The following is a 56,911-nucleotide window of genomic DNA, read 5'->3' as shown; positions in this document are numbered from 1 at the left end:
ACTCCGGCGTCGAGGGCTCGCACCGCTTCCTCAAGCGCGTCTGGCGCCTGGCCCAGGCCCACGTCATCCAGGGCCTGCCGGGCAAACTGGACGTCGCCAGCCTGAACGATGACCAAAAAGCCGTCCGTCGTTCGATCCACCTGGCGATCAAGCAGGCCAGCCACGACGTCGGCCAGAACCACAAATTCAACACCGCCATCGCCCAGGTGATGACGCTGATGAACGTACTGGAAAAAGCCGCCCAAGGCACCGAGCAGGATCGCGCACTGATTCACGAAGGCCTGGAAGCAGTGACGCTGCTGCTGGCGCCGATCACCCCCCACATCAGCCACGAGTTGTGGAATCGCCTGGGTCACGCTGACCCGGTGATCGACGCCCGCTGGCCGATGGTGGACGAAAGTGCGCTGGTGCAGGACAGCCTGACCCTGGTCATCCAGGTCAACGGCAAGCTGCGGGGCCAGATCGAAATGCCGGCCGCCGCCACGCGCGAAGAAGTCGAAGCCGCCGCGCGGGCCAACGAAAACGTGCTGCGCTTCGTCGATGGCCTGACGATTCGCAAAGTGATCGTCGTGCCCGGCAAACTGGTCAACATCGTCGCAAGCTAATTGGATCGGGCGTCCGGGCCAAGGGCCCGGCGCCGAATTTGACCTGCGGGGCCGCACGCTCGGCCCATGGGTTTCAAGGGGAGCAACAAGATGATCAAACGTAATCTGCTGGTTATGGGCCTGGCGGTCCTGTTGAGCGCCTGCGGCTTCCAGCTGCGCGGCACCGGCACCACCGAACTGGCCATCACCGAACTGGACCTCAGCGCGCGCGACGCCTATGGCGATACCGTAAAAGCGTTGCGCGACACGCTGGAAGACAGCGGCGTGAAAGTCTACAGCGGTGCGCCGTACAAGCTGGTATTGACCCGCGAACAGCAAAGCCAGCGCAGCCTGAGCTATGCCGGCGCCGGTCGCTCGGCCGAATACGAGCTCAACAACGTGCTGAACTATGAAATCCGCGGGCAAAACAACCTGGTGCTGCTGGACGACAAGCTGCAAGTACAGAAGGTCTACCTGCATGACGGCAACAACATCACCGGCTCCGACCAGGAGTCCAGCGAAGTACGCGAAGAAATGCGTCGCGACCTGGTACAGCGGATGATGCTGCGCCTGCAACAACTGAGCCCGGCCCAGTTGGAGCAACTGCAACAGACCGCCGACGCCAAGGCCAAGGCCGAAGCCGAAGCGCTGGAAGCAGCACGCAAGGCGGAAGCGGAAACCCCGCAACAATCGCCTATGCAAATTCCTGCTCCATAAGCCTTGCGGGGCGTTTCGGCGCCCCGCTCGCTTTCTCTACTGAACAGCGTTTATGAAACTGGCCCCCGCCCAACTCGGCAAACACCTGCAAGGCGCCCTCGCCCAGGTCTACATCATCAGCGGCGATGACCCGCTGCTGTGCCAGGAAGCCGCCGACGCCATCCGCTCCGCCGCTCGCCAACAAGGCTTCGACGAACGCCAGGTGTTCGCGGCCGACGCCAGTTTCGACTGGGGCACGCTGCTGCTGGCAGGGGCGAGCATGTCGCTGTTTGCCGAAAAACGCCTGCTGGAACTGCGCTTGCCCTCGGGCAAACCCGGTGACAAAGGCGCCGCCGCGCTGATCGAATATTGCTCGCGACCGGCCGAAGACACGGTGCTGCTCATCAGCCTGCCGAAACTCGATGGCAGCGCGCAGAAAACCAAATGGGGCAAGGCGCTGGTCGAAGGTCCACAGACCCAGTTCGTGCAGATCTGGCCGGTGGATGCCAGCCAGCTGCCGAACTGGATCCGCCAACGCCTGTCCCAGGCCGGTCTATCGGCCAGCCAGGACGCGGTTGAACTGATTGCCGCCCGGGTCGAAGGCAACCTGTTGGCCGCCGCCCAGGAAGTCGAAAAGCTCAAGCTGATGGCCGAGGGCGGCCAGATCACCGTGGAAACGGTGCAGGCCGCCGTGGCTGACAGCGCCCGCTTCGATGTCTTCGGGCTGACCGACGCAATCCTCAACGGCGAAGCCGCTCATGCCTTGCGCATGCTCGAAGGCCTGCGAGGCGAAGGCGTCGAACCTCCGGTGATCCTCTGGGCCCTGGCCCGGGAGCTGCGGCTGCTGGCCAACCTGTCGCTGCAATACAGCCAGGGGGTGCCCCTGGACAAGGCCTTCAGTCAGGCTCGCCCGCCAGTGTGGGACAAGCGCAAACCGCTGATGAGCAAGGCGCTGCAACGCTATTCCGCGTCACGCTGGGCCCAATTGCTGCTCGAGGCCCAGCGCATCGACGCGCAGATCAAGGGCCAGGCCGCCGGCTCGCCGTGGATGAGCCTCAGTCGGTTGTCGTTGTTGATGGCCGGACAACGACTCCCTTTACCCGCGGAATAAACCTCTTTTCCAAGCAACAGACTTTTTGTGTCAAGCATGATTTTGTGGCGGGGGAGCCACAGCCCCCTCGCCATCTTGAAATTTCCTACGCGATGCAGGGACTGGACAAAACCCCAGTCCTGTCCCATGATTTCCCCCCGCAAAACCACCCCACGAGAGATCCAATCATGAGCAAAAAGCCATCCAGGCATGGCCCCAACAAAGCCAAGTCCATCGTCGCCCAACCCCTGTTCCGCAGCCGCCAGGAACGACCCGCCAAGGGCAAAGGCAGCTACCGCCGCGAAGCCTTCCAGTCTGACAACTGGGAGGCTTCTTGCTTTCTGGCGGCATGAAACACCTGGACAAGCCCTACAGCCCTTTCGCATGTTAAGGTCAGCACCTGATTTGATTTTCTGGACCCCTGAATGCCCTTCTGTCTTCCCCGTGGTTGGCCTTTGCGCCAATTGATTGCCGCCACAAGCGTTGTCCTGCTGGTGGCCTGTGCAGAGAAACCCACCGCCGCCGACGCCCAACCGCTCCAGACCGCTCCCGTCGTGACAGCGCCGGCTATCGTGCCGCCTGTCGTGCCTACCGGGGACGACCTGGCCATCGTGCCCACCCAGACCTTTGCCGAATGGCAAGCCGGGTTCCGCAAGCAGGCATTGGCCGCCGGGATTCGAGCCGACCTGTTCGACCGCGCCTTCATCGGCGTCAGTCCGGACATGAGCGTGATCAAGGCCGATCGCAGCCAACCTGAATTCACCCGGCCGGTGTGGGAATACCTCGACGGAGCGTTGTCGCCTCTGCGGGTACGCAAGGGCCAGGCGTTGGTCCAGCAGCACGCCGATATCCTGCAAAGCATCGAGCAACGCTATGGCGTCGATCGTGCGGCATTGGTGGCGGTGTGGGGCATGGAGAGCAATTTCGGCCAGTTCCAGGGCACCAAGTCGGTCATCAACTCCTTGGCGACCCTGGCCTATGAAGGACGACGCCCAGGTTTTGCCCACGCACAACTGATCGCCGCGCTGCAGATCCTGCAACAGGGCGATATCACGCCAGAAAAAATGCTCGGCTCCTGGGCCGGCGCCATGGGCCAGACCCAGTTCATTCCAACCACCTACAACACCCATGCGGTGGACTTCGACGGCGACGGCCGCCGGGACATCTGGGGCAGCTCTACCGACGCCCTGGCCTCGACCGCGCATTACTTGCAAAGCTCCGGATGGCAGCGCGGCCAGCCGTGGGGGTTCGAGGTGCGGCTGAAGGAAGGCTTCGACTATCCGCTGGCCGACGGCTTGATCCGCAAGCCCGTCGCCGAGTGGCTGCAACTGGGTGTAAGCCTGCCCAACGGCGCCCAGCCGCCGGCCGGCTCCGAACATTTGTCGGCAGCCCTGCTGTTGCCCGCGGGCTATCGCGGCCCGGCGTTCCTGGTGCTCGATAACTTCCGTGCAATTCTCAAATACAACAACTCGTCGTCCTATGCATTGGCGGTCAGCCTGCTGTCGGAGCGTTTCAGCGGCGCAGGGCTGATTGACGGCTCATGGCCAAAGGACGACTTGCCCCTGAGCCGCAGCGAACGCATCGAATTGCAGACCCTGCTGGGCAAACATAATTACGACGCTGGCAATCCCGACGGCATCATCGGCGCCAATACCCGCAAGGCGATCCGCAGCGCCCAGCAGTCGCTTGGCTGGCCGGCGGATGGGTATCCGACGCACAAATTGCTGGAGGCGTTGCGTAGCCGTTGAAGCCGCTTATGGCGCAGTATCGCCATCGCGAGCAGGCTCGCTCCCACAAGGTCCTTGGAAAGCCTGTGGGAGCGATCCTGCTCGCGATGACTGATTTGCAAACGCTGAATAACTAGCGACTGACCACCACATCCTGCCCCAACACCAGCCTCTTCTCCCCCGCATCCAGCGTCACCAACGCCCCCATGGGCAACGTCAGGTTCGGATCACAGTGCCCGCTGCGCCAACCCGACAACACCGGGATGCGCAACGGCGCGAAGGTCTGCTTGAACAAGCGATTCAACGCCTCGACGTCCACACCCGCCACGTCTCCCAACAGCACTCCTCGCAATTTGGCCAGGGTTCCCGCCAATCGCAGCTGGGTGAGCAGGCGATCGATGCGGTAAAGCGGCTCGTTGACGTCCTCCACCAGCAGGATCACCCCTTCTGCGTCGATTTCGTAGGGCGTGCCCATGGTCGCGGCAATCATCGACAGATTGCCCCCCAGCAAGCGGCCGTGGGCGATGCCCGGTTCGACTGTGGTCAACGGATACGCTGCCGGATGGCTCAACACGTCACCGGCCTTCAATTGCCCGCGTAGCAGGCTGAAGAATGAGGTAATGGTCGATGGCTCCTTGTCGCCCAGCAGGTCGGCATTGAGCAAGGGGCCGTGGAAGGTGACGAAGCCTGCGTAGCGGCTGATGGCCAGGTGCAGGGCTGTGATGTCGCTGTAGCCTACGAATGGCTTGGGGTTGCTTTTCAAGAGGTTGAAGTCGATGCGATCGAGTAGACGCGGGGTGCCGTAGCCGCCGCGCAGGCAGATGATGGCTTTGACTTCTGGATTGGCGAAGGCGGCGTGGAGGTCGTTGAGGCGTGTTTCGTCGCTGCCGGCGAGGTAGCCGTTCGTTTCGTAGACGCCTGGGAAGATGCGCAGTTCATGGCCCCTTGCGCGCATCCATTGGATTGCTTTCTCCGTATCCAGGGGGGCGGGGCCGGCGGGGGCGATCACGCCGATCAGGCCTTCGGGTGGGAGGGCTGGGACGGGGTGATGTGGGGTTAGGGTGTGGACCATGGGTTTTCCGATTTTTAGATCGTGTGAATATCCGTTTCTGCGGTAACGGCGGCTTATGGTTCCGCTCTTACAGCGGGTCACTTTTGGAAAGAGCGCCAAAAGTAACCAAAAACGCTCCGCCCCACCACTCGGCACCTCGCCTAGGCTCGGCGTACCCTCACTCCGGCATTGCTCCGTGGGCCCGCCGCGAAGGGCCATCCATGGCCCAGCGCGGCTATCCCGGCATCCATGCCGGGATACCCACTGCGCAATGCCTGCGTTCGGCCAGCGTGGTTTAACGGGGCGCCAAGATCAAGATCAAGATCAAGATCAAGATCAAGATCCAAAGCAAGAGCGACACAAAATTCATATGCGCCGCAAACTCCTGTGGGAGCGAGCTTGCTCGCGATGAGGCCGGCACATTCGGCATAACCGCAAACTGACACATCGCTATCGCAAGCAAGCCCCCCACAGAAGAAACGCGCTCACCAAAAAACAGGTCGGCCTAAAGGCCGCCTCGCTTTTGCTTTTGCTTTTGCTTTTGATCTGAAACGCCCCGTTAACCACGATGGCTGAACGAAGGTATTGCGCAGTGGGTAACCCGGCATGGATGCCGGGTTAGCCGCGCTGGGCCATGGATGGCCCTTCGCGGCGGCCCACGGAGCGATGCCTTCGTTCAGGCATGCCGAGCCTAGGCGAGGCACCGAGTGGTGGGGCAAAGCCTTTTTGGTTACTTTTTTGGCGTCTGAAAAAAGTAACCCGCCGTAAGGGCGGAACCATAAGCCGCCATCACACAATTACGGATCTACACACCACCCAAAGCTAAAAGATCAGGACCCCAGAAGCTCAGCCTTGACCAACTTGGCCTGCTCATCAGCATGATACGAAGAACGCACCAAAGGCCCCGAAGCCACATTCTTGAAGCCCATCTTGTACCCCTCCTCAGCAAACCAGGCAAAGGTATCCGGGTGCACAAAACGCTGCACCGGCAAGTGGCTGCGCGAAGGTTGCAGGTACTGCCCCAAGGTCAACATGTCGATGTCATGCTCACGCATGCGCTTCATGACTTCGATGACTTCCTCATCGGTCTCACCCAGGCCCAGCATCAAGCCGGACTTGGTCGGAATATGCGGCATCATTTGCTTGAAGCGTTGCAGCAGGGTCAACGACCACTGGTAATCCGAACCCGGACGCGCGGCCTTGTACAGGCGCGGCACGGTTTCCAGGTTGTGGTTGAACACATCCGGCGGCTCGGCGGCGGTGATTTCCAGGGCGATGTCCATGCGGCCGCGGTAGTCCGGCACCAGGGTTTCCAGTTGGACATTCGGCGACAGCTTGCGGATTTCGCGGATGCAGTCGGCAAAGTGCTGGGCACCGCCGTCACGCAGGTCGTCGCGGTCCACCGAGGTGATGACCACGTACTTGAGCTTCAGGTCAGCGATGGCGATGGCCAGGCTTTCCGGCTCGTTGGTGTCCAATGGCTTCGGACGGCCGTGGCCGACGTCACAGAACGGGCACCGACGGGTGCAGATGTCGCCCATGATCATGAACGTCGCGGTGCCGCCGGAGAAGCACTCGCCCAGGTTCGGGCAGGAGGCTTCTTCGCAGACGCTGTGCAGCTTGTGCTTGCGCAGCAGCGCCTTGATGCGGTCGACTTCCGGAGAGACCGGGATGCGCACGCGGATCCAGTCGGGCTTCTTCGGCAATTCGGTGGTCGGGATGATCTTGACCGGGATGCGTGCAACCTTCTCGGCGCCGCGCAGCTTGACGCCGGCCTCTACCTTGGCACGCGGGGCCGGACGCTCGGTGACGTCCAGCGTCGGGATCATGGTTTGCACTGCATCAGTAGTCATATCAGTCGATTCCGCCCGTGAGGGTCGTCTGCTCAGCATAGTCGAGGTGTTTGACGAGCTGCGCGCGCAGCCGGGCACTTACCTCGGCAAATTCAATCGATCCTGTGTGATCGCGCAGCTGGGTCATCGCCAGCCCTGCGTAGCCACAGGGATTAATCCGTCGAAACGGCTCAAGATTCATGTCCACGTTCAACGCCAGGCCGTGAAACGAACAGCCATGGCGGATCCGCAGCCCAAGGGAGGCGATCTTCGCCCCGTCGACGTACACGCCCGGCGCATCGGGCTTTGCCGCCGCGCTTACGCCGTAGCTGGCGAGCAAATCGATCAGGCACGTTTCCATGCGGGTGACCAGCTCGCGTACACCGAATCCCAGCTTGCGCACATCCAGCAACAGATAGGCGACCAGTTGGCCGGGCCCATGGTAAGTCACCTGCCCGCCCCGGTCGACCTTCACCACCGGGATGTCGCCGGGCAACAACAAGTGCTCGGCCTTGCCCGCCTGGCCCTGGGTGAACACCGGTGGGTGCTCGACCAGCCAGACTTCATCGTCGGCGGTGGTACCGCGTTCGTTCGTGAAGCGTTGCATGGCATGCCAGACCGGCTCGTAAGCCATCGTGCCCAGCTCGCGAAAGCCCAGCGTGCCCGGCATCACAACACCATGTGCACGAAACCGGTCGCTCGCAGCTCGCTGTTGATGTCGTAGAGCTGTTCCTGGCCGGTGGCAATGATATGCAGCTGGATGGTCGTGTACTTGCCGTTGGTACTCTGGCGCTCGGCCAGGGTCTTGAGGTCAACGGTGGCGTGCTTCTCAAGGATCGCGACGATCTTGTCCTTGAAGCCCACACCGGTGTCGCCGATTACTTTGATCGGGTAGTCCTCGCAAGGAAACTCGATCTTTGGCGCCTTTACTTCGGAGTCTGTCATGGCGTAACGGCCTCGCAAGCCGTGGTAACGAACATGGCCCCGTGCCGGAAAGGAACGGGGCCATGCAGGTCAACACTTGAAATCAGTTGAACAAGCCGTAGAAGAATAGACGGATGCTATCCCACATGCGGCGGAAAATACCACCTTCCTCGACCGCATCCAGCGCGATCAGGTCGGCGCTGTGCACCACTTTGTCGTCCAGTTTGACTTCGACCTTGCCGATGACGTCACCCTTGGCGATCGGCGCGGTCAGTTGCGGGTTCATGGTCATGCTGGCGGCGAGCTTCTTGAGCTGACCTTTAGGCAAGGTCATGGTCAGGTCCTGGGCCAGGCCGGCCTTGACCTGGTTGGTGGCGCCTTTCCAGACCTGGGCCTGGGCCAGTTCGGTGCCCTTCTGGTAGAAGGTCTGGGTTTCGAAGAAGCGGAAACCGTAGGTCAGCAGCTTCTGGGTCTCAGCGGCGCGGGCCACTTCGCTGTTGGTGCCGAACACCACGGCGATCAGGCGCATGCCGTCACGAACGGCCGACGACACCATGCAGTAACCCGCTTCCTCGGTGTGGCCGGTCTTCAGACCGTCGACAGTCTTGTCGCGCCACAGCAGCAGGTTGCGGTTGGGCTGCTTGATGCCATTCCAGAAGAACTCTTTCTGGGAATAGATGGCGTAGTGCGCCGGGTCTTCATGAATGATGGCCCGCGCCAGGATCGCCATGTCGTGAGCCGAGGAATAATGCTCCGGGTTCGGCAGACCGGTCGGGTTCATGAAGTGACTGTTGGTCATGCCCAGGTCGGCCACGGTCTTGTTCATCATGTCGGCGAATGCGTCTTCACTGCCGGCGATGTGCTCGGCCAGGGCGACGCTGGCGTCGTTGCCGGACTGGATGATGATCCCGTGCAGCAGGTCGCTGACGGTCACTTGCGAACCGACCTTGATGAACATCCGCGAACCGCCGGTGCGCCAGGCGTTCTCGCTGACGGTCACCGGATCGTTTTCACCGATCTGGCCACGACGGATTTCCAGCGTGGCGATGTAGGCCGTCATCAGCTTGGTCAGACTGGCCGGTGGCAGACGCTGGTCACCGTTGTTCTCCACCAGCACCTCGCCGCTGCTGGCATCCATGAGCACAAAGGATTTGGCGGCCAATTGAGGCGGCGCCGGCATCATCTCGACCGCGAACGCGGCCGGTGAGAGAAGCAGCGGGACTAGCAGGCAAAGGCGTTTGGCAAAGGTGGTGATGTTCATCCGTCTCTCGAAATCGCTAATGGAAACTGCCCGGAGGCAATACTAAACAGGCAGCTTTCTAACGGGCCGCCGCGCACTTAAGTTGCTCACTCACAACCCTTGCCGGGCTTTTGTTATTCATCGAGCCAACAACCTGACCCGCCCAAACCACAAGCGGGCCTCAATCAATTATTCAGCGGTGACCAGGCTCGGCGAACCGAGATTGGCCAGGCGCACGCTGTTCTGTACCTGCTGGACCTCACCCGGAGAACCGATCGGCCCCAGGCGCACCCGATGCAGTGTCTGCTGGTTGCGCACGATCGAGCTGATGAACACCGGCGCGCTGACCATCGAGCTCAGCTTCGATCTCAACAGCTCTGCAGCGTCCGGGTTGGCGAACGCGCCCACTTGAAGATACTGGCCAGACGCTGTTGCAGAAGCGTTTTTTTTTGCGTCGATCTGCACGGGCACCACGGCCGCCGCATGCTGCTGCGGCGGTGGGGTCCATTGCTCGACCGTGCCGGTGGAAGCCGTCACGGTTGGCGCGGCATTCTGCGCTACTTTTGGCTCGTTGAGCATCAAAGGCGCCGGACGGCCGCGCTGGGCCCACCATTCCTGCGGATCGATGCCCTCGACTTTTACCCGCGCGGTGCCAGTTTCAGCGTAACCGAGCTTTTTCGCCGCCGCATACGACAAGTCGATGATGCGATCGGAATAGAACGGCCCACGATCGTTGACACGCAGGATCACCGTCTTGTTGTTGTCCAGGTTGGTCACCCGCACATAACTGGGCAGTGGCAAGGTCTTGTGGGCCGCGCTCATGCCATAGAGGTCGTAGACCTCGCCATTGGCGGTGTTCTGGCCGTGGAACTTGGTGCCGTACCAGGACGCCGTGCCCGAGGCGACGTAGCGCTTGGATTCAGCCATCGGGAAATAGGTCTTGCCCAGCACCGTATACGGGTTGGCCTTGTAGGGGCCGGTGTGCAGGGTCGGCGTCGCGTCGGGAATGCGCGAGACATCCACGTCCCACCACGGCGCGCCGTCCTTGTGGGCCCGGTTGATGTCCAGGCCTGGGGTGGCGCGCACGACGTTGGGGCTTTTCTGGGTGGGTGCGCGGCTGGTCGAACAACTGACAACCAGTAACGACAGCGCCGCCAATGCCACCAGCTTGAGGGGCCTGGCTTTCAGGGGTTGATAGGTAGGCAATGCCTGCATTATTTGACGCCCCGTGCTTTGACCAGCTCTTCAGACAGTTGATATACAGCCATGGCGTACATCACGCTGCGGTTATAACGCGTAATCGCGTAGAAATTCTTCAGGCCCATCCAATATTCAGGGCCCTGCTCGCCTTCCAGGCGCATCGCGGTGACCGACATATCGTCACGCAGCGCATCATGACTCGACCAGCCCAGCGCTCGCAACTCCCCGACGGTTTTCGTCGGCTCGATCCCTTCGGTCAAGCCCTCGTCAACCTGCTCGCCGCGCACGTCGGCACGGCTGACCACCGGCTCGCCGGCTTCCCAGCCGTGGCGCTTGAAATAACTGGCAACGCTACCGATCGCATCGGTCGGGTTGGTCCAGATATTGATGTGGCCATCACCGTCGAAATCCACCGCGTAGGCGCGGAAACTGCTGGGCATGAATTGTGGCAGGCCCATGGCTCCGGCGTAGGAACCCTTGAGAGTCAGCGGATCGACCTGCTCTTCGCGGGCCAACAGCAGAAACTCGCGCAGCTCCTTGCGGAAGAACTCGGCGCGCGGCGGATAATCGAAGCCCAGGGTCGACAATGCGTCGATGACCCGGAAATTGCCGGTGTTGCGGCCAAAGAAAGTTTCAACGCCAATGATCGACACGATGACCTGGGCCGGCACGCCATATTCCTGCTCGGCGCGAGCCAGGGCCGCCTCGTGCTGACGCCAGAAGTCCACGCCCCGGGCAATACGCGCCTCGGTGATGAACATCGGCCGGTACTCGCTCCACTGCTTGACGCGCTCGGCGGGCCGGGAGATCGCATCGAGGATCGACTGCTTGCGCTCGGCCTCGCGGAACACCCCCATCAGCTGCTCGCCGGCAAACCCGTAGTCGCGGGTCATCTCACCGACGAATTCGGCCACTTGCGGCGAGCCTTCGTATTCGCCCGCCAAGGCATGCGGCGCACAGCCCAGTAAGCCGACCAGGCCGACCCACGGCGCATATCGCGTCGACCAGCCACGCATTGCTTGCATTGAACTCTTCACCTTATTCAAACCTGCGCGATCCATTTGCGATGCGTATGAATCGACATCAAAACCCCAAACGCTGACAGTAGCGTCACCAGCGAAGTTCCTCCGTAGCTAATGAATGGCAACGGCACCCCCACGACCGGCAACAGGCCACTGACCATACCGATGTTGACGAAAACATAAACAAAAAAAGTCATGGTCAGGCTGCCAGCAAGCAATTTGCCGAACAGGGTCTGGGCCTGGGCGGTGATCACCAGGCCTCGCCCGATCAGCAGCAGATAGATCAGCAGCAGCACGCAGATGCCTACCAGGCCGAACTCCTCGCCCATCACGGCAATGATGAAGTCGGTGTGGCTTTCCGGCAAAAAGTCCAGGTGCGACTGGGTGCCCATCAGCCAACCCTTGCCGAACACCCCACCGGAACCGATGGCGGCCTTGGACTGGATGATGTTCCAGCCGGTGCCCAGCGGATCGCTTTCCGGGTCGAGGAATGTCAGGACGCGTTGCTTCTGGTAGTCGTGCATCACGAAATACCACATGGCCACCGACACCGGCACGGCGGCGGCGATCACGCTGAGGATCCAGCGCCAGCGCAACCCGCCCATGAACAGCACGAACGCGCCGCCGGCCAGGATCAGCAGCGAAGTGCCCAGGTCCGGCTGGCGCACGATCAGGATGAACGGGATACCGATCAGCAACAGGCTGATGCACACGTGCTTGAGCTGCGGCGGCAACGAGCGCTTGGCCAGGTACCAGGCAATGGTCGCCGGCATGATGATCTTGAGAAATTCCGAGGGCTGGAAACGGATCACCCCGGGGATGTTGATCCAGCGGGTGGCGCCCATGGCGTTATGACCCATGATGTCCACCACCACCAGCAACCCCACGCCGACCACATAGGCCAGCGGCACCCAGCGCGCCATGAAGCGTGGTTCGAGTTGGGCGATGACGATCATCGACACCAGGCCGATGCCGAACGAGGTGGCCTGCTTGGCCAGCAGGTCCCAATTCTTGCCGCTGGCTGAATAAAGTACGAACAGGCTGCCGGCCGCCAGTGTCAGCAGCAGGATCAGCAGCGGACCGTCGATGTGCATGCGCTGCAGCAACGTGGCGCGACGGCGCATCACATCTTCGCTGGAGAGGATGCGGTCGAAATTATTCTTCACGGGCCGTAGCCTCCGCGCTGATCGGGCTTGCGAATTCGGGCTTGAGCTGGCCGTGCTCATCCAGCAGCCAGGCGTCCATGACCTGGCGCACCACCGGCGCGGCGACACCAGAACCGGACTCACCGTTCTCGACCATTACCGAGACGACGATCTTCGGGTTATCGGCCGGCGCGAAACCGACGAACAAGGCGTGGTCGCGGTGGCGCTCCTGGACCTTGGAGCGGTCGTACTTCTCACCCTGCTTGATGGCCACGACCTGGGCGGTCCCGCTCTTGCCGGCGATCCGGTATTGCGCACCGATGGAAGCCTTGCGCGCCGTGCCCCGGGCACCGTGCATTACCTGTTGCATGCCGATGTTGACCTTCTGCCAGTCCGATGGATTGCGCAGGATGATGTCCGGCACCGGGTCCGGATCCACGGGCTTCTGGCCCTCGATGGTCTTGGCCAGGTGCGGGCGATACCACTTGCCCTTGCTCGCCACCAGAGCCGTGGCCTGGGCCAGTTGCAACGGCGTGGCCTGCATGTAGCCCTGGCCGATCCCCAGGATCAAGGTTTCGCCCGGGAACCAGGCCTGTCGGCGGGTCGCGCGCTTCCACTCCCGAGACGGCATCAGGCCCGGCGATTCTTCGAACATGTCCAGGGAGACTTTCTGGCCGAGACCGAACTTGTTCATGTAGGACGACAACCGATCGATCCCCAGCTTGTGGGCCAGGTCATAGAAGTAGGTATCGTTGGAGCGCATGATCGCCGTTTCCAGGTCCACGTAGCCGTCACCGGTGCGGTTCCAGTTGCGGTACTTGTGGTCGTAGTTCGGCAGCTGGTAATAACCGGGGTCATAGACCCGGCTCGATGCAGTGACCACGCCGGCATCCAGCCCGGCGATCGCCACGGCCGGCTTGATGGTCGACCCCGGCGGATACAGGCCGCGCAGCACGCGGTTGAACAGCGGCCGGTCGATGGAATCGCGCAGCTCGGCGTAGGCCTTGAAGCTGATGCCGGTGACGAACAGGTTCGGGTCGAAGCTTGGCTGGCTGACCATCGCCAGGACTTCGCCGGTGCTGGGGTCCAACGCGACCACGGCGCCACGCCGTCCGCCCAGCGCCGCTTCGGCGGCTTCCTGCAACTTGATGTCCAGGCTCAGGACGATGTCCTTGCCAGGAATCGGGTCGGTGCGCTTGAGCACCCGCAACACCCGGCCTCGGGCGTTGGTCTCGACTTCCTCGTATCCCACCTGGCCGTGCAGCTCGGCCTCGTAGAAACGCTCGATACCGGTCTTGCCGATATGGTGGGTGCCGCTGTAGTTGACCGGATCGAGGGTCTTGAGCTCTTTCTCGTTGATCCGTCCCATGTAGCCGACCGAGTGGGCAAAGTGCGGCCCTTGCGGATAATGCCGCACCAACTGCGCCACCACCTCGACGCCGGGCAGGCGGAACTGGTTCACCGCGATCAGCGCGATCTGCTCTTCGGTCAGCTCGAACATGATCGGCACCGGCTCGAAGGGGCGCCGGCCCTGGCGCATGCGCTTCTCGAAAATCGCCCGGTCCTCAGGTGTCAACTGCAGTACCTCGACGATCACGTCGAGGACTTTTTGCCAGTCGCCAGAGCGCTCGCGGGTCATGCTCAGGCTGAAGCTGGGCCGGTTATCGGCCACCACCACGCCATTGCGGTCGAAAATCAGCCCTCGGGTCGGCGGAATCGGCTGTACGTGGACGCGGTTGCTCTCCGAGAGGGTCGAGTGATACTCGTACTGGATGACCTGGAGGAAATACAGCCGCGCGATCAGCACGCCGATCAGCGTGACCACGGCGATAGCCCCGAACACGACGCGGCCCCGCACCAGACGGGCGTCTTTTTCGTGGTCCTTGATGCGGATCGGCTGAGGCATGAGGGCAGGATTACTTGTGATAAGGGTGCCCGGACAAGACTGTCCAGGCACGGTACAACTGTTCACCGATCAGGATCCGCACCAGTGGGTGCGGCAACGTCAGGGGCGACAACGACCAGCGCTGATCGGCCCGTGCACAGACTTCAGGCGCCAGCCCTTCCGGGCCACCGACCATGAAATTGACCGTGCGCGAATCCAATCGCCAGCGATCGAGCTCCACCGCCAGTTGCTCGGTGCTCCAGGGCTTGCCGTGGACTTCGAGCGTGACGATCCGCTCGTTCGGCCCGACCTTGGCCAGCATGGCTTCGCCTTCCTGGCGGATGAAACGCGCCACGTCAGCGTTCTTGCCACGGGTATTGAGCGGAATTTCCACCAGTTCCAGGGCCAGCTCGGACGGAAGACGCTTGGCATATTCATGCCAGCCTTCTTCCACCCACTTGGGCATGCGAGAACCGACGGCGATCAGGCGCAGTCGCACAGCGATCCCTTATTGCTGGTCTTTGTTGAGCTTGGTGAAGTGCTCATGGGAGTTTTCCGGGCTGTGGTGCGCGGCACTGGCCGAACGGCTCTGCTCGGCGCCTGCCCACAGGCGTTCCAGGTCGTAGAACTGGCGCGCCGACGCGGTCATCATGTGAACGATGACATCGTCCATGTCCAGCAGCACCCAGTCGCTTTCGCCCTTGCCTTCTTCGCCCAACGGCTTGGCGCCTTGCTTTTTGACTTCTTCGCGAACTTTTTCCAGCATCGCATTGATCTGGCGATTGGAGGTACCGGTGGCGATGATCATGTAGTCGGTGATGCTCTGCTTCTCGCGAACGTCGATCACCTGGATGTCCTGGGCCTTGACGTCTTCCAGGGCCGCCACGGCCACCTTGACCAGCTCTTCGCCGGTCAGCGCCACGCCGGCGTGTGCTTCTACCGGCAGCGGGGCGCTCTTGAAGGTGCCCTTGCGCTTAACTTTGTTCAGGTCTTTGTCAGTCATAGAAAACTCGTTTTGCTCATGTGTTCGGGTGCTCGGTACACGTGGATTCGTGTCGGCGGAGCACGCCTTGTTCAGTTCGACGCACGGTACAGCCCGTGCGCATCGATGTAGGCCAGGACCGCGTCGGGCACCAGGAAACGTACCGACTTACCGCTGGCCAGCAGTTGACGGATCTGGGTGGCGGATACCGCGAGCGGCGTCTGCCAGACGAATGCAATCTGTCCGCTCGGCCCCTTGAGGGCCAGCGGGTCGCTCACCGAGCGCGCCGCCAGCAGGTTGCGCAAGGCATCCGGCGGCTCGCTGTCGGCATCCGGGCGTTGCAGCACCAGGATGTGGCAATGCTGGAGCAACTCTTCCCAGCGATGCCAAGTGGGCAGGCCGCAAAAAGCGTCCCAGCCCAGAAGCAGAAAAACCTGGGCATCGGCGGCCAGTTCGGCACGCATCAGCTCCAGGGTATCAATGGTGTAGGACGGTTTGTCCCGCTGCAATTCGCGGGCATCCACCACCAACGGCGCCACGCCGGCCACCGCGCACTCGACCATCGCCAGGCGATCCCGGGCCGACACCTGCGGCGTGTCCCGATGAGGCGGCCGGGCGCTGGGCGTCAGGCGCAACTCATCGAGGGCCAGCGCGTCGGCGACTTCCAGCGCACCGCGCAGATGGCCGATGTGCACCGGGTCGAATGTGCCACCCAGGATACCAATGCGCTTTGGCGCGATCGCCGTCACAACGGGCATCGTCATAGAGGCCAGTGGGTCGAGGTCGCCCAAGTCAGGCCGGCTCCTGTCCGCGCAACTGGCCGTCACCGACCACGATGTACTTCTCGCAGGTCAGGCCTTCGAGGCCCACCGGACCGCGGGCGTGCAGCTTATCAGTAGAAATGCCGATCTCGGCACCCAATCCGTATTCAAAGCCATCGGCGAAGCAGGTCGGGGTGTTGATCATCACCGAAGCTGAGTCCACTTGCGCCACGAAACTTCGGGTTTCGCCCTGGTGTTCGCTGACGATGGCGTCGGTGTGATGGGAGCCATGACGGTTGATATGCTCGATCGCCTGGTCGAGCCCATCGACCACGCGGATCGACAGGATCGGCGCCAGGTATTCGGTATCCCAGTCTTCTTCCGTGGCCGCAATGGCCTCGATGATTGCCCGCGTGCGCTCGCAACCACGCAGCTCGACGCCTTTTTCGCGGAACTGGGCAGCCATCGACGGCAGGAAATCCTTGGCTACGGCCTGGTCCACCAGCAGGGTTTCCATCGCACCGCAGATGCCATAACGATAAGTCTTGGCGTTGAAGGCAATGCGCTGGGCCTTCGGCAATTCGGCGTGGGCGCTGACGTAGACATGGCAGATACCGTCCAGGTGCTTGATCACCGGCACGCGGGCGTCGCGACTGACGCGCTCGATCAGGCCCTTGCCGCCGCGGGGCACGATGACGTCCACAAACTCGGGCATGGTGATCAGCGCCCCGACCGCGGCGCGATCGGTGGTTTCCACCACTTGCACGACGGCGGCCGGCAGGTTGGCTTCGGCCAGGCCACGCTGGATGCAGGCGGCAATGGCGCGGTTGGAATGGATCGCCTCGGAGCCGCCACGCAGGATGGTCGCGTTACCGGACTTCAGGCACAGGCTCGCGGCGTCGATGGTCACGTTCGGCCGCGACTCGTAGATGATCCCGACCACGCCCAGGGGCACGCGCATCTTGCCGACCTGGATACCCGATGGCCGATAGCTCATGTCGCGGATCGCCCCGACCGGGTCCGGCAATGCCGCGACCTGGCGCAGACCGACGATCATGCCGTCAATGCGCGCTGGTGTCAGCGCCAGGCGTTCGAGCATGGCCGGCTCCAGACCATTGGCCCGGCCAGCGGCCAGGTCCAGCTCATTGGCGGCGGACAACTCGGCGCGAGACGCGTCCAGCGCGTTGGCGGCGGCCTGCAAGGCGCGGTTTTTCTGCGCGGTGCTGGCACGGCCGATGACGCGCGACGCTTCGCGGGCGGCGCGACCCAGGCGGGTCATGTAGTCAAGAACGGACTCAGTCATGGTCTGTGTGGTCTTGGCAAAGAGGAAAGCGGCAGATTATAGCTGTCGTAACCCTCGACTAACAGCATGGACTCACAGCGGTGACCGGCGGAGGCGCAAAACAGCCATCGAACGTGAATGTTTCCGTGAATGTTCAGCGGTAATTAAGCTTTCCATTGTTATCATCGCGCTACTTTTGGCCTTACTTCGTCCATCGACATGACCGATTCGCCTTCCGTACCCATCGCTTTGCCACACGCTTTTTTTGATCGCGACGCCCAGGTGCTCGCCCGGGACCTGCTGGGCAAGGTCATTCGCCACAAGGTCGGCAGCCTGTGGCTCAGTGCGCGGATCATCGAGACCGAAGCCTATTACTTCGCCGAGAAAGGCAGCCACGCCTCCCTGGGCTATACGGAAAAGCGCAGGGCGTTGTTTCTCGATGGCGGCCACATCTATATGTATTACGCCCGGGGCGGCGATTCACTGAATTTCAGTGCGCAAGGCCCGGGTAATGCGGTGTTGATCAAGTCTGCGTATCCCTGGGTGGATGCCATCAGCGGCCCGGACAGCCTGGCGCGGATGCTCCTCAACAATCCCGACGCCCAAGGCCGACCACGCGCGCCACAAAAGCTGTGTGCCGGCCAGACCTTGCTGTGCAAGGCCCTGGGCCTGAAAGTGCCGGACTGGGACGCCAAACGCTTCGACCCTGAACGGCTGCTGGTGGAAGATGTGGGCGTGCCGACGGTGAATGTGATCCAGACCACTCGCCTGGGCATTCCACTGGGACGAGACGAACACCTGCCCTACCGCTTCGTCGATGCCGCCTACGCGCAATGGTGTACCCGCAACCCGCTGCGGCGCGGACAGGTCGAGGGCCGGGATTATGTTTTGCTGTCCTGAACACAACGCCGTGCATGCCCATCAATATTCAATGGAGTTGTCTTTATGGGCCAATGGCTCGATAGCATTACCGGCTGGCTGACCGTCAACCCACAATGGCTGGCGGTGGCGGTGTTTGTCGTCGCTTGCGTTGAATGCCTGGCCATTGCCGGGTTGATTGTGCCGGGCACGGTGTTGTTGTTCGCCATCGCGGTGCTGGCCGGCAGTGGGGCGTTGTCCCTGGGCGAAACCTTGCTGCTGGGCCTTCTCGGCGGATTGCTGGGGGATCTGGTTTCGTACTTTCTCGGACGGCATTTCCACCAGAACATCCGGCGCCTGCCGGGGCTGCGACAACATCCGGAATGGATGAGCGCAGCGGAAAGCTATTTCCAGCGCTACGGTATCGCCAGCCTGCTGGTGGGGCGTTTCATCGGCCCGCTGAGGCCGATGCTGCCGATGGTGGCCGGGATGTGCGACATGCCGTTCCCACGCTTCGCGGTCGTCAGCGTGGTGGCGGCGGCAGGCTGGACCGTTGCCTACCTGCTTCCCGGCTGGGCCACCGGAGCGGCGTTCCGCCTGCCACTGCCCGAAGGCTTCTGGCCACAAGCCGGCGTCGTCATCGGCAGCATCGCGGTGATGCTCGGCCTGAGCGTCAACAGCAGCCTGCGTCGTCACCGTCATGCCTCGGCAATCATCGCGGGTGTTGGCCTGGCCATCCTGATCGGCCTGTTCACTGGTTTTCGCTACCTGACGGCTTTCGACCAGGGCCTGATTGCCCTGGTCCAGGAACATCGCAGCGCAACGCTGGATGAAATCGCCGTGACCTTCACGCTGATCGGCGAATTCCGCTACATGCTGATCTTCAGCGCCCTGGTTACCGGACTGTTGTTATTGGGACGCCAATGGCGCCAGGCAACCTTTGCCGGGGGCACGATGCTGCTCACGGCCCTGGCCAACACCGGCTCCAAACTGTTTTTCGCCCGCGTGCGCCCTGAGATCCTGAGCGAACCGTTGACCAGCTACAGCATGCCCAGCGGCCATGCTTCTGGCGCATTCGCGCTGTTCCTGACCCTCGCCGTGCTGGCCGGCCGGGGACAGCCGCCGCGCCTGCGCTTGACCTGGCTGCTGCTAGGCGCATTGCCGGCCCTGGCCATCGCCCTGTCGCGGGTGTACCTCGGGGCGCATTGGCCGAGCGACATCGTTGCCGGCGCCATGCTCGCCGCCACCGTCTGCGCCGCCGTCCTGTGGCTGACCCAGCGCCAGGAACCGCTGCGCGCCATGTCGCCAAGAGTCTGGTGGCTGGTCCTGCCGGCGCTGTTGGCGGCCTTCAGCTTCTTCGCCCTGCGGCACCTGCCGCATGCGATGTTGCGGTATGCCTATTGATGTCAGGCAAACAGTTCGCCCTGTAATTCATCCAACAGCGCTTGGATCGCATCCAGCCGCTGTTGCGGGTCGTCAAGTTGCAGGAGGTCGATCTTGTCCAGTTCATTGAACGGCAGCAGATAGGCCAGCTGATTGGCGAGGGACTGTTGGCCCTTGGCTTCGGTGCCCATGTTCAGCGCCTCGACCATCGGGTGTTCGGCGAGGGCCTTGAGCAGCGCCACCAGGTCGGCATCTTCATCTTGCAACGGTTGTTCCGGCTCGTCCTCCAGCCACTCGACCTGCGCCACGGTGAGCTGATCCGCCTGGACGCTGGTGCTGTGTACCAGGAAACGCCGTGCGCCTTGCACGCGGATCCCCAGCAAACCGTTTTCCTGCTGGGAAAAATCGGTGATCAGCGCTTCACACCCGACCCGCGCGTAGCCATCGGGCGCAATGCCGACTTCCTCGCCATCGAGGATGCACACCACGCCAAAACCTTCGCCTTTTTTCATGCAGCGCCCGATCATGTCGAGGTAACGCGCCTCGAAGATTTGCAGATCAAGAGTGCAACCGGGGAACAACACAGTGTTCAACGGGAACAGCGGCAAGCTCATAACCCATTCCTTAAACAGTCATCGACACCACCAGCGGCAGCAGCACCGCCGTGGCCACGCCCATCAAACTCATCGCCAGGGCCGCGAAGGCGCCGGTCTCCTCGCTTTCCTGCAACGCCACCGAGGTGCCCACCGCGTGGGCGGTCAGGCCCAGGGCCATGCCCCGCGCTTCAGGGCTGTGGACACCCAATCGGGTCAAAATACTCGGCCCCAGGATCGCCCCCAGCACACCGGTGATCAGCACGAACACCGCCGCCATGGCCGCCACGCCGCCAATCTGCTCGGCCACCAGCATGGCGATCGGCGACGTCACCGACTTGGGTGCCATCGTCATGAGGATCATGTGCTCGGCGCCAAACGCCCAGCCCAGCACCACCGCGGAACTGGTGGCGAACACCCCGCCTACCACCAGCGTAGTAAAAATCGGCCAGAACAATTGGCGGATTCGCCGCAGGTTCAAGTACAACGGCACCGCCAAGGCCACGGTTGCCGGCCCCAGCAGAATGCTCAGGATCTCGGTGCTCTTGCGGTACTCGGCGTAACTGATGCCGCAGCCCACCAGCACGGCGATCAACACCAGCATCGACATCAATACCGGCTGAAGAAACACCCAGCGAGTCTTCTCGAACGCCGCCAGCACCAATTGATAGGCGCCCAGGGTAATGCCGATGCCGAACAGCGGGTGATGGATGACCGAGGTCCAGGCGCCTTGCCAATCGAACATCATGGGGCGTCCTCCGGCTCGACACTGTGGCGCCGGGCCAGGCGCTGCATCATCACGCCCGTCAACGCCACCGAAAGGACCAACGACAACATCAGCGCACCGACAATCGCCCAGAAATCGGCGGCGATCGCCCGGGCATAGACCATCACCCCAACCGCCGGCGGCACCAGCAGCAACGGCAGGTAACGCAAAAGGCTGCTGGCGGCCAGGTTCAACGGCTCGCTGACTTCGCCGCGAGTGATCAGGTAGCCCAGCATCAGCAGCAGGCCAACGATCGGCCCCGACAGGATCGGCAGGAACAAATGGTTGATGGCAGTGCCCAGCAATTGGAACAGCACCAGCCAGGTCAGGCCCCGTAGCAACATCCGCTCTTTCCCCCGCAACACGTGTTCAAAGAATGCGCCGGCATTATAAGCACGCCCACGCTATGGTTCGGCATTCGTAAAAAGCATGGTCGATGACCTTCCCGGTCGGCCATGTTGATCTACAGTGGTTCTCGGGGGCGCAGACCCCCGTTCCATAAAAGCAGGACAGATGAACCAAGGAGAGTCTCAATGCCCTACGTTCCCGTTACAGCGCTCAAGGATTATGTCGGCAAGGAACTGGGATGTTCCGACTGGCTGACCATCGACCAGGACCGCATCAACCTGTTCGCCGAAGCCACCGGCGACTTCCAGTTCATCCATGTCGACCCGGTCAAGGCCGCGCAGACCCCGTTCGGCAGCACCATCGCCCACGGTTTCCTGTCGCTGTCGCTGATGCCCAAATTGATGGAAGACATCCTGATCCTGCCCGAGGGTGTGAAGATGGTCGTCAACTACGGGCTCGACAGCGTGCGCTTCATCCAGCCGGTGAAGGTCGACTCCAAGGTCCGACTCAAGGTCGATCTGGTGGACGTGACCGAGAAAAAACCTGGCCAATGGCTGCTCAAGGCCACCGCCACGCTGGAAATCGAAGGTTCGGAAAAACCGGCCTACATCGCCGAGCCACTGTCGCTCTGCTTCGTGTAGACCCTCGCGGTCGCGAAACCGCTCATGCAGTTTCGCATCGCGTCAACGCGCATAGCTGCGGCATACTCGTCGCCTGATTACCTGGATCCCGTTATGCGCGCACTTGTACCCCTGACCCTGGCCCTCCTGCTCACAGCCTGCGGCGATGGCGAATCGCTGCTGCCTCCCGATGCACGCCTGCCCGATGGCGGGCGTTATCGCGGCGACCTGGTGGACGGCCTGTTGCAAGGCCAGGGACGCATCGATTACCCCAACGGCAGCTGGTACGCCGGCCAGTTCGACAAGGGCCAGTGGCACGGCACCGGGGAGTGGCACGGCAGCAATGGCGAGGTCTATCGCGGCCAATTCGAGCAAGGCCTTTTCCATGGCCAGGGCAGCCTGACCACACCGACCAGCAGCTACACCGGCGGCTTCAAGCAAGGCCGGCGGGACGGCGAAGGGACGCTCAAGGAAAACGGCATGACCTACCGGGGCGAATTCAAGGCCGACCGTTACTCCGGCCTCGGGCGTCTCGAACTCGACGATGGCAGCCAGTATCAAGGCCCGTTCGCCAACGGCAAGCCCAACGGCGAAGGCCAGCGCTTCGATGCCAGCGGCAACCAGTTCACCGGGCATTTCGTCGACGGCCAGCTCCAGGGCAAGGGCACGTTCAACAGTGCCGAAGGCGACGTCTACATCGGCGGTTTCCGCAACAACCAACTCAACGGTCGGGGGCGTTATGAAAATGCCGACGGCGATGTCTGGATCGGCCAGTTCAAGGACGGCGCGCTGACCGGCAAAGGCGAACTGATTGGCGCGGACGGCAGTCATTATCTCGGCCAGTTCAACGAATGGCGCTTCACCGGCGAGGGCCGCCTCAACCTGCCCGATGGCAGCTTCTACGTGGGCCAGTTCGAAAGCGACAGCTACCACGGGCGCGGCACCTTGGTACTGACCGACGGCACGGTGCAAAGCGGCACCTGGGCCAACGGCCTGCGGATACGCGACGCCGACGGCAAGCTGCTGCCGGACGTGCTCGAACGCGGCATCCTGGCCCAAGGCCGCCTGCTCGACGAAGCGCTGGCCGATATCCCCGCGTCGACGCCTGAGGTGGAACTGTACAGCCTGACCCTGGGCGGCGACGGCAAGCAGAGCGTGTTCCTGCGTGAATCCGACTACGTTGCCAATATGCTTGCCAGCCGTTTCGGCGCGACCGGCCAGATCCGCCTGGTGAACCACCGCGATCACCTCAGCGACCGGCCCATGGCCAGCCGCGAAAGCCTGCGCCGCGCCGCCGTCACTTTGGCCGAGCGCAGCGGCCCGGAAGACCTGATATTCATCTACCTGACCAGCCACGGCACCAGCGAGCACGAACTGGTGCTCGACCAACCTCGCATGGAACTGGCCGACCTGCCCGCCGACGAACTGGCCGTTGTCCTGGCGCCGCTCAAGCATCGCGACAAGATCGTGGTGATCTCGGCCTGTTATTCCGGTGGGTTCATTCCGGCGCTCAAGGATGAACGCACGTTGATCATGACCGCGTCCCGGGCCGACCGGGTGTCATTCGGCTGCTCCGAGGAGGCCAACTTCACTTATTTCGGCGACGCCCTGTTCGCCCAGGCGCTGAACCAGACCGACGACCTGGAGCAAGCGTTCAAGCGCGCCAAGGGCATCGTTGCCGAACGCGAGCAGGCGGACAATTTCGAAGCCTCGGAACCGCAGATCTGGGCGCCGAGGACGGTGCTGTCCCACTGGCAATTGCTGCGCAAGCAACAAGCGCGAAAAGCATTGCGAAGTGCTGCATTGAACGACGAGGGCAAAAAGAGCAACTAAGCTGAACCGTATCAAGGGGGAGACACTATGTACTTGACGCCTCAGCATGTTTTGCTCGCCGGCGCGACCGGATTGACCGGGGAACATCTGTTGGATCGGCTGCTCAATGAGCCGACCATCACCCGGGTACTGGCGCCTTCCCGCCGGCCACTGGCCGAGCATCCGCACTTGGAAAATCCGGTTGGGGAACCGGCCGAGTTGCTGCAACGGCTCGAAGGCCCGGTCGACATCGCCTTCTGCTGCCTCGGCACCACCATCAAGAAAGCCGGCTCCGAACAGGCGTTTCGCGCCGTGGACCTGGACCTGGTGGTGGCCTTCGCCAAACGCGCCCGGGAGCTGGGCGCGCGGCATCTCATCGTGATCAGTGCGTTGAATGCCGACGCGAAGTCGTCGATCTTCTACAACCGGGTCAAAGGCGAAATGGAGGCGGCCCTCAAGGCCCAGGATTGGCCGCAACTGACCATCTGCCGCCCTTCCCTGCTGCTCGGCGAGCGGGTTGAACCGCGCCTGGCCGAGCAACTGGCCGGGCCGTTGTCCAAGCTGATTCCTGGCAAGTACCACGGTATCGAAGCCTGCCAACTGGCCCGGGCCATGTGGCGTCTGGCGCTGGAAGAGCAGGATGGGGTGCGGGTGGTGGAGTCGGATGAGTTGCGCAGGCTTGGGAAATGATTCTGTAGCGCCTGCGTGGATGCATAGTGGCGAGGGAGCTTGCTCCCGCTCGACTGCGCAGCAGTCGCCTTGGATCTCAGGGGGAAAAGCTGGGGGCTTCTCCGCAGCCCAGCGGGAGCAAGCGCCCTCGCCACAGGTTGTGAGGCAATTGCTTGCTACAATCCCCCAGTCGCCTGGAACCCCACACCCAACGCCGTAAACAACGACAACGGCAACAACAAAGTATCGAGCAACGCGCTCCCAGGCAGATCGAGGCCCGGATAGCTCGGCGCCTCAGCGCCAAAGCGGTCCTTGGCGCAGCAACCGCCGTTCAGCGCATAAAGATCCAGGCGCGTCCCGGCGTACACCACCGGAGCACCCGGCTTGGCGGCGTCGAGGGTGCGGGCGGTGGCGCAACCGGTCAGTTGCAACGCCAGCAACACCGCCAGCAGCTTATTCATCGCTGCTCAAATGATGCTCGCCCCAACGTGGCAGCATGTCTTGGGGAATGTTCATCAGGTTGAGGATCCGGGCGACCACGAAATCGATCAGGTCATCGATGGTCTGTGGCTGATGATAGAAACCCGGCGAGGCCGGCAAAATGGTTACGCCCATGTTCGACAGCTTGAGCATGTGCTCCAAGTGAATGCTCGAATACGGCGCTTCCCGGGGCACCAGGATCAACTGGCGACGCTCCTTGAGCGTGACGTCCGCCGCCCGTTCGATCAGGTTGTTGCAGGCACCAGTGGCAATCGCCGACAGCGTCCCGGTGGAGCACGGCACCACCACCATCGCCGCTGGCGCGCCGGAGCCGGAGGCCACCGGCGACATCCAGTCTTCCTTGCCATACACACGAATCTGCCCCGCCGCCGCACCGGTGTACTCGGTGAGGAAGGCCTGCATCATCTGGGTCTTGGGTGGCAAGGTCACGTCGGTCTCGGTGGCCATCACCAATTGCGCGGCCTTGGAGATGAGGAAATGCACTTCGCGGTCTTCGCGCACCAGGCAATCGAGCAAGCGCAAGCCGTACTGGGCGCCGGACGCACCAGTCATCGCCAGCGTGATGCGTTCCGGGCCATTGCCCTGCAAGCGCGTGTTCATTTCAGCGCCTCGGCCAGTTTGCCGTGCAGGCCGCCGAAGCCGCCATTGCTCATGATCACCACGTGGGTACCGGGCTGGGCCTGGCTTTTGACGCGTTCGATGATGCCCTCCAAGGAATCGCTGACAATCGACGGCACCGTACACAGCGCGGCGGTGGCGGCCAGATCCCAACCCAGGTTGGCCGGCGCATACCAGATCACCTGGTCGGCATCGACCACGCTTTCCGGCAAGCCGTCGCGGTGGGCACCGAGCTTCATGGAATTGGAGCGCGGCTCGATGATAGCGATCAACGGCGCATCACCGATGCGCTTGCGCAAGCCGTCGAGGGTGGTGGCAATAGCCGTCGGGTGGTGGGCGAAGTCGTCGTAAATGGTGATGCCGCGGACTTCGGCAACCTTTTCCATCCGCCGTTTCACGCTTTTGAACGCGCTCAACGCGGCGATGCCCATGGACGGCACCACGCCGACATGCCGGGCCGCCGCCAGGGTCGCCAGGGCATTGGCGACGTTGTGCTGGCCGGTCATGTCCCACTCGACCACGCCTTGGGGCTGGCCTTCGAACATCACTTCAAACTCAGAGCCGTCATCCTTGAGCAGCTTGACCTGCCACTGACCGCCCGCACCGGTGGTTTGCACCGGCGTCCAGCAGCCCATTTCAATGACGCGCTGCAACGCCGGCTCGGTAGTCGGGTGGATCACCAGGCCTTCGCTGGGGATGGTGCGCACTAAATGGTGGAATTGCCGCTCAATGGCCGGCAAATCGGGGAAGATGTCCGCATGATCGAACTCGAGGTTATTAAGGATCGCCGTGCGTGGACGGTAGTGGACGAACTTCGAGCGCTTGTCGAAAAATGCGCTGTCGTACTCATCGGCCTCGATCACGAAGAACGGCGTGCCACCCAGGCGCGCCGACACCGAGAAATTCTGCGGCACGCCACCGATCAAGAAGCCCGGGCTCATGCCCGCGTGCTCCAGCACCCAGGCGAGCATGCTGCTGGTGGTGGTCTTGCCGTGGGTGCCGGCCACGGCCAGGACCCAACGGCCCTGCAGCACATGGTCGGCCAGCCATTGCGGCCCGGACACGTACGGCAGGCCTTTGTTGAGCACGTACTCCACCGCCGGGTTGCCACGGGACATGGCGTTGCCGATGACCACCAGGTCCGGCGCCGGGTCCAGCTGTGCCGGGTCATAGCCCTGGGTCAACTCGATGCCTTGGGCTTCCAGCTGAGTGCTCATGGGCGGATAGACGTTGGCGTCGGAACCCGTCACGTGATGGCCTAATTCCTTCGCCAAAACCGCCATCGAACCCATGAAAGTGCCGCAAATACCGAGAATATGGATGTGCATAGTCGACCTCGTAAACATGGCCGCAGGTTAGCGTAGGGAGGGGAAAATCGCACCTTGTGTTTAGCCTTCGCACCGAGATCCACCGTGGGAGCGAGCCTGCTCGCGAAGGGCCGCGACGCGGTTATCGGGCAATCGCGTGCTTGCGCAGTTTGCGGTAGAGGGTATTGCGGCTGATCCCCAGCTGTTCAGCTGTGTGGGTCATATGCCAGCGCTGGCGCTCCAGCGCATCGAGCAACGCCAGTCGCTCGGCATCTTCCAGCGGGTTTTCTGTCGGGGCTTCTACCTGCTCCACCGGGCATTGGCGGATCATCGCCGGCAAGTCTTCCAAACCAATCCGCCCGCCGTCGCACAACGCAGCGAGGGTACGCAGCACATTGCGCAGCTGCCGCACGTTGCCCGGCCAATCGAAGCCCAGCAACGCCTGGCGCGCCGGTTCGTCGATAAACACCGTCTCGGCGCCGCTCTCTTCAGCCAACAGGAAATCCAGCAGCTGAGATTTGTCACTGCGCTCACGCAACGCCGGCAACGGGATTTCCAAGCCATTGAGGCGGTAATACAGATCCTCGCGAAAACTGCCATCGCGCACCCGGTCGAGCAATTGCCGGTGAGTGGCGCTGATGATGCGTACGTTCACCGCCTCGGGTTCGCCGCCGATGGGCACCACGAGGCGATCTTCCAGCACCCGCAGCAAGCGAGTCTGCAAGGCCAGCGGCATGTCGCCGATTTCATCGAGAAACAGCGTGCCGCCGTCGGCCTGTTGCAACTTGCCGCGCATGCCCTCTTTTCTCGCGCCGGTGAAGCTGCCGCCGCGATAACCGAACAGCTCGCTTTCGATCAGGCTTTCTGGAATCGCGGCGCAGTTGAGGGCGACGAAGTTTTTCTCGGCGCGCTGGCTGGCATGGTGCACAGCCTTGGCAAACGCCTCCTTGCCGGAGCCGGTCTCGCCGTGGATCAGCAGCGGCACATCGCGTTCGTAGACCCGCAGTGCCTTGCGAAAATGTTCCTGCAACGCCGCATCCCCCAGGCAGATCCCCGGCAGACGTGCCGACTCGATGACTTTGAAGGCCGGCGCGACCGGGGCCGGGACGCTACGCGGCTGGCCGCGCAACACGGCAAACAGATGCCGGCCGTCACGGGTGCGCAACGGCCAACTGGCGCTGGCCTGGGCACTGGCCCGGCCCATCAGCTCATCCAGGGAACAATCAAAAAAGTCTTCGACCCGCTGACCAAGCAAGCCGCCACGAATGTGCCCGAGCAGGTTCAGCGCGCTCTGGTTCACCGCGCAGATCCGCCCTTCGCCGTCGAACGCCATCAGCCCTTCGCTGAACAGCCCCACGGACTCGGCCTGCAGATGGAAGCGCAGTAGCCATTGATTGTCGAAGCAACGCAGGAAATAACAGCTCTCGATCATCTTCGCCGAGAGATTGACCAGGGCCATGGTGTGAAACTGGCTCTGGCGCGACACGTCTGGCCGGGCCGAGGACACATCGAGCACCGCCAGCAGTTCGCCATGAGGGTCGAACACCGGGCTCGCCGAGCAGGTCAGGCCGGTGTGACGGCCGCGAAAATGTTCTTCCTGGTGGATGGTCAGGGCTTGGCGTTCCACCAGGCAGGTGCCGATGCCGTTGGTGCCTTCGCAGGCTTCGCTCCAGTCGGCGCCCAGCCAAAGGCCGGCCCGCTCGAAAATCTTCCGCTCGCTGGGGGCAGTGACGCAGTTGAGGATCACGCCCCGAGCGTCGGTGAGCAGCACAGCGTGGCCGGCGCCGGAGAGTTGTTGATGCAGGCTGGTCATTTCCGTGCCGGCGATATGCAGCACTTGCTGCAAACGCTCGCGGCTTTCCAGCACTCGGCCATGTTCAAGCACCGTCGGCGCCAGGTTCTGCGCCGGGTCGAGGTGATAGTCCTCAAGGCAGCGCAGCCAGGAACGGGCAATCGACGGATCGCTGCCAGGCCCCTGCAAATGGGCCTTGCCCTGGGTGACCGTCAAGACTTGCTGGGCATGGCGACTCAAATGGTTGCTGTGCATTTCTTATTGTTCTCCCCGAAGGACCTTTTTGGACCTGCAGACACATTGCCCCGTGGCGAGGGAGCTTGCTCCCGCTGGGCTGCGCAGCGGCCCCAAAACCTGAGCACGCGGTGCATCAGGTTGACCGAGTTGGCTTTGGGGGACCGCTTCGCGATCCAGCGGGAGCAAGCTCCCTCGCCACATAAGCGGTCCGCCCATGGCCTCGCCGTCGAAGCCAGCATCCTCCAGCCCACCGACCTTTGCAATGCTGGCGCGACCTGCCGGTCACAGACTGTCTCAGCCATGGCACAAACTGTCACACCCTGCGTATCGCAACCGTGACACAGCCCCTCCGTTTGTCTGACGAATTCCTCCCAAAGTCTTGATTTCCGGGCCCTGCAAGGCAATGGCCCAACCTTTGCTCTAGGCTTAAGTACCAGCGCGAATTTGCGCGGCTCCCTAATAAGCACAAAAGCCAAGGAGAACTCATCATGCGTTACGCTCACCCCGGTACTGAAGGCGCTATCGTTTCGTTCAAGGCCAAATACGGTAACTACATCGGCGGCGAGTTCGTCGCGCCTGTCAAAGGTCAGTACTTCACCAACACTTCGCCGGTCAATGGCCAGCCCATTGCCGAATTCCCGCGCTCCACGGCCGAAGACATCGACAAAGCCCTGGATGCCGCCCACGCCGCCGCTGATGCCTGGGGCGCTACGTCGGTCCAGGCCCGCTCGCTGATCCTGCTGAAAATCGCCGACCGCATCGAAGCGAACCTCGAAACCCTGGCGATCACCGAATCCTGGGACAACGGCAAGGCCGTGCGTGAGACCCTCAACGCCGACATCCCATTGGCAGCCGACCACTTCCGCTACTTCGCCGGTTGCCTGCGAGCCCAGGAAGGCAGCGCCGCCGAGATCGACGGCAACACCGTGGCCTATCACATCCATGAACCACTGGGCGTGGTCGGGCAAATCATCCCGTGGAACTTCCCGCTGTTGATGGCCGCCTGGAAACTCGCCCCGGCTCTGGCCGCCGGCAACTGTGTGGTACTCAAGCCGGCCGAGCAAACCCCGCTGGGCATCTGCGTGCTGATGGAACTGATCGGCGACCTGCTGCCACCGGGCGTGCTGAACGTGGTGCAAGGTTTCGGCAAGGAAGCCGGTGAAGCCCTCGCCACCAGCAAGCGCATCGCCAAAATCGCCTTCACCGGTTCCACCCCGGTGGGCTCGCACATCATGAAATGCGCCGCCGAGAACATCATCCCGTCCACCGTGGAACTGGGCGGCAAGTCGCCGAATATCTTCTTCGAAGACATCATGCAGGCCGAGCCAAGCTTCATCGAAAAAGCCGCCGAAGGCCTGGTGCTGGCGTTCTTCAACCAGGGCGAAGTCTGCACCTGCCCATCCCGCGCCTTGGTGCAGGAGTCGATCTACGACGAATTCATGCAAGTGGTGATGAAGAAAATCGAGCAGATCAAGCGCGGCGACCCGCTGGACACCGACACCATGGTCGGCGCCCAGGCATCCGAGCAGCAATTCGACAAGATTCTTTCGTACTTGGAAATCGCCAAGGGCGAAGGCGCGCAACTGTTGACCGGCGGCCAGGTGGAGAAACTCGAAGGCAACCTTTCCAGCGGTTATTACATCCAGCCGACCCTGCTCAAGGGCACCAACAAGATGCGCGTCTTCCAGGAAGAAATCTTCGGCCCGGTGGTGAGCATCACCACCTTCAAGGACGAAGCCGAAGCCCTGGCGATCGCCAACGACACCGAGTTCGGCCTCGGCGCGGGCCTCTGGACCCGCGACATCAACCGCGCCTACCGCATGGGCCGGGCGATCAAGGCCGGTCGCGTCTGGACCAACTGCTACCACCTGTACCCGGCCCACGCCGCGTTCGGTGGCTACAAGAAGTCCGGCGTCGGGCGCGAGACGCACAAGATGATGCTCGACCACTACCAGCAGACCAAGAATCTGCTGGTGAGCTACGACATCAATCCGCTGGGGTTCTTCTAAGTAAAAAAGGGCGAGGCAGGCAACCCTGCTTCGCCCTTTAGATTGCCTTCGCGAGCAGGCTCGCTCCCACAGGGATTTGTGGATAACTCTTCTTCAGGGTTGGAACCGATCCACTGTGGGAGCGAGCTTGCTCGCGATGGCGGCGGCACATCCAGCACAGCTACAACTGAATCACGCGTCATGAGCAAGCCCGCTTCACAGGGCCAAAAAAAATAAAAACAGGTGAACCCTTATGCCAAGCGATCATGCAACCCCGCAACCGGCAACGTCCTCGGTCGATTTCGAAAAAGTCGGCTCCGAATATTTCCAACAACGTGAACTGAAGAAAGGCGCGGCGGGCTGGGTCCTGCTGGTAGGCCTGGGCGTGGCCTATGTCATTTCTGGCGACTACGCTGGCTGGAACTTCGGCCTGGCCCAGGGCGGCTGGGGTGGGATGTTCCTCGCCACGCTGCTGATGGCCGCGATGTACCTGTGCATGTGTTTTTCCCTCGCCGAGCTGTCTTCGATGATCCCCACCGCCGGCGGCGGCTACGGTTTTGCCCGCAGCGCATTCGGGCCTTGGGGCGGATTCCTCACGGGCACCGCGATCCTGATCGAATACGCCATTGCCCCGGCGGCGATTGCCGTGTTCATCGGCGCCTATTGCCAGTCGCTGTTCGGCATTGGCGGCTGGATGATCTACCTGGCGTTCTACATCATCTTCATTGCCATCCACATTTTCGGCGTCGGAGAAGCCCTCAAGCTGATGTTCATCATTACCGCCGTCGCCGCCCTGGCACTGGGAGTCTTCCTGGTGGCGATGGTGCCGCACTTCAACGTCGCCAACCTGCTGGACATTCCGGTCACCGAGGCCGCTGGGGCCAGTTCGTTCCTGCCGTTCGGCTACGTCGGCGTCTGGGCGGCCATCCCTTATGCGATCTGGTTTTTCCTCGCCGTTGAAGGCGTGCCGCTGGCCGCTGAAGAAACCAAGAACCCCAAGCGCGACCTGCCGCGCGGCCTGATCGGCGCGATGCTGGTGCTGGTGGCCTTTGCCCTGCTGATTCTGGTGATCGGCCCGGGCGGCGCGGGCTCCAACGCGCTGATGGCGTCGGGCAACCCACTGGTGGAAGCCCTGACCAAGGCCTACGGCGGCTCGACCTGGATGGGCAACTTCGTCAACCTGGTCGGCCTGGCCGGTTTGATCGCCAGTTTCTTCTCGATCATCTACGCCTACTCGCGGCAGATCTTCGCGCTGTCCCGCGCCGGCTACCTGCCGCGCAAACTCTCGGAAACCAATAAAAGCAAAGCGCCGGTCCTGGCGTTGGTCATCCCCGGCATCATCGGTTTCGGCCTGTCCTTGACCGGCCAGGGCGACCTGCTGATTCTGGTGGCGGTGTTCGGCGCGACCATTTCCTACGTGCTGATGATGGCCGCGCACATCACCCTGCGCATCCGTCGCCCCAAAATGGACCGGCCATACCGCACGCCGGGCGGCATCTTCACCTCGGGCGTGGCCCTGGTGCTGGCGTGTATCGCCGTGGTGGCGGGCTTCCTGGTCGATCCTCGGGTGGTGATCGGCGCCGCGATCATCTATGGAGTGTTAATTGCTTACTTTGCTTTCTACAGTCGGCATCACTTGGTCGCAGGCACGCCCGAAGAGGAATTCGCGGCCATTCAAAAAGCCGAAGAAGCCTTGCACTAAGCCGTAACGTGCCGAAAAACACGGCGCCGCCCAGCGGCGCCGTCACGGAGAACCTGTATGGCCAGTTTTGCACACACGGTCGGCGCCCAGACCTACCGCTTCGACAGCCTCAAAGACCTGATGGCCAAGGCCAGCCCGGCGCGTTCCGGGGACTTCCTGGCCGAGATCGCCGCGCTCAACGATGGCGAGCGCGTGGCCGCGCAAATGGCCCTGGCTGACTTGCCCCTCAGCCATTTCCTGCAAGAAATGCTGATTCCTTACGAGGCCGACGAAGTGACCCGGTTGATCGTCGACACTCACGACAAACAAGCTTTTGCCGTCGTCAGCCACCTCACGGTCGGCGGTTTTCGCGATTGGCTGCTCAGCGAAGCCGCCGACGAACAGAGCCTGCGGGCACTGGCTCCTGGCCTGACGCCGGAAATGGTCGCCGCCGTGTCGAAAATCATGCGCGTGCAAGACCTGGTGCTGGTGGCGCAGAAAATCCGCGTGGTGACCAAGTTTCGCGGCACCCTCGGCCTGCGCGGGCGATTGTCCACGCGCCTGCAACCCAACCACCCCACCGACGAACCCGCCGGCATCGCCGCGAGCATCCTCGACGGCCTGCTCTTCGGCAACGGCGACGCCATGATCGGTATCAACCCGGCCACTGACAGCACCGCCTCGATCTGCGCCATGCTGGAAATGCTCGACGCCATCATCCAGCGCTACGACATCCCCACCCAAGGTTGCGTGCTGACCCACGTCACCACCTCCATCGAAGCGGCGAACCGGGGCGTGCCCCTGGACCTGGTGTTCCAGTCCATCGCCGGCACCGAAGCGGCCAACGCCAGTTTCGGCATCAGCCTGAACATTTTGAAGGAAGGCTACGACGCAGGGCTCAGCCTGAATCGCGGCACCTTGGGCAACAACCTGATGTATTTCGAAACCGGCCAAGGCAGCGCGCTGTCGGCCAATGCCCACCACGGCGTCGATCAACAGACCTGCGAGACGCGGGCCTACGCCGTGGCGCGACATTTCAACCCGTTCCTGGTGAACACGGTTGTAGGCTTCATCGGTCCGGAATACCTCTACAACGGTAAACAAATCATCCGCGCCGGCCTCGAAGACCACTTCTGCGGCAAGTTGCTCGGCGTGCCGATGGGCTGCGACATCTGCTACACCAACCACGCCGAAGCCGACCAGGACGACATGGACACCCTGCTGACCCTGCTGGGCGTGGCCGGGATCAACTTCATCATGGGCATCCCCGGCTCCGACGACATCATGCTCAACTACCAGACCACCTCGTTCCACGACGCCCTCTATGCCCGCCAGACCCTGGGCCTCAAGCCCGCGCCGGAATTCGAAACCTGGCTGGCGAACATGGGCATCCTCACTCAGGCCGATGGCCGGGTGCGGTTCGGCGACAACCTGCCACCGGCGTTTCGTCACGCCCTCGCGCATTTGGGATAAGAGACCTGCCCATGGATAAAAACCCCGTCGACTCGCAAAACCCTTGGCTGAACCTGCGCAACCTCACCCCGGCGCGCATCGCCCTGGGCCGCACCGGCACCAGCCTACCCACCTCGGCGCAACTGGACTTCCAATTCGCCCACGCCCAGGCCCGCGATGCGGTGCACCTGGCGTTCGATCACCAGGGCATCCGCGCACAACTGACTGAGCGTGGCCGTGAAAGCCTGTTGCTCCACAGCGCAGCCAGCGACCGCAATAGCTATCTACAACGCCCGGATCTGGGTCGACGGCTCGACGACGCCTCCGCGCAAATCCTTCAGGACTACGCCGCCGCCCATCCCGGCGGTGTGGACTTGGTCATTGTGGTGGCTGACGGGCTGTCAGCGCTGGCGGTACATCGCCATACGCTGCCGTTCCTGGCGCGCCTGGAAGAACAGATCGCCGCCGAAGGCTGGTCTGTGTCGCCCATCGTTTTGGTGGAACAGGGCCGCGTCGCGGTGGCCGATGAAGTGGCGCAGCGGCTCGGCGCAAAAATGTCGGTGATCCTGATCGGTGAACGCCCCGGCCTCAGCTCCCCCGACAGCCTGGGGCTGTATTTTACCTACGCCCCCAAGGTCGGCCTGACCGATGCGTATCGCAACTGCATCTCCAACGTGCGCCTCGAAGGCCTGAGCTATGGCATGGCGGCCCATCGCCTGATCTATCTGATGCGCGAGGCCTGTCGCCGACAGCTCTCGGGGGTCAATCTGAAGGACGAAGCCCAGGTAAACACTTTAGAGGCGGAAAACGGTGCCGATATGAAAGGTAATTTCCTACTGGCGCCGCCCCCAAGCTGAACCTGTCATGCAATTGCGCTTTTGATCCGCTTTCAGGCAGCATCTGGGCACGGCAGTCCGCCGTTGTTGTCAGACTTGATGTCGACCTTTGCAGACGAGACCTACCATGCGGATTATCCAAGCGACGCTGGAACACCTGGACCTGCTGACCCCATTGTTCGTCAAATACCGGGAATTCTACGGCTCGCTGCCTTTTCCGGACTCGTCCCGGGCCTTCCTGGAAAAACGCCTGCGCCGCAAGGAGTCGGTGATCTACCTGGCCCTGCCGGATGACGACGACAGCAAGTTGCTCGGTTTCTGCCAGCTCTACCCCAGCTTCTCGTCGCTGTCGCTCAAGCGCGTGTGGATCCTCAACGACATCTACGTCGCCGAAGATGCCCGCCGCCAACTCGTCGCCGACAACCTGATCCGCACCGCAAAAAAAATGGCCAAGGAAACCAACGCCGTCCGCATGCGCGTCTCCACCAGCAGCAACAACGACGTCGCGCAGAAAACCTACGAGTCGATCGGCTTCAAGGAAGACTCCGAGTTCAAGAACTACGTGCTGCCGATCAGTGAAGGGCTTTGACCCCTGCGGCTAGATGAAGCCTCTGTGGCCAGATGAAACCTTGTGACTGAGTGAAACCCTCGTGGCGAGGGAGCTTGCTCCCGCTGGGCTGCGCAGCAGCCCCAAGACCTGAGCACGCGGTACATCAGGCCGACCGAGCTGCCTGCTTTGGGACCGCTACGCCGTCCAGCGGGAGCAAGCTCCCTCGCCACAAAAACGGTCCGAGCCACGCCTCATCCAGCCAGTCCCCTTGGAAATCCCCCGCTACAAACTCAACACGCGCTTCACAATCCCCACCGTATAATGCCGCTCTTCCCTGCTTGTAAGAAAAAGCTACACACCCTGTAGCCCATACTCAAAGCCAGACCCACCAGCCCCGCCGAGTCGGGCCGCCACCAAGGTGTTACGCATGGATTTCAACCCCCTCGACCTCATCCTGCATCTCGACGTCTACCTCGACATGCTGGTGACCAACTACGGGACGTGGATCTACGCCATCCTGTTCCTGGTGATCTTCTGTGAAACCGGCCTGGTGGTCATGCCGTTCCTGCCGGGCGACTCCCTGTTGTTCATCGCCGGCGCCGTAGCCGCCGGTGGCGCCATGGACCCGGTACTGCTGGGGGGCCTGTTGATGCTCGCGGCCATCCTCGGCGACAGCACCAACTACCTCATCGGCCGTACCGCTGGCGAAAAACTGTTCAGCAACCCCAACTCGAAAATCTTCCGCCGCGACTACCTGCAGCAGACCCACGATTTCTACGATAAACACGGCGGCAAAACCGTGACCCTGGCGCGCTTCCTGCCGATCATCCGCACCTTCGCGCCCTTCGTCGCCGGCGTCGGCAAGATGAACTACCTGCGTTTCTTCGGCTTCAGCGTCCTTGGCACCATCCTATGGGTTGGCGGCCTGGTGACCCTCGGCTACTTCTTCGGCAACGTGCCCTTCATCAAGCAAAACCTGTCGCTGCTGGTGGTGGGCATCATCCTGCTGTCGCTGCTGCCGATGATCATTGGCCTGGTGCGCAGCAAAATGAGCCAGCGCGGCTCAAAAGCCGAAACGCGCTGATCGCTCCATGTGGTCCTTGAGCAACTGGCGCCGCCGACGCACCCTCGCCAAGCACCCCGTGGCCGAGGACACCTGGCAACGGGTGCGCCAGCAATTGAGCTTCCTCGACGGCATCAGCGCCGAAGAAGACCAATGGCTGCGTGAAGCCTGCGTACTGTTCCTGCACGACAAACACCTTACCGCCCTGCCCGGCGTCGAACTGCATCAGGAACAACGCCTGCTGCTTGCCGCCCAGGCCCAATTGCCGCTGATGCACCTCGGCGACCTGAACTGGTACCAGGGCTTCCACGAAATCGTCCTCTACCCCGACGACTTCCTCAGCCCCCAGCGCTACCGCGACGCCAGCGGCATCGAGCACGAGTGGGACGGCGAACACAGCGGCGAAGCCTGGCCCCAAGGCCCGATCATCCTGGCCTGGGACGGCGTGATGGCCAGCGGCGGCTGGGACGGCTACAACCTGGTGATCCACGAACTGGCGCACAAACTCGACATGCTCAACGGCGACGCCAACGGCCTGCCACCGCTGCACGCCGACATGCGCGTCAGCGACTGGGCCGACGCCATGCAACATGCATTCGATGATCTGGACCGCCAACTCGACCACAACCCCGACGCAGAGACCGCCATCGATCCCTATGCCGCCGAAAACCCCGCCGAGTTCTTCGCCGTCACCAGCGAATACTTCTTCAGCGCCCCGGATCTGCTGCACCAGGCCTATCCTCGGGTGTATGAACAGCTCAAGGCGTTTTACCGCCAGGATCCGTTGGCCCGGCTGCGGCAACTTCAGGCCGAAGATCCGGTCTATCAGGCGTCATACTAAGGTCTAGGGCAAAGCCCAAGACCCTGGTAGCGTGGCAACAGCGGCCGAATATGCCTATAATCGCCGCCACTTTTTGGTCAATCCGACCAGTCATCTGGTCAACTAACGGGGGCACCGCCCAATGAGCTACAGCAAGATTCCGGCTGGCAAAGACCTGCCGAACGACATCTACGTCGCGATCGAAATCCCGGCCAACCACGCCCCGATCAAATACGAAATCGACAAAGACAGCGATTGCCTGTTCGTTGACCGTTTCATGGCCACCCCGATGTTCTACCCGGCCAACTACGGTTACATCCCCAATACCCTGGCCGACGACGGCGACCCCCTCGACGTGCTGGTCGTAACCCCTTACCCAGTGGCTCCAGGCTCGGTCATCCGCGCCCGTCCAGTCGGCATCCTGAACATGACCGACGACGGCGGCGGCGATGCCAAAGTCATCGCAGTACCCCACGACAAACTGTCGCAACTGTACGTCGATGTGAAGGAATACACCGACCTGCCACCACTGCTGATCCAGCAGATCGAGCACTTCTTCGCGAACTACAAAGACCTCGAAAAAGGCAAGTGGGTCAAGATCGAAGGCTGGGCCGGCGCAGACGCCGCCCGCGAAGCGATCACCAAGTCGGTTGCCGCCTACAAAGGCTGAGACCGAACTTAAAAAGAACCCCGGTTAACCGGGGTTTTTTTATGCTTGGACCCTGGCTAATACAACTTCGTATTACCAGCGTTTACCTGCGTTTATCCCGCTAGTTTTGGTTCCTGCAAACGGAAAGATCATCTTATAAATTCACACGACATGTTTATTGCCGAAAGCACAGTCGCCCCTAAACTTTCCGTTTATGAAAATACATTCCAGTGGCGACCGCTTCAGAGCCCTTCTCAAAGAAGCCAACATCCGATCCGCCGACTTCGCGAAGTTGTACGGCGTAAAATCGCAGCATGTAAATAACTGGTTCAACCGTGGCATCCCACCGGGACGCATCTACAGCATCGCCGGCCTGCTCACCGTCAGCCCGCAATGGCTCGCCACCGGCGAAGGCCCGCAAACCCCACTGGGCCTCGGCCCCGGCACCACCTATGAAGCCGCCGAAAACGACGGCGTCTACAGCGTGGCGGAAACCACGGACATCGAACTGCCGTTCTATAAGGAAGTCCCGATTGCCCCCGGCGAAACCAAAACTTACATCACCGAAATCCCCGATCAATCCATCCGCCTGCCCCGCACCCACCTAGAATCCCTGGAAATCGACCCCAGCGACGCCATCTGCACCACCATGGTCGGCGACAGCATGGCCGAACGCATCGAAGACGGCTCCACCCTCGCCATCGACCGGGGTCTGACCCAAATCGTCGACGGCCAAATCTACGCCCTCGAACACGACGGCATGCTGCGCATCAAATACCTGCACCGCATCCCCGGTAACCGACTTCGGCTGCGCAGCCACAACAGCGCCGCCTACCCCGACGAAGTCTTCAGCGCCGAACAGATCGACGCACAACACATCCACGTGATCGGCTGGGTGTTCTGGTGGTCAACCCTCAACAAACAGAGACCGCCGGTGTCCGACTAACCCACCGAACGGACAGACACGCAAAGCTCCTTGTGATGAGGAGCTTTTGTGACAGGAAGCTTTTGTGACAGAGAGTTCGTTGCAGAGAGCTTTTGTGGCGAGGGAGCTTGCTCCCGCTGGGCTGCGCAGCAGCCCCCCACTGTTCCCCCTGAATCACCCCTAACCCAATGATTTCGCACCACTTACCACTGGGATTCTGAACCAAACCCGCGTATCCTCCGCCCCACATTTGCGAGCCCACGCCTCGCACCGACAAGGCAGATCACTTTCTGACTAAGTCCCACAGCCGGCCGCAAGAGCCGGATGTACGTTTTGAAGGCTGGTAAGGTTTGTCAAAAACGAACTGAATCAGTCAACGAGAAGCCGGCCATAAGCCGGCTTTTTATTGTCTGAATTCCAAGGGGTTCAGCGGGTTCTTGCCTATCCGGAACCAATTAAAGATTTGCCCTACAGACCCTGCCTCTTTCCCTGACTTATTTCTCCAGCCATCCCCGGCAAAGTCTCGCGCCTTCCTGCGTTGCGAGATGTCTGAATGCGTTTCCCTGACAAGACCCCGTCTCTAAGCGGCGCCATTGGTTCGCTGGTCCTGGCCGTCATGAACAAGCCCAATGTCGAGGCGGTGCTACAGGATTTTCGCAATTGCCTGGGCGACTACGACACCTGGGCGCAAAAGTTCTGGAACGGCCAGACGCTGGACATCGAGCAGGTGTTCAAGGTCGGCAATGAGGTCTCGCTCGCGCCTACGAAGGACGGCGGCAAGCAAGTCAGTGCCGTGGTGGCGAGCTGTCCGGCACAAGGTCCATTGACCCTTGTGCATATGTTCCAGGCATCACGTTTCGTGCCAATCGGCGACACACCGGTGGTGCTCGAACCCATCATTCGGGACGCGCTGGGGAAAGAAACGTTTGGCGATCCAATCCCATACGTCATCGGCCCCAGCGGCATCCTGGAAATCGCCGAATGCGACCGCGGCCAGCGTTACCGCATCAGCTTTTTTCCGAATGTCACGAGCGATCACGTCGAGGCGCTGTATGCCTCTTATCAAACAGCGATCGCCGAGCTCGAAGGTTGGCTGAAAGCCGAGTGGGACGAGTTTCAACCACAGTGGAAGGAATTCTCCGACAGCCGTTTTTTCAAGCGAGTCGACCTGTTGGAGCAGTCTCAGTTACGCGGCTTTGAAAAAGGCCTGTTTGAACTGTGGGACGACATCAAACAGATCTTCGATCTGCTGGCGGACCTTAAGGCCAACAGTGAAAAGCTCCTGGAATACCTCACCGAGGCCGAGCTTGAACAACTGCTGGAAACTTCGTCAGAGGCGATCGCCAAAGCGCTGATGATTGTGAGCGATGAGCCCTTGCTCTTCGTTTACACGGCGGCGTTCACCAGTTGGCTGCGGATGTTGCCACCGCAATATTTGGCCGAAGTCCTAGGCGAAGTGCGCGCTGCGGTGCTGATCAACTTCATCCTGGCAATCGTTACCGGCGGCTTAGGCATAGGCCTGCGCCTGAGCGGCAAGGCGCTGCGCTTGGTTCGCTCGGAACGAGCCCGCGCATGGTTGCAGGCCTCGAGCCAACGCCTGGGCCAACTCGGTGGCGACAGCCTTAACGCTCATGCCGATGTGCTCAAGCCGGTCGTGATTGCGGGGCGAGGACCTTCAGTGGGGCCGGCGCCTGTCAGACCCTTGCAAATCACCACGGGAGACTCCCCACCTCTGTCGGTCAGCAATCCTGCCGCGATCGTGCGGGAAAAATCCCAGCCTTCCACTCAGCTAAACAAGTACGAGCCCCACGACGACGCCCCCGCCCAATCGAAAAACCCCAACGGCGACCCCGCCGACAGCGCCGCCCAGACCCGCACCGACGGTTGCCCGGTGTCCATGGTCACCGGCGAAGAGCTGCTCACCCTCGAAGACGGCACCCTCGACGGCCGCTTGCCCTTCGTCTTCACCCGCCTCTACCGCACCAGCGCCGCCGACCTGGACATCGGCCTCGGCCGCGGATGGACCCATGCCCTGGCCCATCGCCTGTTGATCGACGGCGAGCAGGTGACCTGGGTCGACCAGGAAAACCGCCGCACCACGTTTCCCCGGCCCAGCCTGCAACGCCCAGCCATCCACAACAGCCTGGCCCGCGCGGCGATTTACCTGAGCAACGAGCCGGACGAATTGATCGTCGCCCAGCCCGGCGAAGACGCTCCTTTCCTACATTTTCGCGACGGTCATCTGATCGCCCTGAGCGATCGGTACGACAACCGCCTGACCGTCCAACGCAACATCTACGGCGACATCAGCCGCCTGGACAACGGTGCCGGCCGCTGTTTGCGTTTGCGCTACGAGCATCGGCACCTGGTCGCCATCGACTATCAGAGCTTCCACCCGGCGCTGACCCTCGACGAAGCCTGGCGCACCGAACAGACCCTGGTGACCTACCGCTACGATGCGCGTTTGCGCCTCATCGAAGCGACCAACGCCGCCGGCGAGAGCGAGCGCTACGACTACGACGACCAGCACGTCATCCTCCAGCGGCAACTGGCCGGAGGCGCGAGTTTCTACTGGGAGTGGCAAGGCCTCGGCCCGGCGGCGCGCTGTGTCCGGCATTGGGCCTCGTTCGCGCAGATGGACAGCCGCTACACCTGGGGCGACGACGGCAGCGTCACGGTCCGGCATATCGATGGCAGCCAGGACGTGTATGTCCACGACGACCACGCGCGGCTGGTGCGCCAGGTCGATCCCGCCGGCGGCGAACACCTCAAGGCTTATGACGAACAGGGCCGGCTGATCGCCGAGCAAGACCCGCTGGGCGCCGTCACCGAATACCGCTACGACGAAGTCGGACGGCTGGTGGCGCTGATTCCGCCGGAAGGCGAGCCCACGTCCTACGAATACCGAAACGGTTTCCTACACGCCCGGACTCGCGGCAAGGCCGTGTGGACCTACTGGCGCAATGCCCAGGGCGACATCATCGAAGTCGTCGACCCGGCTCGCCAAAGCACTTGGTATCACTACGACGACCAGGGGCAACTGAACACCATCAGCTACCCGGACGGCGGTGCCCATCATTTTGTGCGAAACCCGTTGGGCCAACTGACGGAAGAAATCCTGCCGGACGACGGCCAGCGAGTTTTTACCTACGACGCCCTGGGCCGCCTGCTGACCCGTCAAGACGAACGCGGCGCCATCACCCATTACCAATGGGACGCCGTGGGCCGCTTGCTACAGACCACCCTGCCCACCGGCGCGACCCGTGCATGGACCTACAACGCCTACGGCAAGGTCACCGCGGAACGGGACGAACTGGGGCGCATCACCCGCTACGAATACGCCGACGATCTGCACCTGGTCAGCCGCCGCCTCAACCCCGACGGCAGCGAACTGAAGTACCGCTACGACTCGGCGCGGCTGTTGCTGACCGAAATCGAGAACGAATCCGGCGAAAAATATCAGCTGGACTACACGCCCAACGGACTGATCCGACAGGAAACCGGCTTCGACGGCCAGCGCACCGGCTACGCCTACGACCTCAACGGCCACCTGCTGGAAAAGACCGAATTCGGCGCCGACGGCAGCCAGCGGATCACCGCCTACCAACGCGACACCGCCGGCCGCCTGCTGCGCAAGACCTTGCCCGACGGTGCCACGGTCGAGTACGGCTACGACGCCCTCGGGCGGTTGATCAGCGTTGAAGACGGCCATTGGCCGCTGGCCTACGAATACGACAACCAGGACCGCCTCGTCGCCGAACACCAGGGTTGGGCGAGCCTGCATTATCGCTACGACAATGTCGGCCGGTTGGTCCATTGCCGCCTGCCCGATCGCAGCACCCTGGATTACCGCCACCTGCGAGGCGGGGCGCTGATCGCCATCGACCTCAACGGCACGTGCCTGACCGAACACCGCTTCAAGGGCGGCCGCGAACGCCAGCGCCAGCAGGGCCAGTTGCTCAGCGACTACAGCTACGACGAACAGGGTCGCCTCAAGGCCCAGACCGTGTGGCAAAGCCAGCAAAAACAACTGTTCTGGCGCGACTATTCCTACACCGCCAACGGCAACCTCGCCGCGCTTTCCGACACGCGAAACCGACGCGGCTACCAGTACGACGCGCTGGATCGCCTGGTGCGCATCGACTACGCCCACAGCCAACCCCCGGAACACTTTTCCCACGACCCGGCCGGCAATGTGTTGTTCAACGACCGTCCCGGCCCGACCACCCTCAAGGGCAACCGTCTACTGATGGAGGGCGATCGTCACTATGACTACGACGCCTACGGCAACCTGGTCCGCGAACGCCGCGGCCATGCCCAGTGCCTCGTCACGCAATACCGCTACGACAGCCAACATCGGCTCATCGGCGTCACCACCCCCGACGGGAGCGAAACCTCCTACCGCTACGACGCCTTCGGCCGACGCATCGAGAAGACCGTGGACGGCCTCACCACGGAATTCATCTGGCAGGGCGACCAGGTCATCGCTGAAAGCAGCGACCGTCACTACCAGAGCTACGTCTATGAACCCGGCACCTTCCGCCCCCTGGCCCTGCTGGAAGGCGCAGGCCCGGAAAAAGCCACGCCGTTCTACTACCACCTCGACCACCTCGGCACCCCTCAGGAACTGACCAGCCACCAAGGCGAAGTCGTCTGGGCCGCGCGCTACAACGGCTACGGCAAACTCACCGAACTGCGCCACGGCGACGGCAAACGACTGGAACAACCGCTGCGCTTTCAGGGGCAATACCACGACCGGGAAAGCGGCCTGCATTACAACCGGCACCGGTACTACAATCCGGAGACGGGGCGGTATCTGACGCTGGACCCGAGCAAGCTGGCGGGTGGGTTGAATGGGTACCGGTACACCCTGAACCCGACGGGGTGGGTGGATCCGTTGGGGTTGTCATGTTGCCCTGGAGATATTGAGGCCGATGGGCCGTACAGCGAAATAGTGCCCGGGGGAGGTTTGGCTGCGCATGAGGCTCGCGGTGGGCATTTGATGGAAAAACATATCGGACGTTCTGAAGACCAACTGAGGAGGCGTCTTGATTCGGAGCCCCGCGTACCTACCGCTTCTACATTTCCAGATAGAGCTACGGCGGAGTCGTCTGCTTCCAGCGTCCTAAGAACAAGAAAAGTGGAGGTAGATAACTTCTTAAGTAACAGATTGAGAACATCGCTTACCCTACAGCAATCCTTCACCTCTCCAGTTGGAGTCGGCGTTATACGTGAAACTGGAAACCTAGAACCGTTGTCTGTCGTGATCTTAATTCTTAGAAAGTCCGACCGATCACCAACGGGATATAATTTACTAACAGGATTTATTGAAAAAAATGAAAGATAAATACCCCGAGCTCTTTCAGTTTTTTGGATGTTATTTTCATCAAGATTGGATGTGCGAGTCGTCAGACCCTGATGACATTATAAGAAACTTTGTTTCGGACTCTGCGCCTGAAATCATAGCCATGGTAACAAATGAAATCTCGGCACTATTAAAGTTTAAATTTAGCGACGAAGAGATCAGAGAACTTATTATGAGTGAGATGCCATGCAACTATTGCTATTGGATGGATTGGGAGTCCGGCGAAATGTGGTTAAAGCATATTTTGCAAGTTATGACTCACACTGAAACCTCCCAGCTTGGCAATGATTAATGATGGCAGCCGTACGCAGACTAGCAGACCGGGGAAACAAGAAACCGGCGCGTCCGGGGACGCCCTGCGCACAGCCACCATCAAGTGCAGGGTGAAGAACCCCTGACTGGATGACGCCTTGCACAACCTGTTTCACCACGAGCTGCTAAACCCGGTCATTGATGAGCAGTGACAAAATTCAAGCTACCGGCGTGGCCCCAGGCGCACAAGCCGGCGGATCTGGCGTAGTTGTAGGCAAAGGCGCAAGGCGGTGTCGGCAAGCTGTCTAACATGCGGATTGTGGAGATGGCGTCAGGTCAGTTGGGTCACTTTCAGCTGACACACCGCCTTCGCGAGCAGGCTCGCTCCCACAAGGGACCACCTAAAGGCCAGAGCCGCGCTTCGAACCGGCCATTGAACCAAAGAACAGAAAAACGGAACCCAATCCCAGCGGCCCCGCTCAATTTTAAAGAGACCAACCCAAGACGGAGCCCCGCCGCCATGAACAACCCAACCCTCACCTTCGCCCAACTCCACCCCGGCGACCGCTTCACCTTGCCCGCCGATCACCGCCTATTCACCAAGCTCACCGACAGCACCGCCCGTGAGCACAGCGTGCACTCGATCAATCTGAAGGAAGAAGGCTACGGCTACGCAGAAGACCCAATAAAACCCCTGCCCGAGGAAGCGCCGGTCGAGTACGTCCCGGTAGGTGGCCCGCTGCGGGCTGGAGGCTAGCGTTCAATCGACATTACAAACACCGCACCATCAGCCACTGCTCCTTGCCCCAAGCCTCGAAGCGCTCCAGCACTTCCCAACCAAGCTTGGCGTAGTAGTCCCGTTCACTGTGGGTGTGCAGGAACAACGTCGCAAAACCTGCTTCTTTGCCATGGTTGCAGATGCCTTCGATCAACCGCGCGGCGAGGCCTCGGCGTCGGGCATCCGGGTGGACGAATACGCAGGCCAACCACGGGCCGAGCTCGGGGTGATCGGGCAGGTCGTCATGTGCCAGCGAGGCACCGCCCAGCAGTTGGTCATGTTCCATGGCGATCAGGCATTTCCAGCGGCCATCGCGCTGGCCTGCCGAGAATTCCTCCTGCCAGTGGGCCAATGATTGGTGGGCGAATTCATAGGTAAATTCTCGATACAGCCATTCGGCCATCAGGTTGCATTTATCCATGTGGTTGAGGAGCCAATCCACTTGCAGCATCTTAACCATCCTTCTGTAGTCTTTTTCCACCGCGTATACGGCGCAGATGCCTACCCGCGCTCATTCCCAGCAAATACCCACCTGCAAGGCCTCAACCTATCGTAATCTCGCAGCTGAACAAGCCCAGCCCCGAATCCGGCCGAGATCTCATTTCACATGCCTTCCATTTATCAACTCAAGCCTGCCTTCCAAAACCTGCTTCGTCCCACCGTACAACGCCTTTACGACAAAGGCATCACCGCCAACCAGGTGACCTTGCTCGCCGGCTTCGTTTCCGTGCTGGTGGGGGCGGTGATTGCATGGTTCGCCAGCCATCCGTGGGTTTTCGTCCTGGTGCCGGTGTGGATGTTCCTGCGCATGGCGTTGAATGCGGTGGATGGCATGCTTGCGCGGGAGTTCGGCCAGCAATCGAATCTGGGCGCCTACCTAAATGAGCTATGCGATATCATCGCCGACGCGGCCTTGATCCTGCCTTTTGCCCTGTTTCCCGATACCAGCCTGTTGCTCGTGTTGTTGGTCACGCTGTTGGCGTTGTTCAGCGAATACGCTGGCGTGCTGGGCGCGATGGTCGGGGCTTCGCGGCGCTATGACGGGCCGATGGGCAAGAGTGACCGCGCGTTTGTGTTTGGCGTGCTGGCGACCGGTATTGCCCTGGGTTGGCTCGGGGCGCTGTGGGTTGATGGTGTGATGGCGGTGGTTGCCGCCCTGCTGGTTTATACCTTGGTCAATCGGGTCCGCCATGGCCTGAGCCAGGTGTCGGAAAACGCTCCCTCAGCATAAGGAAATTGCAATGCGTGAAGCCCAGGAACTGACGTTCACCACCCACGACGGCGTGGAGTTGTTCTACCGGCACTGGCCGGCTGTCGAGGCCACGGCGGGTGAACCCCGTCAGGCTGTGTTGTTGTTTCACCGCGGTCATGAACACTCGGGGCGCATCGCGCACCTTGTGGATGAGCTGGATCTGCCCGGGTTCGAATTTTTCGCCTGGGACGCACGTGGCCACGGCCAGTCGCCGGGCGAGCGCGGCGACAGCCCTAGCTTTGCTACCAGCGCCCGTGACGTGCAGACTTTTTGCGATCACATCGGCGCCACGCACCAGATCGACGAACAGAACATCGCCGTGGTCGCGCAAAGCGTCGGCGCGGTGATCGCGTCTACCTGGGTCCACGACTACGCGCCGCGCATTCGCTCGCTGGTGCTGGCGTCGCCAGCCTTCAAGGTCAAGCTCTACGTACCGTTCGCCCGTCCGGGCCTGGCGCTGATGCGCAAGTTCCGTGGCAACTTCTTCGTCAACAGCTACGTCAAGGCCAAGTTCCTCAGCCATGACCCGGAGCGGGTGGCGTCCTACGACAGCGATCCGTTGATCACCAAGGCCATTTCGGTGAACGTCCTGCTGGGCCTGTACGAAGCGGCCGACCGGGTTGTAGCCGATGCCCAGGCGATCCAGGTACCGACGCAGCTGTTGATCTCCGGTTCCGACTTCGTGGTGCATCGCAAACCCCAGGAGCAGTTCTTCGAGCGCCTGGGCAGCCTGCACAAGGAGAAGCACATCCTGCCGGGCTTCTTCCACGACACTCTGGGCGAAAAGAACCGTGCGCCAGCCATCGCCAGCGCCCGTCGTTTCATCCTGCAGAATTTTGCCCGCCCGCTGGAGCGCCCTTCCCTGCTGGACGCCGATCGCCTCGGCGTGACCTGCGCCGAAGCCGAAACCCTGGCGACGCCGCTGCCGCACAACTCGCTGCGTGATCTTTACTGGCGCATGACCCGCGCCAGCATGCGCTTTGGCAGCAAGCTGTCTGCCGGCGTGAAACTGGGCTTCGACACCGGCTTCGACTCCGGCAGCACCCTGGACTACGTCTACCGCAACCGCCCCACCGGCACGTCGGCGCTGGGCAAGATGATCGACCAGAACTACCTGAACTCCATCGGCTGGCGCGGTATTCGCCAGCGCAAGGTGCACGTCGAGGAGTTGCTGCGCCTGGCGATGGCCGAGTTGCGCGCCCAGGACCGCGAGGTGCGCATCGTCGACATCGCCGCCGGTCATGGCCGCTACATTCTGGAAGCGCTGCAAGGCGTCAGCCCGTTGCCGGAGTCGATCCTGCTGCGCGACTACAGCGACATCAACGTGCGCGACGGCAGTGCGCTGATCGTCGAGAAGGGCTTGGGCGACATCGCCCGATTCGTCAAGGGCGATGCCTTCGACCGCCAGGACCTGGCGGCGCTGGAGCCCAAGCCGACCCTCGCCGTGGTGTCCGGCCTGTACGAATTGTTCGCCGATAACCAGATGGTCGGCGGCTCCCTCGCGGGCCTGGCCGAAGCGGTGGAGCCCGGCGGTTTCCTGGTCTACACCGGTCAGCCGTGGCACCCGCAACTGGAACTGATCGCCCGCGCCCTGACCAGCCACCGCGCCGGCCAGGCCTGGGTGATGCGTCGGCGCACCCAGGCGGAAATGGATCAGTTGGTCGAGGCGGCGGGCTTTCGCAAGATCACCCTGCGTGTCGATGAGTGGGGCATTTTCAGCGTGTCGCTGGCGCAGCGGGTCCAGTAATGAGCGCCGTCATCGCTCCGGGCCGCGAACCCGCGCTGCTGAAACCGGCGGTGCTGTGGCTGCTGTTGCTGGCGCCGCTGTTCTTCACCACGTACGGCTTCGCCACCTGGGTCACGGCCCAGCGTGACGACGTCGGCAGCCTGGTGTTCGGCTGGGAAAGCCACATGCCGTTCATGGCCTGGACGATCGTGCCGTACTGGTCGATTGACCTGTTATACGGCCTATCACTGCTGTTGCCCAACAGCCGCGACGAACTCAAGCGCCACGCCTTGCGCCTGCTCACGGCCCAAGGAATTGCCGTCAGCTGCTTCCTGCTCTGGCCGCTGACTTTTACCTTCCCTCGGCCGGAAATGGACGGGGTGTTCGGCTGGATGTTCGACGTACTGGCCGGCTTCGATAAGCCGTTCAACCAGGCGCCGTCGCTGCACATCGCGCTGCTGGTGGTGCTCTGGGTCTGTTATGAGCGCCACCTGCAAGGCGTCTGGCGTTGGCTGATGCACGGTTGGTTCGCGTTGATCGGCGTGTCGGTGCTGACCACTTACCAACACCATTTCGTCGACGTGCCGACCGGCGCGCTGGCCGGGTGGTTGTGTGTCTGGTTGTGGCCGCTGGACCGGCCAAGTCCGCTGTTGAGTGCGCGCCTGGCGACCGATCCAGCCCGTCGACGCTTGGCCATGCGTTATGGCTTGGGCGCGGCGGCGATGTTCATCCCGGCGTTTGCCTTCGGTGGCGCGTGGCTCTGGCTGATATGGCCGGCGGTGGCGCTGCTCATGGTGGCACTGAATTATCTGGTGTTCGGCGCGAGCGGGTTCCAGAAACGTGAAGACGGCCGGCTGAGCCCGGCGGTGCGCTGGTTGCTGGCGCCTTATCTGATGGCGGCGTGGATCAATTCCCACCTGTGGACGCGCAAGCACCCGCAACCTGACCAGATCATGGATGACGTCTGGCTCGGGCGGATTCCTACGTCGACAGCGCTGAAGGACAGCTCGTTCAACGGGGTGCTCGACCTGTGCGCCGAGTTGTCCATGGACAGCACGGCAATCGCTTATCGCACCTTGCCTGTGCTCGACCTGACCGCACCGACCACCGAGCAATGCCTGGAGGCCGCGCAGAAAATCGAGCACCTGCGCCAGCACGGGCCGGTGCTGGTCTGCTGCGCCTTGGGTTATTCGCGCAGCGCCACCGCCGTGGCGGCGTGGTTGCTAAGCACTGGCCGTGCTGCCAGCGTCGACGCAGCCATTGCGCAGATCCAGCGTGTGCGCCCGCGTGTCGTCCTGCACCCGGCCCATCGCCAGGCGTTGGGGCAAATATCCGCAGGGTTCGGGGAATGGTCATGAGCAGTGACATCGAACTGCACACCGTGGCGAGCTTGTTGCGCCGGGGTCATTCGCTGGATCAGCTTTCCACTGGCCTGACCCTGTTGGCGGCGCTGATCGGCCTGGGCCAATGGCTGGTGGGCAGCGTCGATCCGTGGCTGCTGTTGCTGAGCTTCGGCGTGTTCGTCCTCGGCATGCAGGAAAAATATCTGGCGTTTCGCGTGGCCTTTGATGCCGATCTGTTTCAAATCGTCGCGGATGCCGGCAAGCCACTGACCGAACGCACCCAAGCATTGGACGAGGCCCTCGCCAATCTCGGCCTGCAACCGGCCGAGCGTGGCGGGCGGTCGTGGCCCGAGCGCAGCCACGGCTCGATGCGCCTGCTTCGCCGCCAAGCCTGGCTGGTGTTTACGCAAGCTTTGTTGACCGTGAGCTTCGTCCTGGCCAGTCCCTGGCTGGTTTATTCGGGTCTGGGTGTTTAAGCAATTAATTGGAGATGAACGCCTTTGTGGCGAGGGGATTTATCCCCGCTGGGCTGCGAAGCAGCCCCCGAACCAGGCAACTCGGTGTGCCAGCAAGATTGAGCTAGCTGTTTTAGGGCCGCTTCGCAGCCCAACGGGGATAAATCCCCTCGCCACAGTGATTACTCATGTTTCTCAGGACAAGGAATCCTCATGTTCGAACCCGTGGTCGCCAATCTCATCACCTCCGCCGCGCGGATGGTCACCGGCGCTCGCAGCCTGTGGCTCGGCTGCGCGCCGACGCCGGTACAGCGGATCTATTTCGCCAACCACAGCAGCCACGGTGATTTCGTGTTGCTCTGGGCCTCGCTGCCACCGGCGCTACGCAAGCTCACCCGCCCGGTTGCCGGGGCCGATTACTGGCAAACCAGCCCGATGCGCCGCTACATCATCAACCGGGTGTTCAATGGTGTGCTGGTGGATCGCGAGCGCAAGGACCCTGCCTACAATCCATTGCAGCCGATGCTCGACGCGCTGGAAAACGGCGACTCGTTGATCATCTTCCCCGAGGGCACGCGCAACCCGGACGAAGGCCTGCTGCCGTTCAAGAGCGGGATCTACCACTTAATGAAAAGCCACCCGGAGGTGGAGGTAATCCCGGTGTGGATCGCGAACCTCAACCGCGTCATGCCCAAGGGCCGCGTGCTGCCCTTGCCGCTGCTGTGCACCACCAGCTTCGGCGCGCCGCTGTGCATCGAGGAAGGCGAAAGCAAAGAGCAATTTCTAGAACGCAGCCGTGCCGCGCTGCTGGCACTGGCCCCGGAGCACGTCTGACATGGATCGATATACCTTGATGTTGTTTGGCGGGATCGGCGCGATTCTGCTGCTGGCTTCGTTGATCGGTTTCATTCTCAAGCTGCGGACCAAAGGCGCGCCGAACTCGGTCATCGAGAACCTCAACGCGCGGATCAACGCCTGGTGGATCATGGTGCTGGTGATCGGCATCGCGTTCTGGCTCGGCAACGCGGCGGTAATCCTGCTGTTCTACGCCGTGTCGTTCTACGCGTTGCGCGAATTCCTGACCCTGACGCCGACCCGGCGCAGTGACTATCCTGCCCTCGTGGCGGCGTTTTACCTGGCACTGCCGCTGCAATACCTGCTGATCTACTACGACTGGTACGGGCTGTTCTCGATCTTCATTCCGGTGTACGTGTTCCTGCTGTTGCCGATCCTCGCGTCGCTGGGCGGCGACAGCACGCACTTTCTCGAACGCGCGTCGAAAGTGCAGTGGGGGTTGATGATCGCGGTGTTCTGCATTTCCTTCGTGCCCGCCCTGCTGACCTTGGACATTGCAGGTTTTGAAGGGCGCAACCTGTTGCTGATCGCCTACCTGGTGATCGTGGTGCAGCTTTCGGATGTGTTGCAGTACGTCTGCGGCAAGTTGTTCGGCAAGCACAAGATCGCGCCGAACCTGTCGCCGTCGAAGACCGTTGAAGGTTTTGTCGGCGGCATTTTCCTGGCCTCGCTGATCGGCGGCGCGCTGTGGTGGATCACGCCGTTCAACCCCTGGCAGTCATTCCTTATCGCTTTGCTGATCAACCTGCTTGGGTTTGCCGGCGGCATCGTCATGTCGGCCATCAAGCGCGACCGGGGCGTGAAGGATTGGGGCCACATGATCGAAGGCCACGGCGGCATGCTCGACCGCTTGGACTCGGTGTGCTTCGCCGCGCCGATCTTCTTTCATCTGGTTCGGTATTGGTGGACTTGAGATAACCCTGACCTGAGGCACCGCTTACCTGTGGCGAGGGAGCTTGCTCCCGCTGGGCTGCGCAGCAGCCCCCAGATCTTAGGGCCGCTCCGCGCCCCAGCGGGAGCAAGCTCCCTCGCCACAAAAGCGGTGTGGTGCACATTCAATGCGCCAACATATTGTGATGCACGCTGTACATGATCCACAGCGACAGCCCCACCAGCAGCGCAATCACCACCGCTGAGAACGCCAGCGCCGTCAGGTTCCAGCGTTGCTGCGGTGAGAAGTTCAGGTGCAGGAAATACACCAGGTGGACGACGATCTGGATCACCGCGAATATCGCCACGATCCCGGCCGTCACGGGCTTGGGCAATGTGGGATACATCACCAGGGCGAAGGGGATGACGGTGAGGATGACCGACAGCACGAACCCGGTGAGGTAGGATTTTGCGCTGCCATGGCTGGCATCGACGCTGCTCTGATGACTGCTCATTACATCACTCCAAACAGATAGACCACGGTAAACACACAAATCCACACCACGTCGAGGAAGTGCCAGAACAGGCTCAGGCAGCCCATGCGGGTCGCGTTGACGGTGGTCAGGCCTTTGCGTTGAACCTGGAACATAACGACAGCCATCCACAACAGGCCGGTGGCGACGTGCAGGCCGTGAGTGCCCACCAGGGTGAAGAAGCCCGTGAGGAAGGCGCTGCGGTTGGGGCCATAGCCTTCGGCGATGAGTTTCTGGAACTCATGGATTTCCATGCCGATAAACGCAAGGCCGAGGAGGAACGTCACGCCGAGCCAGGCCAGCACTTTTTGCTTCTGGCCAGCGCTCAGCGCGAGCATGGCGAAACCGTAGGTGATGCTGCTGAACAGCAGGATGAAAGTTTCCGTAAGGACGTAGGGCAATTCGAAAATGTCGGCGGCGCCAGGGCCACCGGCGACGCTTTGCCCCAGTACCGCATAGGTCGCAAACAGCGTTGCGAACAAGATGCAGTCGGTCATCAGGTAGATCCAGAACCCGAACAGGGTCATGGAGCTGGCGTCCGAGTGCCCGTGTTCGGATTCCGGCGCGGTGGCGTTGGGTTGAACGAGATTGGACATGATCAAGCCTCCGCCAACATCTTGATGCGTTGATTTTCGATGCGCGCCACCTCCTCGGCGGGCACGTAGTAATCGATGTCGTCATCGGCGCTGCGCCAGATCACGCCGCCGATGGTCGCGACCAACCCGACAATGGCCAGCCACCAGATATGCCACACCAGGGCAAAGCACATGATCAGGCTGAACAGGCTGATGACCAGCCCCATGGCGGTGTTTCGCGGCATGTGGATGGCTTGGAAGTCGGCTTCGATGGCAGTTTTCTGCCCACGCTCCTTAATGCCCCAATAGGCGTCGATGCCCTCCACCACCGGTTGCTGGGCGAAGTTATAGAACGGCGGCGGTGACGCCGTGGACCACTCCAGCGTGCGACCGTCCCATGGGTCGCCCGTCAGGTCGCGGTTCTGGTGGCGGTGGCGGATGCTGAAGTAGAACTGCAAGATCTGGCAGACCACGCCGCACAGGATGATGCCGACACCGATCAACTCCAGCTCCAGCCAGGGCCGCCACTGCGGAACATCAAAGTGGTTCAAACGCCGCGTCATGCCCATGAAGCCCAGGAAGTAGGACGGCATGAAGGCGAAGTAGAAGCCGACAATCCAGCACCAGAACGCCGCCCGTCCAAGGCCGTCATGGAGCTTGAAGCCGAATGCCTTGGGAAACCAATAGGTCAGGCCGCACAGGTAGCCAAACACGGCGCCACCGATGATCACGTTATGGAAGTGGGCGATCAGGAACAGGCTGTTGTGCAGCAGGAAATCAGCCCCGGGCACCGCCAGCAGCACGCCGGTCATGCCACCGATGCTGAACGTGACGATGAAGCCCACCGTCCACAGCATCGGCGTTTCAAAGCGAACTCGCCCGCGGTACATGGTGAACAGCCAGGTGAAAATCTTCACTCCCGTAGGCACGGCGATGATCATGGTCATGATGCCGAAGAAGGCGTTGACGTTCGCCCCCGAGCCCATCGTGAAGAAGTGGTGCACCCAGACGATGAACGACAGGATGGTGATGACGATTGTCGCCCACACCAGCGAGTGATAGCCGAACAGGCGCTTGCGGCTGAAGGTGGACGCCACCTCGGAAAAGATGCCGAACGCCGGCAGGATCAGGATGTACACCTCCGGGTGGCCCCAGGCCCAGATGAGGTTGACGTACATCATCGGGTTGCCGCCCAGCTCGTTGGTGAAAAAGTGCATGTCCAGGTAGCGGTCGAGGCTGAGCATGAACAGCGTCGCGGTAAGAATCGGGAACGATGCAAGAATCAACACCGCTGTGCAGAGCACCGTCCAGGTGAACACCGGCATGCGGAAAAGCGTCATACCCGGTGTACGCATTTTCAGGATCGTGACGAAGAAATTCACCCCGGTGAGCAACGTTCCGACCCCGGATATCTGTAATGACCAGATGTAATAGTCCACCCCAACCCCGGGGCTGTAGGAAAGCCCCGACAACGGCGGATAAGCGACCCAACCGGTGCGGGCGAACTCACCGACCGCCAGGGAAATGTTCACCAGCATCGCGCCGGCCACGAATAACCAGAAACTCAACGCGTTGAGGAACGGGAACGCCACGTCCCGGGCACCGATCTGCAAGGGCACGACGATGTTCATCAACCCCACCACCAACGGCATCGCCATGAAGAAAATCATGATCACGCCATGGGCGGTGAAGATCTGGTCGTAGTGTTCCGGTGGCAGGTAACCGGGCGAACCGTCGGACGCCATCGCCTGCTGCGTGCGCATCATGATCGCGTCGGAAAACCCGCGCAGCAGCATCACCAGGCCCACGACGATGTACATCACGCCGATGCGCTTGTGATCGACCGAGGTGAACCACTCTTTCCACAGGTACGTCCATTTGCGGCGGTAGGTGATGGCGCCGATGCCCGCCAAGGCGACCAGCCCCACCACCGCGAGGGTCCACATGATGATGGGCTCATCCGTCGGGATCGCCTCAAGGTTGAGTTTTCCAAACATGCTGTTCTACTCCAGGATCTTGTTACTGTCCTTGCGTGGCTCCGACGGGTGGTTCGATGCTGCCTTGCATGTGCTCCATGCGATGCTCGACCTCACGGGATCGGTTCATGCCTTCGTACTTATCGATGATGCTCTGGAACAAGTCCGGCTGGACCGAGGCGTAGTGCTCCACCGGGTGCTTGACCGTGGGTCGGGCGAGTCGGGCGTAACTGTCCTTGTCCAACCGCCCTTGCCCTGCGCGGACGTCGGCGACCCACTTGTCGAAGCCCGCCGCATCGGTGGCCAGGGTTCGGAAGTGCATGTCGGAAAAACCCGGGCCGTTGTAGTTGGCGGCGATGCCCCGGTATTCCCCGGCCTCGTTGGCAATCAGGTGCAGTTGGGTCTGCATGCCGGCCATGGCGTAGATCTGCCCGCCCAGTGCCGGTATGAAAAACGAGGTCATGGCACCGTCGGACGTCACGCGAAAGTTCACCGGTGTGTCCAGCGGCATCGCCAACTCGTTGACCGTAGCGATCCCCAGTTCCGGATAGATGAAGACCCACTTCCAATCCGCCGCGATGACCTGCACCACCAGTGGCTTCACGTCCGAATCCAGGGGCCGGTAAGGGTCCAGCGCATGGGTGGACTTCCAGGTGACCACGCCCAGAATGATGATGATCACCAGCGGGACACCCCAGACCACCGTTTCGATCTTTCGCGAATGCGCCCACTCCGGCGTGTATTTCGCCTTTGTGTTGGAAGCGCGGTACTTCACCGAAAAGACGAACGCCATGACGATGACCGGCACCACCACCAGCAACATCAACAGCGTCGAGAGAATGATCAAGTTGCGTTGGTCAACGCCGACCTGTCCCTTGGGATTGAACAACACCATGTCGCAACCGCCGAGCAACAGCATCCCGCCGACCAGCAACAACCTTGATAAGTAACAAGGCAGTCGAGTTCGCATGTCTTACGCTTCGCTTATTGAGTGTTTGCCAGTTGCTGCGCGATCTTGTCTTTGATCGACAGGCGCTGTTCCTTGAGCTTACGGATATCGTCACCCTCGACATTGCCCGCCGAAATCGATTCGGCCGCTAACACTTGGTTATCCAAATCCGTGTATTCATCGAGCAGGCGGTCAAGTTCCGGATCCTGCTGACGACGTTGTTGAACCGCCTCTTTGCTGCAATTCAAATCCTGATAAAGATCATGAGAAGCAGGCATGGCCTTCTCCTTTTAACGGTGTTGTTGGGGTACACGGTTTTTAGAATTGGCCCCTTCGGCTAAGTTGAAAGAAACATCTGGAAACGGTGACGAACGGCATCGTGAACAAAAAAAAGCCCACGAGACGTGGGCAAAGGGAAGAGCCGTTTTGACTTGGATCGGGTCAGGAAGATTGTTTGCCGGTGGCCGACGGCATTGCATTGGAATCGACACGGACTGGGTGCTGCTGGACGGCCCGCTCCCATTCCTTGGCATCGTGACTGCAGAAAATTTCCACGTGCCCATCCTGGACCCGTGCCAGCTCCCGCAGCCGTTGCTGATTGCGCATCCGCGCCGAACGATAGGTGTCCATCATGTATTGATAAAACTTCAGCCCCGGCGGACAGCGACGCTCGGCTTGATGGACTTCATCGTGAAAAAAATAGGCATCGCCGGCGTGCAGCAACCAGCCGTCGGACGTGCGCACGGCAATGCCCGCGTGACCGGCCGTGTGGCCTTGGAGCGGCACCAGGAAAATGTCCTCTTCTTCCGCGCCGATTAATGCGCGCACCGAGTCGAATCCGAACCAGGTGTCGCCATCCGGAGCATAAAACTCCCAGTTATCGACACCCTGCCACTGACGCGCCTGGAACCGGCGTCGACTGATCCAAGTGTCGGCGGTGCGGGCCGCCGCCATTTCGTCGCGCATGACGTGGACCCGGGCCTGGGGAAAATCCTGCAGCCCGCCGGCGTGGTCGAAATCCAGATGGGTAACAAGAATGTGCCGCACGTCGTTGGCATCGAAGCCCAGGCGCCGCACTTGCTCCAATGCAGTG

The 56,911-nt window shown here is 61.7% G+C and carries 55 protein-coding genes (2 of these 55 running past the window's edge); 28 read left to right on the top strand and 27 right to left on the bottom strand.

What is annotated here, in order from left to right:
- The 5 genes from leuS to J3P81_RS03420 all read left to right on the top strand — a co-directional run.
- A protein-coding gene (gene leuS, locus J3P81_RS03440; RefSeq protein ID WP_434562140.1) for a leucine--tRNA ligase crosses the window boundary here: on the top strand, positions 1–605 show its 3' portion. The gene continues 2,002 nt to the left of window position 1, outside the view; only the last 605 of its 2,607 coding nucleotides appear in the window; the start codon falls outside the window, past its left edge; the stop codon is at positions 603–605.
- 90 nt (positions 606–695) lie between these two features.
- Positions 696–1,301: an LPS assembly lipoprotein LptE gene (gene lptE / locus J3P81_RS03435; protein ID WP_420767326.1), complete on the top strand. Its 606-nt coding sequence runs from the start codon at positions 696–698 to the stop codon at positions 1,299–1,301.
- Between the two features lie 52 nt (positions 1,302–1,353).
- Positions 1,354–2,391 (top strand): DNA polymerase III subunit delta, encoded by a 1,038-nt coding sequence (gene holA / locus J3P81_RS03430; protein ID WP_434562138.1) that lies wholly within the window; start codon positions 1,354–1,356, stop codon positions 2,389–2,391.
- Between the two features lie 167 nt (positions 2,392–2,558).
- Positions 2,559–2,723, top strand: coding sequence for an alternative ribosome rescue factor ArfA (gene arfA, locus J3P81_RS03425; RefSeq protein ID WP_030140368.1), 165 nt, complete (start codon positions 2,559–2,561; stop codon positions 2,721–2,723).
- 72 nt (positions 2,724–2,795) lie between these two features.
- Positions 2,796–4,118 carry a lytic murein transglycosylase gene (locus tag J3P81_RS03420; protein ID WP_434562136.1) on the top strand — a complete coding sequence of 441 codons (1,323 nt, stop codon included), beginning with the start codon at positions 2,796–2,798 and terminating at the stop codon, positions 4,116–4,118.
- Positions 4,119–4,230: 112 nt separating this feature from the next.
- Here J3P81_RS03420 and J3P81_RS03415 read toward each other — a convergent pair whose 3' ends face one another.
- The 13 genes from J3P81_RS03415 to J3P81_RS03355 all read right to left on the bottom strand — a co-directional run bounded on the left by J3P81_RS03415 (position 4,231) and on the right by J3P81_RS03355 (position 17,442).
- Positions 4,231–5,169, bottom strand: coding sequence for a S66 peptidase family protein (locus J3P81_RS03415; RefSeq protein WP_434562134.1), 939 nt, complete (start codon positions 5,167–5,169; stop codon positions 4,231–4,233).
- 809 nt (positions 5,170–5,978) lie between these two features.
- Entirely contained in the window at positions 5,979–7,001 is a 1,023-nt protein-coding gene (gene lipA, locus J3P81_RS03410; RefSeq protein ID WP_014340371.1) for a lipoyl synthase, read from the bottom strand.
- 1 nt (position 7,002) lies between these two features.
- On the bottom strand, positions 7,003–7,650 hold the full coding sequence (gene lipB / locus J3P81_RS03405) for a lipoyl(octanoyl) transferase LipB (RefSeq protein ID WP_434562132.1): 648 nt from the start codon (positions 7,648–7,650) through the stop codon (positions 7,003–7,005).
- Positions 7,650–7,925, bottom strand: a complete 276-nt coding sequence (locus tag J3P81_RS03400) for a DUF493 domain-containing protein (RefSeq protein WP_420767331.1) — start codon at positions 7,923–7,925, stop codon at positions 7,650–7,652. The genes lipB and J3P81_RS03400 overlap by 1 nt, the downstream gene beginning before the upstream one ends.
- Positions 7,926–8,007: 82 nt before the next feature.
- Complete coding sequence (locus tag J3P81_RS03395) at positions 8,008–9,165, bottom strand: D-alanyl-D-alanine carboxypeptidase family protein (protein ID WP_420767332.1); 1,158 nt, start codon at positions 9,163–9,165, stop codon at positions 8,008–8,010.
- Positions 9,166–9,333: 168 nt separating this feature from the next.
- On the bottom strand, positions 9,334–10,359 hold the full coding sequence (locus tag J3P81_RS03390) for a septal ring lytic transglycosylase RlpA family protein (protein ID WP_434562130.1): 1,026 nt from the start codon (positions 10,357–10,359) through the stop codon (positions 9,334–9,336).
- Positions 10,359–11,369, bottom strand: coding sequence for a lytic murein transglycosylase B (gene mltB, locus J3P81_RS03385; protein ID WP_420767334.1), 1,011 nt, complete (start codon positions 11,367–11,369; stop codon positions 10,359–10,361). Before mltB ends, J3P81_RS03390 begins: the two co-directional genes overlap by 1 nt.
- A 17-nt stretch (positions 11,370–11,386) precedes the next feature.
- Complete coding sequence (gene rodA / locus J3P81_RS03380) at positions 11,387–12,490, bottom strand: rod shape-determining protein RodA (protein WP_045157031.1); 1,104 nt, start codon at positions 12,488–12,490, stop codon at positions 11,387–11,389.
- 31 nt (positions 12,491–12,521) lie between these two features.
- Positions 12,522–14,417 carry a penicillin-binding protein 2 gene (mrdA, locus tag J3P81_RS03375; protein ID WP_420767335.1) on the bottom strand — a complete coding sequence of 632 codons (1,896 nt, stop codon included), beginning with the start codon at positions 14,415–14,417 and terminating at the stop codon, positions 12,522–12,524.
- Between the two features lie 10 nt (positions 14,418–14,427).
- Entirely contained in the window at positions 14,428–14,895 is a 468-nt protein-coding gene (gene rlmH, locus J3P81_RS03370) for a 23S rRNA (pseudouridine(1915)-N(3))-methyltransferase RlmH (RefSeq protein ID WP_003185785.1), read from the bottom strand.
- A gap of 9 nt (positions 14,896–14,904) precedes the next feature.
- A complete protein-coding gene (gene rsfS, locus J3P81_RS03365; RefSeq protein ID WP_420767336.1) occupies positions 14,905–15,399 on the bottom strand; it encodes a ribosome silencing factor in 495 nt (164 codons plus the stop codon).
- 71 nt (positions 15,400–15,470) lie between these two features.
- The gene (nadD, locus tag J3P81_RS03360; protein WP_162488984.1) at positions 15,471–16,142 is read right to left on the bottom strand and encodes a nicotinate-nucleotide adenylyltransferase; all 672 of its coding nucleotides are present in this window, start codon (positions 16,140–16,142) and stop codon (positions 15,471–15,473) included.
- 28 nt (positions 16,143–16,170) lie between these two features.
- Complete coding sequence (locus J3P81_RS03355) at positions 16,171–17,442, bottom strand: glutamate-5-semialdehyde dehydrogenase (protein ID WP_434562128.1); 1,272 nt, start codon at positions 17,440–17,442, stop codon at positions 16,171–16,173.
- 198 nt (positions 17,443–17,640) lie between these two features.
- Here J3P81_RS03355 and J3P81_RS03350 point away from each other — a divergent pair, with 198 nt between their 5' ends.
- Together J3P81_RS03350 and J3P81_RS03345 are read left to right on the top strand one after the other, a co-directional pair.
- Positions 17,641–18,321 (top strand): DNA-3-methyladenine glycosylase, encoded by a 681-nt coding sequence (locus J3P81_RS03350; protein WP_434562126.1) that lies wholly within the window; start codon positions 17,641–17,643, stop codon positions 18,319–18,321.
- A 45-nt stretch (positions 18,322–18,366) separates the two neighbouring features.
- On the top strand, positions 18,367–19,683 hold the full coding sequence (locus J3P81_RS03345; protein WP_434562124.1) for a bifunctional DedA family/phosphatase PAP2 family protein: 1,317 nt from the start codon (positions 18,367–18,369) through the stop codon (positions 19,681–19,683).
- A gap of 2 nt (positions 19,684–19,685) precedes the next feature.
- Here J3P81_RS03345 and J3P81_RS03340 read toward each other — a convergent pair whose 3' ends face one another.
- The 3 genes from J3P81_RS03340 to J3P81_RS03330 are packed head-to-tail and all read right to left on the bottom strand — an operon-like array spanning position 19,686 to position 21,365.
- Positions 19,686–20,276 (bottom strand): LON peptidase substrate-binding domain-containing protein, encoded by a 591-nt coding sequence (locus tag J3P81_RS03340; RefSeq protein ID WP_420767340.1) that lies wholly within the window; start codon positions 20,274–20,276, stop codon positions 19,686–19,688.
- A 10-nt stretch (positions 20,277–20,286) separates the two neighbouring features.
- Positions 20,287–21,003: an LrgB family protein gene (locus J3P81_RS03335; protein WP_434562122.1), complete on the bottom strand. Its 717-nt coding sequence runs from the start codon at positions 21,001–21,003 to the stop codon at positions 20,287–20,289.
- Positions 21,000–21,365: a CidA/LrgA family protein gene (locus J3P81_RS03330; protein ID WP_434562120.1), complete on the bottom strand. Its 366-nt coding sequence runs from the start codon at positions 21,363–21,365 to the stop codon at positions 21,000–21,002. The genes J3P81_RS03335 and J3P81_RS03330 overlap by 4 nt, the downstream gene beginning before the upstream one ends.
- Before the next feature lie 189 nt (positions 21,366–21,554).
- On the opposite strand from J3P81_RS03330, the gene J3P81_RS03325 reads away from it, so the two are divergent.
- The 3 genes from J3P81_RS03325 to J3P81_RS03315 all read left to right on the top strand — a co-directional run bounded on the left by J3P81_RS03325 (position 21,555) and on the right by J3P81_RS03315 (position 24,491).
- A complete protein-coding gene (locus tag J3P81_RS03325) occupies positions 21,555–22,010 on the top strand; it encodes a MaoC family dehydratase (protein WP_039594307.1) in 456 nt (151 codons plus the stop codon).
- A gap of 93 nt (positions 22,011–22,103) precedes the next feature.
- Positions 22,104–23,822 carry a C13 family peptidase gene (locus J3P81_RS03320; RefSeq protein ID WP_420767344.1) on the top strand — a complete coding sequence of 573 codons (1,719 nt, stop codon included), beginning with the start codon at positions 22,104–22,106 and terminating at the stop codon, positions 23,820–23,822.
- A gap of 27 nt (positions 23,823–23,849) precedes the next feature.
- Positions 23,850–24,491: an oxidoreductase gene (locus tag J3P81_RS03315; RefSeq protein ID WP_420767345.1), complete on the top strand. Its 642-nt coding sequence runs from the start codon at positions 23,850–23,852 to the stop codon at positions 24,489–24,491.
- A 155-nt stretch (positions 24,492–24,646) separates the two neighbouring features.
- On the opposite strand, the gene J3P81_RS03310 is transcribed toward J3P81_RS03315, so the two are convergent.
- The 4 genes from J3P81_RS03310 to J3P81_RS03295 all read right to left on the bottom strand — a co-directional run bounded on the left by J3P81_RS03310 (position 24,647) and on the right by J3P81_RS03295 (position 28,943).
- Positions 24,647–24,931, bottom strand: a complete 285-nt coding sequence (locus tag J3P81_RS03310) for a YceK/YidQ family lipoprotein (RefSeq protein WP_045157038.1) — start codon at positions 24,929–24,931, stop codon at positions 24,647–24,649.
- The gene (gene ubiX, locus J3P81_RS03305; RefSeq protein WP_420767346.1) at positions 24,924–25,571 is read right to left on the bottom strand and encodes a flavin prenyltransferase UbiX; all 648 of its coding nucleotides are present in this window, start codon (positions 25,569–25,571) and stop codon (positions 24,924–24,926) included. The genes J3P81_RS03310 and ubiX overlap by 8 nt, the downstream gene beginning before the upstream one ends.
- Positions 25,568–26,917 (bottom strand): UDP-N-acetylmuramate:L-alanyl-gamma-D-glutamyl-meso-diaminopimelate ligase, encoded by a 1,350-nt coding sequence (gene mpl / locus J3P81_RS03300; protein WP_434562118.1) that lies wholly within the window; start codon positions 26,915–26,917, stop codon positions 25,568–25,570. Before mpl ends, ubiX begins: the two co-directional genes overlap by 4 nt.
- A 121-nt stretch (positions 26,918–27,038) precedes the next feature.
- Positions 27,039–28,943: a sigma-54-dependent Fis family transcriptional regulator gene (locus J3P81_RS03295; RefSeq protein WP_434562116.1), complete on the bottom strand. Its 1,905-nt coding sequence runs from the start codon at positions 28,941–28,943 to the stop codon at positions 27,039–27,041.
- A gap of 470 nt (positions 28,944–29,413) precedes the next feature.
- Here J3P81_RS03295 and exaC point away from each other — a divergent pair, with 470 nt between their 5' ends.
- The 12 genes from exaC to J3P81_RS03235 all read left to right on the top strand — a co-directional run bounded on the left by exaC (position 29,414) and on the right by J3P81_RS03235 (position 45,263).
- The gene (gene exaC / locus J3P81_RS03290) at positions 29,414–30,934 is read left to right on the top strand and encodes an acetaldehyde dehydrogenase ExaC (RefSeq protein WP_434562114.1); all 1,521 of its coding nucleotides are present in this window, start codon (positions 29,414–29,416) and stop codon (positions 30,932–30,934) included.
- Positions 30,935–31,166: 232 nt separating this feature from the next.
- A complete protein-coding gene (gene eat / locus J3P81_RS03285) occupies positions 31,167–32,615 on the top strand; it encodes an ethanolamine permease (RefSeq protein WP_434562112.1) in 1,449 nt (482 codons plus the stop codon).
- A 57-nt stretch (positions 32,616–32,672) separates the two neighbouring features.
- The gene (locus tag J3P81_RS03280; protein ID WP_434562110.1) at positions 32,673–34,067 is read left to right on the top strand and encodes an ethanolamine ammonia-lyase subunit EutB; all 1,395 of its coding nucleotides are present in this window, start codon (positions 32,673–32,675) and stop codon (positions 34,065–34,067) included.
- An 11-nt stretch (positions 34,068–34,078) separates the two neighbouring features.
- The gene (gene eutC / locus J3P81_RS03275; RefSeq protein ID WP_434562108.1) at positions 34,079–34,903 is read left to right on the top strand and encodes an ethanolamine ammonia-lyase subunit EutC; all 825 of its coding nucleotides are present in this window, start codon (positions 34,079–34,081) and stop codon (positions 34,901–34,903) included.
- 106 nt (positions 34,904–35,009) lie between these two features.
- On the top strand, positions 35,010–35,471 hold the full coding sequence (locus J3P81_RS03270; RefSeq protein ID WP_420767353.1) for a GNAT family N-acetyltransferase: 462 nt from the start codon (positions 35,010–35,012) through the stop codon (positions 35,469–35,471).
- A 388-nt stretch (positions 35,472–35,859) separates the two neighbouring features.
- The gene (locus J3P81_RS03265; RefSeq protein ID WP_434562106.1) at positions 35,860–36,516 is read left to right on the top strand and encodes a DedA family protein; all 657 of its coding nucleotides are present in this window, start codon (positions 35,860–35,862) and stop codon (positions 36,514–36,516) included.
- 7 nt (positions 36,517–36,523) lie between these two features.
- Positions 36,524–37,336, top strand: a complete 813-nt coding sequence (locus J3P81_RS03260) for a zinc-dependent peptidase (protein ID WP_434562104.1) — start codon at positions 36,524–36,526, stop codon at positions 37,334–37,336.
- Between the two features lie 121 nt (positions 37,337–37,457).
- Positions 37,458–37,985, top strand: coding sequence for an inorganic diphosphatase (gene ppa, locus J3P81_RS03255; protein ID WP_003205933.1), 528 nt, complete (start codon positions 37,458–37,460; stop codon positions 37,983–37,985).
- A 193-nt stretch (positions 37,986–38,178) separates the two neighbouring features.
- A complete protein-coding gene (locus J3P81_RS03250) occupies positions 38,179–38,910 on the top strand; it encodes a LexA family transcriptional regulator (protein WP_420767356.1) in 732 nt (243 codons plus the stop codon).
- Positions 38,911–39,442: 532 nt separating this feature from the next.
- Positions 39,443–44,236 (top strand): RHS repeat-associated core domain-containing protein, encoded by a 4,794-nt coding sequence (locus J3P81_RS03245; RefSeq protein ID WP_434562102.1) that lies wholly within the window; start codon positions 39,443–39,445, stop codon positions 44,234–44,236.
- Positions 44,226–44,546, top strand: a complete 321-nt coding sequence (locus tag J3P81_RS03240; protein WP_434562100.1) for a contact-dependent growth inhibition system immunity protein — start codon at positions 44,226–44,228, stop codon at positions 44,544–44,546. Before J3P81_RS03245 ends, J3P81_RS03240 begins: the two co-directional genes overlap by 11 nt.
- A 480-nt stretch (positions 44,547–45,026) precedes the next feature.
- Positions 45,027–45,263: a hypothetical protein gene (locus tag J3P81_RS03235; protein WP_420767578.1), complete on the top strand. Its 237-nt coding sequence runs from the start codon at positions 45,027–45,029 to the stop codon at positions 45,261–45,263.
- Between the two features lie 13 nt (positions 45,264–45,276).
- Here J3P81_RS03235 and J3P81_RS03230 read toward each other — a convergent pair whose 3' ends face one another.
- Complete coding sequence (locus tag J3P81_RS03230; RefSeq protein WP_434562098.1) at positions 45,277–45,735, bottom strand: GNAT family N-acetyltransferase; 459 nt, start codon at positions 45,733–45,735, stop codon at positions 45,277–45,279.
- Between the two features lie 156 nt (positions 45,736–45,891).
- Between J3P81_RS03230 and J3P81_RS03225 the strand changes: the two genes are divergently transcribed.
- The 6 genes from J3P81_RS03225 to J3P81_RS03200 all read left to right on the top strand — a co-directional run bounded on the left by J3P81_RS03225 (position 45,892) and on the right by J3P81_RS03200 (position 51,828).
- Positions 45,892–46,515, top strand: a complete 624-nt coding sequence (locus tag J3P81_RS03225; protein ID WP_420767576.1) for a CDP-alcohol phosphatidyltransferase family protein — start codon at positions 45,892–45,894, stop codon at positions 46,513–46,515.
- Between the two features lie 10 nt (positions 46,516–46,525).
- Complete coding sequence (locus J3P81_RS03220; protein WP_030140425.1) at positions 46,526–48,283, top strand: bifunctional alpha/beta hydrolase/class I SAM-dependent methyltransferase; 1,758 nt, start codon at positions 46,526–46,528, stop codon at positions 48,281–48,283.
- Complete coding sequence (locus J3P81_RS03215) at positions 48,283–49,620, top strand: phosphatase PAP2/dual specificity phosphatase family protein (protein ID WP_434562096.1); 1,338 nt, start codon at positions 48,283–48,285, stop codon at positions 49,618–49,620. The genes J3P81_RS03220 and J3P81_RS03215 overlap by 1 nt, the downstream gene beginning before the upstream one ends.
- Positions 49,617–50,081: a hypothetical protein gene (locus tag J3P81_RS03210; protein ID WP_420767574.1), complete on the top strand. Its 465-nt coding sequence runs from the start codon at positions 49,617–49,619 to the stop codon at positions 50,079–50,081. Before J3P81_RS03215 ends, J3P81_RS03210 begins: the two co-directional genes overlap by 4 nt.
- Before the next feature lie 192 nt (positions 50,082–50,273).
- Complete coding sequence (locus J3P81_RS03205; protein ID WP_434562094.1) at positions 50,274–50,894, top strand: lysophospholipid acyltransferase family protein; 621 nt, start codon at positions 50,274–50,276, stop codon at positions 50,892–50,894.
- Position 50,895: 1 nt separating this feature from the next.
- Positions 50,896–51,828, top strand: coding sequence for a phosphatidate cytidylyltransferase (locus J3P81_RS03200; RefSeq protein WP_039594237.1), 933 nt, complete (start codon positions 50,896–50,898; stop codon positions 51,826–51,828).
- Between the two features lie 142 nt (positions 51,829–51,970).
- On the opposite strand, the gene cyoD is transcribed toward J3P81_RS03200, so the two are convergent.
- From cyoD to J3P81_RS03170, 6 genes are all read right to left on the bottom strand, one after another.
- Positions 51,971–52,300: a cytochrome o ubiquinol oxidase subunit IV gene (gene cyoD, locus J3P81_RS03195; protein WP_420767572.1), complete on the bottom strand. Its 330-nt coding sequence runs from the start codon at positions 52,298–52,300 to the stop codon at positions 51,971–51,973.
- On the bottom strand, positions 52,300–52,914 hold the full coding sequence (gene cyoC / locus J3P81_RS03190) for a cytochrome o ubiquinol oxidase subunit III (RefSeq protein WP_420767571.1): 615 nt from the start codon (positions 52,912–52,914) through the stop codon (positions 52,300–52,302). Before cyoC ends, cyoD begins: the two co-directional genes overlap by 1 nt.
- A 2-nt stretch (positions 52,915–52,916) precedes the next feature.
- Positions 52,917–54,890: a cytochrome o ubiquinol oxidase subunit I gene (gene cyoB / locus J3P81_RS03185; RefSeq protein ID WP_420767570.1), complete on the bottom strand. Its 1,974-nt coding sequence runs from the start codon at positions 54,888–54,890 to the stop codon at positions 52,917–52,919.
- A gap of 22 nt (positions 54,891–54,912) precedes the next feature.
- The gene (gene cyoA / locus J3P81_RS03180; RefSeq protein ID WP_434562092.1) at positions 54,913–55,839 is read right to left on the bottom strand and encodes a ubiquinol oxidase subunit II; all 927 of its coding nucleotides are present in this window, start codon (positions 55,837–55,839) and stop codon (positions 54,913–54,915) included.
- Positions 55,840–55,853: 14 nt separating this feature from the next.
- Positions 55,854–56,096, bottom strand: a complete 243-nt coding sequence (locus tag J3P81_RS03175) for a YdcH family protein (protein WP_420767568.1) — start codon at positions 56,094–56,096, stop codon at positions 55,854–55,856.
- Positions 56,097–56,259: 163 nt separating this feature from the next.
- A protein-coding gene (locus J3P81_RS03170) for an MBL fold metallo-hydrolase (RefSeq protein WP_420767567.1) crosses the window boundary here: on the bottom strand, positions 56,260–56,911 show its 3' portion. It continues 233 nt past the right edge of the window; the window shows 652 of its 885 coding nt (coding positions 234–885); the start codon falls outside the window, past its right edge — the gene reads right to left on this strand; it ends in the stop codon at positions 56,260–56,262.

This window comes from Pseudomonas sp. R1-6 (assembly GCF_051132115.1).
Lineage (GTDB): Bacteria > Pseudomonadota > Gammaproteobacteria > Pseudomonadales > Pseudomonadaceae > Aquipseudomonas.
The sequence above is the reverse complement of the archived record's forward strand: the minus strand, read 5'-3'. Positions and strand labels throughout refer to the sequence as shown.

Coding starts and splice junctions, on each gene's coding strand:
- lptE (WP_420767326.1), top strand. CDS start 696: ATGATCAAACGTAATCTGCTGGTTATGGGCCTGGCGGTCCTGTTGAGC.
- holA (WP_434562138.1), top strand. CDS start 1,354: ATGAAACTGGCCCCCGCCCAACTCGGCAAACACCTGCAAGGCGCCCTC.
- arfA (WP_030140368.1), top strand. CDS start 2,559: ATGAGCAAAAAGCCATCCAGGCATGGCCCCAACAAAGCCAAGTCCATC.
- J3P81_RS03420 (WP_434562136.1), top strand. CDS start 2,796: ATGCCCTTCTGTCTTCCCCGTGGTTGGCCTTTGCGCCAATTGATTGCC.
- J3P81_RS03415 (WP_434562134.1), bottom strand. CDS start 5,169: ATGGTCCACACCCTAACCCCACATCACCCCGTCCCAGCCCTCCCACCC.
- lipA (WP_014340371.1), bottom strand. CDS start 7,001: ATGACTACTGATGCAGTGCAAACCATGATCCCGACGCTGGACGTCACC.
- lipB (WP_434562132.1), bottom strand. CDS start 7,650: ATGCCGGGCACGCTGGGCTTTCGCGAGCTGGGCACGATGGCTTACGAG.
- J3P81_RS03400 (WP_420767331.1), bottom strand. CDS start 7,925: ATGACAGACTCCGAAGTAAAGGCGCCAAAGATCGAGTTTCCTTGCGAG.
- J3P81_RS03395 (WP_420767332.1), bottom strand. CDS start 9,165: ATGAACATCACCACCTTTGCCAAACGCCTTTGCCTGCTAGTCCCGCTG.
- J3P81_RS03390 (WP_434562130.1), bottom strand. CDS start 10,359: ATGCAGGCATTGCCTACCTATCAACCCCTGAAAGCCAGGCCCCTCAAG.
- mltB (WP_420767334.1), bottom strand. CDS start 11,369: ATGCAAGCAATGCGTGGCTGGTCGACGCGATATGCGCCGTGGGTCGGC.
- rodA (WP_045157031.1), bottom strand. CDS start 12,490: ATGCGCCGTCGCGCCACGTTGCTGCAGCGCATGCACATCGACGGTCCG.
- mrdA (WP_420767335.1), bottom strand. CDS start 14,417: ATGCCTCAGCCGATCCGCATCAAGGACCACGAAAAAGACGCCCGTCTG.
- rsfS (WP_420767336.1), bottom strand. CDS start 15,399: ATGACTGACAAAGACCTGAACAAAGTTAAGCGCAAGGGCACCTTCAAG.
- nadD (WP_162488984.1), bottom strand. CDS start 16,142: ATGACGATGCCCGTTGTGACGGCGATCGCGCCAAAGCGCATTGGTATC.
- J3P81_RS03355 (WP_434562128.1), bottom strand. CDS start 17,442: ATGACTGAGTCCGTTCTTGACTACATGACCCGCCTGGGTCGCGCCGCC.
- J3P81_RS03350 (WP_434562126.1), top strand. CDS start 17,641: ATGACCGATTCGCCTTCCGTACCCATCGCTTTGCCACACGCTTTTTTT.
- J3P81_RS03345 (WP_434562124.1), top strand. CDS start 18,367: ATGGGCCAATGGCTCGATAGCATTACCGGCTGGCTGACCGTCAACCCA.
- J3P81_RS03340 (WP_420767340.1), bottom strand. CDS start 20,276: ATGAGCTTGCCGCTGTTCCCGTTGAACACTGTGTTGTTCCCCGGTTGC.
- J3P81_RS03335 (WP_434562122.1), bottom strand. CDS start 21,003: ATGATGTTCGATTGGCAAGGCGCCTGGACCTCGGTCATCCATCACCCG.
- J3P81_RS03330 (WP_434562120.1), bottom strand. CDS start 21,365: ATGTTGCTACGGGGCCTGACCTGGCTGGTGCTGTTCCAATTGCTGGGC.
- J3P81_RS03325 (WP_039594307.1), top strand. CDS start 21,555: ATGCCCTACGTTCCCGTTACAGCGCTCAAGGATTATGTCGGCAAGGAA.
- J3P81_RS03320 (WP_420767344.1), top strand. CDS start 22,104: ATGCGCGCACTTGTACCCCTGACCCTGGCCCTCCTGCTCACAGCCTGC.
- J3P81_RS03315 (WP_420767345.1), top strand. CDS start 23,850: ATGTACTTGACGCCTCAGCATGTTTTGCTCGCCGGCGCGACCGGATTG.
- J3P81_RS03310 (WP_045157038.1), bottom strand. CDS start 24,931: ATGAATAAGCTGCTGGCGGTGTTGCTGGCGTTGCAACTGACCGGTTGC.
- ubiX (WP_420767346.1), bottom strand. CDS start 25,571: ATGAACACGCGCTTGCAGGGCAATGGCCCGGAACGCATCACGCTGGCG.
- mpl (WP_434562118.1), bottom strand. CDS start 26,917: ATGCACATCCATATTCTCGGTATTTGCGGCACTTTCATGGGTTCGATG.
- J3P81_RS03295 (WP_434562116.1), bottom strand. CDS start 28,943: ATGCACAGCAACCATTTGAGTCGCCATGCCCAGCAAGTCTTGACGGTC.
- exaC (WP_434562114.1), top strand. CDS start 29,414: ATGCGTTACGCTCACCCCGGTACTGAAGGCGCTATCGTTTCGTTCAAG.
- eat (WP_434562112.1), top strand. CDS start 31,167: ATGCCAAGCGATCATGCAACCCCGCAACCGGCAACGTCCTCGGTCGAT.
- J3P81_RS03280 (WP_434562110.1), top strand. CDS start 32,673: ATGGCCAGTTTTGCACACACGGTCGGCGCCCAGACCTACCGCTTCGAC.
- eutC (WP_434562108.1), top strand. CDS start 34,079: ATGGATAAAAACCCCGTCGACTCGCAAAACCCTTGGCTGAACCTGCGC.
- J3P81_RS03270 (WP_420767353.1), top strand. CDS start 35,010: ATGCGGATTATCCAAGCGACGCTGGAACACCTGGACCTGCTGACCCCA.
- J3P81_RS03265 (WP_434562106.1), top strand. CDS start 35,860: ATGGATTTCAACCCCCTCGACCTCATCCTGCATCTCGACGTCTACCTC.
- J3P81_RS03260 (WP_434562104.1), top strand. CDS start 36,524: ATGTGGTCCTTGAGCAACTGGCGCCGCCGACGCACCCTCGCCAAGCAC.
- ppa (WP_003205933.1), top strand. CDS start 37,458: ATGAGCTACAGCAAGATTCCGGCTGGCAAAGACCTGCCGAACGACATC.
- J3P81_RS03250 (WP_420767356.1), top strand. CDS start 38,179: ATGAAAATACATTCCAGTGGCGACCGCTTCAGAGCCCTTCTCAAAGAA.
- J3P81_RS03245 (WP_434562102.1), top strand. CDS start 39,443: ATGCGTTTCCCTGACAAGACCCCGTCTCTAAGCGGCGCCATTGGTTCG.
- J3P81_RS03240 (WP_434562100.1), top strand. CDS start 44,226: ATGAAAGATAAATACCCCGAGCTCTTTCAGTTTTTTGGATGTTATTTT.
- J3P81_RS03235 (WP_420767578.1), top strand. CDS start 45,027: ATGAACAACCCAACCCTCACCTTCGCCCAACTCCACCCCGGCGACCGC.
- J3P81_RS03230 (WP_434562098.1), bottom strand. CDS start 45,735: ATGCTGCAAGTGGATTGGCTCCTCAACCACATGGATAAATGCAACCTG.
- J3P81_RS03225 (WP_420767576.1), top strand. CDS start 45,892: ATGCCTTCCATTTATCAACTCAAGCCTGCCTTCCAAAACCTGCTTCGT.
- J3P81_RS03220 (WP_030140425.1), top strand. CDS start 46,526: ATGCGTGAAGCCCAGGAACTGACGTTCACCACCCACGACGGCGTGGAG.
- J3P81_RS03215 (WP_434562096.1), top strand. CDS start 48,283: ATGAGCGCCGTCATCGCTCCGGGCCGCGAACCCGCGCTGCTGAAACCG.
- J3P81_RS03210 (WP_420767574.1), top strand. CDS start 49,617: ATGAGCAGTGACATCGAACTGCACACCGTGGCGAGCTTGTTGCGCCGG.
- J3P81_RS03205 (WP_434562094.1), top strand. CDS start 50,274: ATGTTCGAACCCGTGGTCGCCAATCTCATCACCTCCGCCGCGCGGATG.
- J3P81_RS03200 (WP_039594237.1), top strand. CDS start 50,896: ATGGATCGATATACCTTGATGTTGTTTGGCGGGATCGGCGCGATTCTG.
- cyoD (WP_420767572.1), bottom strand. CDS start 52,300: ATGAGCAGTCATCAGAGCAGCGTCGATGCCAGCCATGGCAGCGCAAAA.
- cyoC (WP_420767571.1), bottom strand. CDS start 52,914: ATGTCCAATCTCGTTCAACCCAACGCCACCGCGCCGGAATCCGAACAC.
- cyoB (WP_420767570.1), bottom strand. CDS start 54,890: ATGTTTGGAAAACTCAACCTTGAGGCGATCCCGACGGATGAGCCCATC.
- cyoA (WP_434562092.1), bottom strand. CDS start 55,839: ATGCGAACTCGACTGCCTTGTTACTTATCAAGGTTGTTGCTGGTCGGC.
- J3P81_RS03175 (WP_420767568.1), bottom strand. CDS start 56,096: ATGCCTGCTTCTCATGATCTTTATCAGGATTTGAATTGCAGCAAAGAG.